Origin of the sequence: Neorhizobium sp. AL 9.2.2 (assembly GCF_013317225.1) — a bacterium.
In the GTDB taxonomy this organism is placed as follows: domain Bacteria; phylum Pseudomonadota; class Alphaproteobacteria; order Rhizobiales; family Rhizobiaceae; genus Neorhizobium; species Neorhizobium soli.
The window spans coordinates 114127-171797 of record NZ_JAALXU010000006.1; the positions used below are offsets into that span (position 1 = coordinate 114127).

The window sequence follows — 57671 nt, forward strand, 5'->3', positions numbered from 1 at the left end:
TGCCCGAACAGATGCGGCCATGTGAGAGCGTTCCGAGTAGTAGAGATAGAAGCCGGGGAAGAGCTTGCAAACCGGTTCGAGCACTCGCATGAGTTCGTTGGTTTTCAAATAGGGTTCCACCAGGTCCTCGATGAGGTAAGCCAGTCCAAGTCCCTCGCGAGCTGCTGAAAGGAGTAGCTCCGTATCGTTGACGGTAACGACGTTCTCGACATCAACATCGAGGACGCCATCTGCACCTTCGAACCGCCATGGGTACAGGGCTCCCGTGCTTTTCCACTTGTAAGTGAGGCAGAGGTGGTCCTTGAGGTCGGCTGGCGCCTGGGGCGGCGGCCGATTAGCAAAATAAGAGGGTGCGCCCACAACCGCCATACGCAGATCGGGCGTGATCCGGACAGCGATCATATCCCGGCTGATTTGCCCTCCAATCCGAACGCCCGCGTCAAAACCTTCCGCAACGACATCCGTGATATCGTTGTCTATCACCAGATCAAGGCGGACCTCAGGATAGGCAAGACGGAACTGGCGCAGTCTTGGCAGAACCGCAATCTGCGCGGCAATGCTCGGCAGATTGACACGAACCACGCCCTTCGGCTCACTCTGGTAGGCTCCGACGGCCGAGACGGCGTCATCCATCCCCATCATCATCGGCTTGATGCGATCGTAGAGCACGCTTCCCGCTTCCGTCAGCCCGACACTGCGGGTGGTTCGATTAAGGAGGCGTATCCCGAGACGGCTCTCTAACGCGCGGACGATGCGGCTCAAAGCAGAAGGCGATATCGCCAGCCGTTTTGCAGCACGGCCGAACGCCCGCTCATCGCAGACTGCGACAAAGGCCTTGAGTTGGGAAAATTCCGCACCGTCCATTATGATCCTCAAAGGCAATACGTCATGCCGAATTGATACCATATTCAACCACAATCGCCATGCTGCATAACTGTGACAGAAGACAGGGTGAACGGACCGATGAACTATCGGGTCGCAGTCGTCTTCCGAAACGAGCGGAGATGCGACGATGAAGCGCTGGGAAATTGACGCGGTTGGCAGGCAGAACCTGAAACTGAACGATGTCGAAGTGCCAAAACCTGGTCCGAAAGAGGTCTTGATAAAAGTGAACGCGGTCGCGCTGAATTACCGCGACAAGATGGTTGTCGAGACAGGACGAGGACTTCCTCTCACCTTCCCTTTCACGCCGGGCTCGGACCTCGCCGGAGAAGTCGTCGGTCTCGGACAGGGCGCTTCCCGATTGAGGTTGGGCTCGAACGTCATCTCGACGGCAACGCCGGACTGGATCGACGGTCTGCGCGACGGCACTGCCCGAACGCCCGCCTATCAAACATTAGGTGGCTTTTATCCGGGTGTGCTGGCTGAATACGTCGCGATGCCGGAAGACTGGTTTGTCGTGGCACCTGAGACACTCACCGCCCGGCAGGCTTGCACACTCCCAGTCGCTGGTCTTACGGCCTGGTTTGCGCTCGTCGAGCGGGCGGGCGTTCGAGCTGGCGATACGGTGCTCATCCCGAGCACCGGGGGTGTTGCTCTGTTCGGACTGCAGATCGCAAAAGCTCACGGTGCAAGGGTGATCGTTTGTGGTCGACCTGAAAACGAAGACTACGCGAAGGCCCAGGGCGCGGACCATTTCATCGACGCAAGCACCGACTGGATGGAAACGGTTTACCAGTTGACGTCGGACCGAGGCGTGAACGTCGCCCTGGAGGTTATTGGCGGCAAGCATTTCGGCAAATCCATCCAGGTCACGACGGTGGGTGGTCATGTCTGTCAGATCGGCGCGCTCGACGGTTGGGACATCAGTTCCGCAGCTATGCCGCTGATGCTAAAGGACATAACAGTTCATGGTATTGGAACTGGGAGCAGGACGGCGCTGGAAAGGTTCGTTAGAGCGATCGATCAGACGCGTATCGTCCCTGTTGTGAACTCCTGCTATTCTCTGGCCGATCTTCCAGCGGCCTTCGACCATTTGGATCGAGGAGCATTTGGGAAAATCGTCATCGACGTAGCCGAATAGAAGATGCCGCAGTCAGCAGTCGGATCACCTGTATCAATGCCTCAAAAACTGATCGTAGCGGCACGCCGCTACGATCGCCGGTAGACGCTTCGGGCCGCATGCGGGAATAATTTCCGCACCGCGCCCCGCCAATCGGGCATTCGCGACCTTGGACCTAAATCCCGTAACCAGTCGTTCGCTGCGCCTTCGATGACAAGCCAATAGCTCTGTGAAACACTTGTCTCCGCTTCTGAAACGGGGAGACTACGCTGTCGGATCCAGTGAAGGGTTCAAATCTTGATCCCTCGAGCTGACTGGATTTGTAATGCTGTTTGATTTGCATTTGATTGCTGCTGACTTTCGATGAGTTGGCTGGCATCCCTATCGCTCATGGGCAGTCCGAACAGGTATCACTTGATCAGATGCGGCTTGAGGGCAGCAAGAACAGCCATCTCCTATTGGGTGTCGACGCCTTCGAGCACGCACCGCAAAATCAGCTTTGAGCATAGGGCAATGATGCCGGCGACGATTTCCCGCGATGGGATGCTATGGGTAGCGAAACTCCGGTTAGGAGCGGTTTGATGTACCAAATGGTCCGACGTTTTCTTGGTTCTTTGTCCCACACAGGCACGTTCATCGCGCTTGTTTTCTTTGCTGCCTCTCTCACTCCAAGTCTCTTGCCTCGGTCTTACCTGGTACAAGGAGCGCTTTCGGGCGTCTGCGCCGCCGTGGGCTATATGGCGGGCGTGGCAGTGGCTTGGCTTTGGCGATACCTGGAACTTCCTCGCGCGTCGAGCAGGGAACGACCCCTGAAGGTCGCATTCCTCATCGCTGCCATTGCCATCCTGGGTGTTTTTCTCTGGCACGCGGTCGAATGGCAAAATTCCATTCGCTCACTTTGGGGCATGGATGCGCTCGATAGCGCTGAACCTTTGAAACTGGCGGCCGTTGCCATCCTCGCCTTCGCCGTGCTGCTCTTTACAGGACGTGTCTTTCAGCTTGCGGCTCGCGGTCTTTCGGGGTGGATCAACAGGTACGTTCCTCGACGGGTGGCGAACGCCCTAGGCGTAACACTGGCCGCCCTGTTGTTCTGGACTGCCGGGCAGGGGCTGCTGCTGCGATGGGCGCTGGACGCAACGGATGCCTCGTTCCAGCAAGTTGATGCCCTGATTGACGACGACACTCCTGCACCGACCGACCAGGCGAAAACCGGGAGTGCATCTTCACTGGTTTCGTGGGAGGGCCTTGGACTGCAAGGGCGCCGTTTTGTCAGCTCTGGCCCCACTGCGCCCGACGTCGGCGCGTTCTGGCAGCAGACAGCCGAAAAGCCGATCCGCGCCTATGTCGGGCTCAACAACGGCGAGACGGTGGAAGCAAGAGCCGCGCTCGCCCTGAGAGAGCTTCAGCGACAGGGCGGTTTCGATCGGTCGATCCTCGTCATTATCGTCCCGACAGGAACCGGATGGGTTGATCCAGCCGCCATGGACACGCTCGAGTTTCTTCACCGCGGCGATGTGGCCAGCGTCGCGCTCCAATATTCCTATCTTGCGAGCTGGTTGTCTTTGATGGTGGAGCCGGACAATGGTCAGGCTGCGGCGAGGGCATTGTTCACCGAAGTCTACAGCCACTGGAAAACGCTTCCGCGTGAACGGCGGCCGAAGCTTTATCTGTATGGCTTGAGCCTCGGTGCGCTCAATTCGCAGCTATCGACGGACATCTATGATGTTGTGGCCGATCCGTTCCAGGGAGCACTTTGGACCGGTCCCCCATTCCGTAGTCAAAGATGGCGCACAATCACAGATCAGCGGCAAGACCTTTCGCCTGCGTGGCTTCCCAGGTTTCGCGATGGTTCCTTGGTGCGCTTTGCGAACCAAGCATCCCCTCCTGTCCAGTTTGATGCGTCCTGGGGACCGATACGGTTTGTCTACTTGCAATATGCCAGTGACCCGATCGTCTTTTTTGAAACTGCTTCGTTGTTCAAGGAGCCGGATTGGATGAAGGGGGAAAGAGGCCCGGATGTCTCGCCGCGGCTCAGGTGGTTTCCCGTGGTGACCATGCTGCAACTGACATTTGACATGGCGATCGGCACAACATCGCCAATGGGGTTTGGCCACGTCTATGCACCGGAGGACTACATCGACAGTTGGATCGCATTGACCGATCCGCCCAATATGGATCACTCGGTGGTCGAGCAACTCAAGGCGCGGTTTGCCAAGTGACCGATTTCGGCGTGATCCAATAATCTCCGTGGGAGGGGACGGCCAGAGGACGAACTGATCTACGCAGCAATGTTCTTGTTCAACTGCCCATCCTTCATGATCACAAGGAAGTTTTTCGCCGGGTCCTCGATCAAGGCGATGTCCGCAATCGGGTCGCCGTCGACCAGCAACAAGTCGGCGAGTGCGCCTTCCTGAACCACGCCCAGCTTGCCTTCGTAAGGGCTCCGAAGGCCGGAGAGCGCGAGTAGCTGGCCATTGTCCCCCGTCGCCATCTTCAGGATTTCGGCAGGCTTGTACCAGCGGGCGAGTTTTGTGAGTTGTGCACCCTGCCGCGCGGCTGCCTTATCATCGAACAGCGTGTCGGTACCCCAGGCCGTCTTGACCTTGTGCTTCTTGGCAAGCGCGTAGGCGGCGTCGGTGCCGGAAAACATCTGCAGTTGCTTGCGTCTGTTGGGCGACCCCTCGGCAAAGGGCGTTGCGTCCTGATCGTCCAGAAAGGGCTGTAGGCACCACCAGATACCTTTTTCCGCTAGCAGGGCCACCGTCTCGTCGTCGAGCAGGTTGCCATGCTCTATGCACCGAACGCCAGCGGCGACCGCCTGGGCGACTGCTTTTGGCGTATAGGCATGAACCGTCGCATAGGTCCCCCAGTTCTCCGAAGCGCCGACGCCCGCTTCCATTTCCTCAAGCGTGAACTGCGTCACATCGAGCGGGTCGAACGCGGATGACACGCCTCCACCGGCCATGATCTTGATCTGCGACGCGCCGAGTGCCAGTTGTTCGCGGGCGCGCTTTCGGACCGTGCCGGGATCGTCGGCAATGGCCGAGCCGCCCACACGCTCACTGTAGGTGAAATCGTCCGGCCGCGCGGGGAGGTCGATCGGAAGCCTGAAGTCGCCGTGGCCACCCGTTTGCGAAATGAACGCACCCGATGGCCAGATCCTGGGCCCGGGAACGAGCCCGGCATCGATGCCGCGCTTCAACCCGAAGCAGGGGCCGCCCATATCGCGAATTGTGGTGAACCCCCTCATCAAGGTGTCGTTGGCCGCCTTCACTGCCGCGACATTGATGAAGCCGATATCAGACGTCAGGACGGCCAATTGGGGAACCGTCGCAAACATGATGTGGGTATGCGCGTCGATCATGCCCGGCATCAGCGTTCGCCCGCCGCCCGCTATTCGCGTGACGGAAAGGTCGGCTGGAATCTGGATCGGTGACGGTGAAATCGACGTTATCCGGTTTCCGATCACCAGCACATTGGATGGATTGGACAATGTTTCCGACATACCGTCGAATATGCGCACATTTTCGAACAACACGGCTTTTGTCGGCGTTGCTTGAGCCTGCACGGCGCTCGGCAGACCCGCCAGCCCGAACCCCGCCAGCACCGCAGCGGCGCCGACGAAAAATCCGCGGCGCCGGAGATCGGCATTCATTCGGTGCGTGAGCGTCTGCAATACGGGATCGCAACATTTGCACGGCAGGTCGCTGGTGAGATGATCGTACTTCGTGCCAAACCGAAATCTCATGCTTCCCCCCTCCGCGAGCATCACGACACAAGCATACGCCCGCATTCAGTTTTCCACGAAAAGTCGAAATAGGTTACGCGTGAATAACCACTGCTTGCAAGCAAAAACTATAGTGATATCGTGGAAGTACGCACAGGTTCCGATGGGAGAAACCTATGTTTTACAACATCATTCTCGCGGCTGGACTTACGCTCGCATCGTCGCTTCCCGCATCCGCCGAAGATCAGGCGACTGATCTACTTGCTGACCGTGAATGGAGCATCATCGTCAGTCCCTATGTCTGGGCTGCGTCCCTGGATGGCGATGCGTCGCTGGCAGGTTTGGATAGCAATGTCGATATTCCGTTTTCGGATATTTTCAAACATCTCGATCTTGCGGCCATGGGCAATGTCGAAGTGACTAACGGACTTTTCGGATTCTACTTTGATGGACAGTACGTTCAGACGAGCCAGGACGAGGATCTCGGCGACTTCGAGGTCGGCTTGAAGATCAAGACGACTATTCTGGCAGCCGGCGCTTACTACCGCGTCTACGACCTCGCACTTGGGGGCGACACGGTGTTTGGTGAACCGCGGCATTTCACCGTCGAGCCTACGGTCGGCATCCGTTGGACAAAACTCGAAGCGCATGCTGATGCAGGCTTCACCTCGGCAAACAAGTCTGCGGACTGGCTTGACCCGTTCGTGGGCATGCGTCTGAGCACAGACCTTTCCGACCGGTGGAACCTGGCCGGCGAAGCCGACATTGGCGGGTTAGATATTGGTTCGAAGCTCGCAGTAAATGCCCAGGCCTATCTCGGATACCGGACCTACATGTTCAATCATCCAACGATTTTGCGCGTTGGGTATCGTGTGCTTTCGCAAGACTACGAAACGGACGATTTCACCGGAAACAAATTTCGCTGGGACGTTACCCAGCATGGCCCGGTGTTGGGCTTTTCCATGCGTTTCTGACAGTGTCTCGATCCCAGTGATCTGCATCTGCAATCAAGTCAGCGAGGACGTCAGGATGTCCAGCAGACAGCGTGCGATCCCGAAATGAACGTGGATAGCGCCAGCGCGGGCATCCGCTTCTGGAGCTGACGGTCCAGCGATGTTCTCGTGGAGCGCTGTTCCGACTTCAACCTCGGCCGTGGTCCTCGGAAGTTAGGCTTCGCTGGTGGCTGCTTTCTGCGAGAGAAGTCCCTATAGCTGATAGTCTTCTCACGGTCCATTCCGTCCGTTCCGGAGCTCAGTCGTTGCCCAACCAAAAGAACAACAATGCCTCAAAGTTAGTGAACTCCGCGGTAGCCGGTCCGATTCCGTTCAAGGTGGTCGATTTTACAAGTCACGCTGCACTCGGGCCCCGCAACCAAATCATCTCAAAACACCCGTAGCGATAAGCTGCGGGTGTTTTGCGTTCGTGGCCGACCCAAACCGCATCGACAGCCGATACGTCGCATCTGCCAGAGACGGAAGGCGACGGGTGGGCTCCGAGTTGCTGGCCTTCCCCTCAGTCAATCCTGACAACTCTTCGAGCGACGCTTGTGTTGGTAGCCCTCTGCCACGGCCGCAGACGTCGCTGGACGGGTGCAGGTTTCAGCGTTCAAATGATATTCCAAGGCCGCGTTACTTCTTCAGGTTTGACCTGAGACCCAACGCCCTCCATTTCTTAAGAGTCTTGAGTTCTTAATCTGGCCTCATGCGGCCTGTTTTCCCCATAGCCATTATCATCGCGAACTGTTGTGGATCTCGGCTTCTTCAATGATCCAGCGTCAGCTTTCCATCGCGCAGATGACGGCAGTCGGCGAGCAGCGTCTACACCGCTGCGATGGCATCACCTCCATAGTCCTGCAGGATCTCGGCCAACGAAAAAAGCGGCGTCACGAGGCGTCTCGCCGGAGATGGGATCTGCGGACATAGGCTACCCTTCGCGCCGTAGTCTTGTCCCGCTAGGAGGCGGTTGAACCAGCGAGGATCACATCGACGCAAGCCGCAGCCAATGCCGTAGCCATTTCCAGGGTGGGAGGGCTGTCAGTGACCAGCCGCGTCACCTCTGTCAGGCCCGCCACCTCGAAGACGGCCGGACGACCCAGTTTGTCATGATCGGCCAGAACGGTTACGCTCTGCGCCTGCGCAATCATGGCGCGTGCCATCTCGGTTTCCCGCAGGTCGTAGTCCATAATGGCGGTGGTGGTGATTGCACCGACGGTCAGAACGACGTGTTCGGCTTTGAAAAAGGCGGTCTGCGCGATTGCCATCGCCCCCAATGTCTCACGGCCTTCCGCGGCCACTTCGCCGCCGAGTAAATAGACTCGGTGGCGCATCTCCGCCTTTGCCAGAATCCGGGCGATCTGCGGAGAATTGGTGATCACCGTCATGTTGCGCCGCCTTGCCAGAGCCTCGGCAAAGGCGATCGTGGTCGAACCGGTGTCGATAAACAGCACCGAGCCCTCGGCGAATAGGGATGCAGCCTGACGGGCGATGGCGGCTTTTTCCGCCTTCCGTTCGTTCAAGCGCGCGTCGAACTCGTTCTCGTAGAGGGAAGCCTCCTTGAGTTTCAGGGCACGCGCGCCGCCATGAAATTTGCGGATGTGACCGCCGATGTCGAGATCGGAGAGATCCCGCCTGACCGTCTCGCGCGAGGCGCCAAAGCGTTCGGCCAGGTCCTCGACGGTGACTTCGCCGATTTCCTCGAGAACCCGAAGAATGGCCTCACGTCTGGCTGCCGGTCTCATCGTCTATCCTTTCACGGTCGCTGGCGCTTGCAGCAACTGCCGTAGCAAGGAGACCGGGTGCTGCAGCTCGATGCCGGTGACATGCCTGGTCTGACACCGGCAGGAAAAACCCGTAGCCAGGATGGCATCTACGCCCGGCACCGTCGCGGCTTTCCAGCTATGATGAAAAATCTCGTCCGACTTGGCACGATTGACAGTTTCATGCCCCCACATTCCCGCCATGCCGCAGCACCCGGTAGGAGGCATGTGAAGCGAGATGCCGAAACGATCGAAGATAGTTCGCCACTCGGCGGTGACGCCGGTACCGAGAACCCGTTCGCTGCAATGGGGCAGAAGCCGCACTGCCATTTGCGACGTCCGGGCCGGTAACGCGGCGATCAGCGGCGCAAGCAACTGCTGCGGCAGCGCGACGGACGGCGTGTCATCGGGATAGTCGGTGCGATAGGAGAGTGTCACCGGCGGCTCGAGCCCCATCAGCGGCACGCCGCTTGCGGCGATCGCCTTGAGGCCATCCTTCTGCCTTTCCGCTTGGCGTGAAAATCCGGCCAGCCGGCCGAGGACCTTCCGGGCCTTGCCGGATGGCCGATAAGGGGCCAGCCACAGTCTTTTCTGAAGGTGGGTCATGACGAAGTCGAGATCCGCGACGACCTGCGGCTCGAAAAATTGGGTAAAAGCGTCGGGCACCAAAACCACATCGATCTTCGGGTCGAGCCCAGCGATATCGGCTTGTTTCAGCCAGCGAAGCCCTCGAACCTGCTTCGGCATGCTTGGCAGCGCCGTCAGGCCGATGGCGGACATCAACGCCGCGCCAGGGCCCTCGGTCATCAGATTGAAACCCCAGCGGAATTTTGCGGCAAGCGGCAGCAGGCCTTCCAGATGGGCGAGCGCGGTGTCACGCAGGGACCGGCGATGGCGCCGATAAAAACTGTTGAGAAACAGCGAGCGGATGGAGGGTACGTCGACACGCACCGGACATTGGCTGGTACAGGCCCCGCAGCTGAGACAGCCGTCGATCGCCTGCTTGACCTCGATTTCGAACTGCGGATCGGCACGACCCTCCGGGCCGCCTTGCCGCAACCATTCGCGCACCAGCCCGACCCGTCCCTTCGGCGAGTGTCGTCGGTCGCCGGTGACCTTGTAGGAGGGGCACATGACGTCATCGAGGGTGCGGTTGAAACAGGCACCATTGCCGTTGCAGCCAAAAGCGGAGGAATATTCGATGCGCAGATCGGCCGGCACGGTGCGGTCGTTCTGGCCGCGCAGTGCGACCTCGTCGATCCTCCACAAAGGCCCGTTGTCGGGCGTCGCGATCTTGCCGGGGTTCATCTGGTTGCGCGGATCAAAGGCCGCCTTGATCCGCTGCAGCGACGGGTAGAGCGGGCCAAAAACCTCGGGCACGAATTCGGAACGGACGCCTTTACCATGCTCGCCCCAGAGAAGGCCGCCGTGGCTGCGCGCCAGCGCCACGACGGCCTCGGTCACGCGCCGGATCAGCGGTTCCTGGGCGGGATCGGTGAGGTCGATCGCCGGGCGCACATGCAGGACGCCGGCATCGACATGGCCGAACATGCCGTAGGCCAGTCCCTCGCGATCGAGGATTGCCCGGAAACCGCCAATGAAGGGCTCGAGGTTTTCGGGCGGAACGGCGCAGTCTTCGACAAAGGGGATTGGTCGCTTGTCGCCGATGGCGCGTCCGAGCAGGCCAACGGCGGCCTTGCGCAGTCCCCATACCAGCTCGACCTCGCGGCCGTTGGCAACCGTCATTGCCAGCCGCGCGGGCAGGCCTGCAAGTTGTGTCACCAGCGCTGCAATCCGCTCGGCAAGCGTTGCCGGATCGTCGTCGGTGAATTCGACGATGTTGACCCCTTGCGCACCGGCCTGCGGAAAAAGATGTGCGACGGCGGAAAAGGTCGGCTCCTCGCGCGCCAGGCCGAGCACGCGGCTGTCGATGGTTTCGACCGACGTCGCGCCGAGCACGGCCATTTCACGCGCATCCCGAAGAGCCGACTGGAAATCGGGGTAGAAGATCAGGATCAGCGAGGCTGCCGTCGGAATGGGCAGGACATTCAGCCTCGCCTCGGCAATCAGTGCCAGCGTGCCTTCCGAACCGCAGAGGACCGCTGCCGGATCGATCGTGTCGCCCTCACGGATGTGGGCAAGGTCGTATCCCGTCAGCGACCGGTTGAGTTTCGGAAACCGCGCCTCGATCAGCTCCGCCTGGCTGGCCGAGATATCGTCAAGACAAGCGAGTATCTCGCCTGCACGGCCGCTGATCGTCGGGTCGAGCGGCGCCCGGCGGGTTTCCAGGATCTCGCCGCCAACCAGCACAGCACGCAGGTTGATGACATGGTTGGAGGTCTTGCCGTAGACGCAGGACCCCTGTCCGCAGGCATCGGTGGAGATCATGCCGCCAAGTGTCGCGCGTGACGAGGTCGACAGTTCCGGAGCAAAGAACAGGCCGAGCGGTTTCAGCGCTGCGTTCAGCTGGTCCTTGATGACCCCGGGCTCAACCCGTACCCAGCCTTGTTCGGCGTTGATTTCGAGGATCCCGGTCATGTGGCGTGAACAATCGACCACCAGGCCATTGCCAAGCGACTGGCCGTTGGTGCCCGTGCCTCCGCCGCGTGGGCGCAAAACGATGCCGTGGAAACGCGGCTCGTCGAGCAGACGTGCGATCAGCACGAGATCGTTCTCCTCCATCGGCCAGGCCACGGCATCCGGCAGAAGCTGGTAGATCGAATTGTCCGTCGCCAAAACCACACGATCCGATGCAGCGACGGTCGCGTCGCCACGGAAACCCTTCGATTTCAGGGTGTCTACGAAGGCGTTGTAATCCGCGGATTGCAGGAGGGCGGGAGACGTCACTTACGTTACCTCGGCACAAGAAATGCGATCACAGCGCCGCATGCGATCTTTCATGAGCATCTGCAAGTTGGTGCATTGGACCACCGTTCTCCGTCACTAGCACGATTAATCGACACACAAAACAACACATTCAGTCAATAAAATGACCGAACGTACAATTTATTCTCGTCAAACAGCGATGACAACGGTAAGCATGGGCGACGTTCTCGGGTGACCGCCACCCGACGGTGTGCGCTGACAAGGAGACCGCTTTTGGTTGCTTTCGGCAATCCTGTGGACACAGCCATCATCGGTGCCGGTGTCGTCGGCTGTGCCATGGCGCGCCGTTTTTGCCTGGAAGGTGCCAGTGTCGTCGTTCTCGAGCGGGCGCCCGATATCCTATCTGGCGCATCGAAAGCCAACAGCGCCATCCTGCACACCGGTTTCGATGCGCCGCCCGGCAGCGTCGAGCTGCAATGCATGCAGGCGGGTTACGCTGAATACATGCAGATCCGCGAGGATTTCAACCTTCCGATCCTCGACACCGGTGCGATGGTTGCTGCCTGGAGTGACAGCGAGGAGGCCCGGCTTCCCGAACTGCTGGAGCAGGCGCTCCTCAACGGAGTTGCCGACGCCCGGCTTCTCAGCCGCGCCGAGGTAGTCGCCCGCGAACCGGCTTTGGGGGCACATGTGCGGGCGGCACTTCTCGTCCCGCGCGAGGTCATCATCGATCCATGGTCGGCGCCACTCGCCTATGCGATGCAGGCCAAGGCATTGGGCGCGGGGTTTCACTTCAATGCCGGGCTGTTGTCGGCCCGTTTCGATGGCGATCTGTGGCATCTTCAAACGCCCATTGGCACGCTGACTGCCCGCAGCGTCATCAACGCTGCAGGTATTCACGGCGATAGCGTCGAACGCATGCTAATCGGCGGCTCGCAGTTTGAGATTCGTCCGCGAAAAGGTCAGTTCGTCGTCTTCGACAAGGCTGCCGCCAAACATCTCCGAACGATCCTGCTGCCGGTGCCGACGGCCCGCACCAAGGGGGTGGTGCTCACACGAACGATCTTCGGCAACCTGCTGGTCGGACCGACGGCGGAGGAACAGGAAGAGCGCGATCGCCCCGATGTCACCTGTCCGGAACTCGATATGCTGATCGCCAAGGCCGTCGAACTGGTACCGGCATTGGCGCAGGCCCAGGTGACGGCCGTTTATGCCGGCTTGCGACCGGCCTCCGAGGAGAAACACTATCGTCTGCACAGCCTTCCGGAAAAGGGCTATTTCTGCGCCGGCGGCATACGCTCCACCGGGCTGACTGCGGCGCTCGGGATTGCCCGCCATGTCCATGGATTATGGGCGCAGGACCGAACTGCCGGCGGCAAACCGATCACGGCGCCGCCGATCTTCCCGTTGCCTAATCTGGCCGAGCACCTGCCGCGTGACTGGCAGGTGCCCGGGCATGGCGGCATCGTCTGTCATTGCGAAATGGTGACCGGGCGGGAGATCGAGGCCGCGCTGAGCAGCCCCCTGCCGCCCGGCGATTTTGGCGGGCTGCGGCGACGCACGCGCTGTGCCATGGGGCGTTGTCAGGGGTTCAACTGTCTAGCCCGTCTGAACAGCCTCACCGAAGGCCGGCTGTCGGTGCCGATCGCACCGGAGGCCGACCGATGAGCGCGGCTTCTTACGACGTTGCGATCGTCGGCGGTGGTCCGGCCGGGCTTTCCGCTGCCATCGAGTTGAGAGCCCGTGGCGTGGCGAAGGTCGCGCTCTTCGAGCGTGGAGACGAGGCCGGCGGCATCCCCCGACACTGCGGCCATCCACTTTTCGGCATGCGCGAGTTCGGACGCATCCTGACAGGACCTGCCTATGCGCGCCGCCTCGTGGCCGCAGCACTGGCTGCTGGAGTCACCGTCCTGCCGAAACATACGGTCGTCCATACCGGCCCCGGCGGCCGGCTGACAGTCGCGAGCCCCAACGGCATCGAGACGATCCAGGCAGCCCGCATCCTGATCGCCACCGGTGCCCGCGAGGCCACCCGGGCGCAGTTGCTGGTGCCCGGCCTGCGGCCGCTGGGTGTGATGAATACGGCAGCGCTTCAGGCCTTCGTCTACCAGGGAGGGCGTGTGCCGTTTCGACGTCCGCTCATCGTCGGCAGCGAACTGGTGTCATTGTCGGCCATCCTCACCTGTCGAAGCCATGGCATCCGCCCCATCGCCATGGTGGAGAGTGAACTTGACGTCCAGGCCCGGCGGGCATTCTTTGCCTTGCCCCGTCTGCTTCGCGTGCCCGTCATGACAGGCGCGCAAATCCTTGCCATCGAAGGTCGTCCGCGGGTGACCTCTGTGCGGTTGCGGCTGGCCGACGGCACGGAGACGCTATTGGCGTGCGATGGCGTGATCTTTTCCGGCCGCTTCGTTCCCGAGGCGGCCCTGGCGGAAGCGAGCGCCCTCGTGCTCGATCCGGCAACCGGTGGCCCGGAAATCGACCAGCACGGTCGAGGCTCCGATCGCGCCATATTTTTCGCCGGCAACATGGTTCACCCAATCGAGACGGCAGGTCATTGCTGGGCCGAGGGTCGCCGCGTTGCCGGGCTGATTGCCGCCGAACTTGCGGATCGGGCAAAATCTGAACCGAAAGAGACGCCTGGCCGCCGCGTCATTGCCGGCGCCGGGCTGAAGTACGTGGTCCCGCAGCGTCTGACGACCGAAGGCACGGGCACCGCACCGGTTTTGAATGTGCGCGCGCTCGGGGCTGCCAACGGGCAATTGATCCTGTCGAATGGCAGCGGCACCATCCTGCGATCACAAAGCATCAACGCCGCACCGCAGAAACCAATCCGCTTTTCCCTGGCTGGGCTGGACCTTGCTGGCGAGAGCAGCGATCTTAGGTTGCGACTGGAGCCGAAGGCATGAGCATTTTCCTGGCCCTCGATCAGGGTACCACCTCAACGCGCGCCCTCAAGGTCGCAGCAGACGGCACGGCCAGCATCGTCTTTTCCGCGGCGCATGCGCAGCATTTCTCCGGTACGGATCGGGTCGAACACGAGCCTGAGGAACTGCTCGCCAATCTGCGCGCGGCGCTCTCCGCCGCGGGCGAAGTCACTGCGATCGGTTTGTCCAATCAGGGTGAAAGCTGCCTTGCCTGGGATGCGATCGATGGAAGACCGCTCTCGCCCGTCATCGTCTGGCAGGACCGCCGGACGGCGGCGCAGGTCGCCGCCCTTTCCCCTGTGCAAGCCGAGATCATGGCGCTCTCCGGCCTTCCGCTCAGCCCCTATTTTTCCGCCGCAAAACTGGCCTGGCTCTTGGAGAACAATGACGACGTCAAGGAGGCGCGGCGTGCCGGCAGACTGATGCTCGGCACCACCGATGCGTTTTTCCTGCAGCGGCTTACCGGACGCGCGGCAACCGACATCACCACCGCCTCGCGCACGTCCCTGATGAATATCGCAACCGGCGAGTGGGACAGCAGGCTCTGCCAAATTTTCGGCGTTCCGATCGAATGCCTGCCCCCCATTCTGCCGACCGTCGGCGATTTTGGAGACATTGACGGCACACCGCTGACGGCATCGGTGGTGGATCAGCAGGCGGCCCTTTACGGTCATGGCTGCCGGGTCGCGGGTGACACCAAGATTACCTTCGGCACCGGCGCCTTCGCACTGTCGCTCACCGGCCCGAACCGGCGACCGGCTGGCCAGAACGGCCTGCTTCCGACCGTTGCCTGGTCGATTCGTGGCGAAACCAGTTATGCGACAGACGGTGGCGTCCATGCCGCCGGCGCGGCGATCAATTGGGCCCAGAGAATAGGGCTTCTGAATGAGCCGGCCGAACTCAATGCCTTTGCAGCAGGTCCGGCCATCGACCGCGGCCTGGCCTTCGTGCCGGCGCTGGCAGGCCTCGGGAGCCCGCATTGGGATGACAGCGCCGCCGGGCTTTTCATCGGCATGACAGGGGCAACGACCCGCCAGGACATGCAGCAGGCGCTGATCGAAGGCATTGCGTTGCGAGCCAGCGAAATCGTCGTGGCCATGGCGTCAGATGCGCCGGTCACGCGGATATCGGTGGATGGCGGCGTCAGCCGTTCCCGTTATCTGTGCCAGTTTCTTGCCGACACGACGGGGTGCACAGTGGTCATCCCCAGTGTCGACGAACTGACCGCCTACGGCACCGCCCAGCTTGCCGCCTGTGCGCTGGGCGAAACGTTGGAGACCCCGCAGCCTTCGCAAATCATTACCCCCGACCCGTGTGACGGGGCAGTGCGGCTCGCCCGGTTCGCGCAAGCGGTGGATCGGTCCAGAGACTGGCACACGCTAGCCGTTAAATAGCTCTGTGGAGATGGCACCCGGTTGATGGAATTGCATCGTCCGGGCTGAAAACCTGTCATCCCCTGCCGCTGCAAGCTCCGCACGCCGTGGCCGCGTCAGACATGTTGGCCGCCATTGATGTGGATTTCCGCGCCATTGATATAGGCGGATGTTTCGCTGCAGAGAAAGTGGATTGTCTCTGCCACTTCCCGCGGCGTGCCGAGCCTTTTCATCGGCACATTTGCTTCCACCAGAAGGTCCGTGCCCTCCGACAGGATCGCGGTGTCAATTTCACCCGGTGCGATGGCATTGGCACGAACGCCATGCGGGCCGAACTCATGGGCGATTTCCCGCGTCAGGGCCGCAAGGCCCGCCTTCGAGGCCGCATAGGCAACGCCAGCAAACGGGTGCACGCGCGAGCCGGCAATCGACGTGACGTTGACGATCGATCCTTTCGCAGCCTCCAGTTCGGGCAGAAGCGCCCGCGCGAGCAAAGCGATGGAAACGAGATTGACATTCAGCACCGTCGTCCAGGTGGCGGCGTCGGAACCGATGACGCCGAGGCGGGCGCCACCTTCACCTTTGGGCGAAATGCCCGCATTGTTGACCAGCGCATACAGCCCCGCGCCATTCAGTCGCTCGCGAACGTCGGCCGCCAGCTTGTCGATCTGCGTCAGGTCGGCGAGATCTGCCTGGATATGGCTTTCACGGGCCGAGGGCCACAGGCACTCCTCCGAAAAAGGTTGGCGTGACACGGTAAGGACACGCCAGCCTTTTTCCAGGAACAGCTTGACCGTTGCATGTCCGATGCCACGGCTTGCACCCGTCAGAAGGATAGAGGGTTGTGTCATGGGTCATCTCCTTGGGATGGGGCAGTCGACCCTGTCCTGGCAATGGTACGATCGCTCAGGGTCAATGGATTTTCTGTCGTGCGGTTTAACCCGCATCAATTCTGGGCAGGCTTTGCCGGCGCCTTGTCCGGCCAGAACCGCACGCCTGGACGGGCCAGTCCGCCGCCGAGGGCTGCCACGGTTCCATCGGCGCGCCAGCAGGCCGCACCGGTCATCGTATCGCCAAAGGCAATGGCGTTCATGCCACCGCCGATATGCGGCATGACACGAACCTCGTGACCGAGTTCCTCAAGCTTTTCCTTCTGCGGTGCATAGGCCTGCTCGATTTCCACTTCCTGGCCTTGCGTCCAGATCCGTGGCGCTTCGACCGCTTCCTGCAGGCTCATCCCGTGGTCAATCAGGTTGACGATCGCCTGCATGGCGGAGGGGAATATCCTGAGGCCACCGGGCAGGCCGAGTGCGAACACCGGTGCGCCATCCTGCATCAGGATCATTGGCGCCATCGAGGTCGGTACGCGCTTGCCGGGCACGACGGAGAGGGCGTTGCCCGGATGCGGATCGAAATTGCTCATGTAGTTGTTGGGGATGATGCCGGTACCCGGCACCGCCAGGCGTGCGCCGAACAGTCCGTTGATTGTGTGGGTAGCGCTGACGACATTGCCGTCGCGATCGGCAATGGTGATATGCGTGGTGTCTTGGCTCTCATAGCCCGGTGCATACGCGGCCGGCAGGCTGGCCGCCTGGCGGATCTGGGACCGGCACTCGGCGGCATAGGCCTTCGAGGTCAGCCGCTCGACCGGCACGTCGACAAATGCCGGGTCGCCGGAATGCGCGCGTCGATCCGCAAAGGCAATGCGGATCACCTCGACGAGAAGATGGAGGGAGGCAACGCTGCCGAAACCCATGCCGGCAACGTCATAGGCTTCCAGCATGTTCAGCATCTGGGTAATATGTACGCCGGACGAGGCCGGCGGTGGCGGTCCGGCAATCTCGAAGCCACGATAGCTGCCGATGATCGGCTGGCGCTCGATCGATCGATAGGCGCGCAGGTCGGCTTCGGTAACCCAGCCGGCATCATCGCCGCCCGTCTGCATTCTTGCGGCCAGTGCTGCGCCGAGCGCGCCACCATGCAGGGCGGCGGCGCCTTCTCGCTGGATCAGCCGCAGGCTTTCGGCGTAATCGCCCATCAGGAGGCGGTCACCCGGAGCGGGTGCCGCGCCGCCGGGCATGAGGATCCTGGCGATCTCCGCGTCCTGCGAAAGCTCGCTGGCGGCCTCGCCAATCGCACCGGAAAGGTAGTGGGTAACGGCAAAACCGCGTGAAGCCAGCCTGATCGCCGGTTCTACGACGTCGGCAAACGGCAGCTTGCCGTAGCGCGCCTGCATGTCGCACCAGCCCGCCAGGTTGCCGGGAACGGCAACGGAGGAGGCGCCGATGATGTTGCGGCGCCCCTTGGCATCCATGTAGCGGGCCGGCTCATCCGAGACCGGCTCGTAGATTTCGGGATGCATGGTCGCGGCCGCCGAAGACAGCGCATCGATCACCACATGCGGGCCGCCGGCCATGCGGATATGCGAAAGGCCGCCGCCGGCAATGCCGACCATCATCGGTTCCACCACGGTCAGCGCCAGAAGCGACGCGACCGTGGCATCGACCGCATTGCCACCTGCCGCCAACATCTCGAAACCCGCCGCCGAGCCGAGGGGATGGTTTGTCACCACCATTCCGCCAGCACCACTGGCCGGGGATTTCTCGCAGGTGAATGGCAGACGGGGAGCGGTCATGTCGGTTCTCAATTCGGTAGGTATGGCCGGCGCAGGAGACTAGCCGGTGAAGGTACTCCGGCTAGAAAGCATGGTTCAGATCAGATTGGCCAGAACTTTGGCCGAGGCACCCGACAGATCGCCGAGCTTGACGCCGGTTTCGCGAACACTGGCCTCGCGCGCCTTGCCGCGAATCTGGATGTCGATGGCTTTCTGTGCCTCCGAGGCCACTTCCTCCGGTGGCAGCACGATGACGCCGCTCTCATCGGCCAAAACGGCATCGCCCGGCATGACGACGGTGTTGCCCACCGATACCGGAACATTGATCGCTCCGCCGAGATCGTAGATTCGCGTGGTAATCGGCGAAATGCCGCGGCACCACATCGGAAAATCCGACTGGATGATTTCTTCAAGGTCCGTGCAGGGTCCGTCGACCACCGCGCCGACGGCGCCCGCGGCCTTGGCGCCGACCGTCACGCCGCCGCCCCAGCAGGCGTAACGATCATCATGCAGCCGGTCGACGATGACGAAATCGCCCGGCCGGATGAGGCTGAGGATATGGTGCAGCAGCGTGGAGTCCGGCCCGGGGATGGCGATGGTGACAGCGGTGCCGACAACGCGGCGGCCCGGGATCAGCGGCTGGATCTGCCGGTGCAGGAAGCCGAAATGCCGCCAGTGGCCGAGCGTCGCAGTTTCGACCTGCGCCAGCAGGTCCAGGTCCTGCTTGGCGATCTGTGCCGGCATCGGGTTGATTTTGTAAGCCATTTCAAATCCAATCTGGGGTGTGGAAGTTAGCGGCCAAAGGCCTTGGCGAAACCGACGCTGCGTTCGACGACGAGGACGATGGCAAGCGAAAGGGCGATCATCAAAACCGCCAGCACGGCCACCATCGGATCGGTGCGCTCGTCCACATAACGGTAGAGCGCGACCGGCAGCGTCTGCAGCCGCGGCCCGACGATGAACAGCGACAGCACGATCTCGTCGAAAGACAGGATGAGCGCGATGGCGCTGGAGGCGATCACACCGGGCGTCAGCCGCGGCAGGGTGATCTGCATGAAGACCTGCAATGGCCGGGCGCCGAGCGTCATCGCCGCCTCGTCGACATCGGTGCCGAGATTGCTCAGCGACGTCTGCAGGATGCGGATGCTGAAGGGCAGCGTCATCACCAGATGCGCCAGCACCAGGCCGGGATAGGTTGCCACCAGTCCGGCCGGTGTGAACACCATCAGGATGCCGAGGCCGAGCATCATCGCCGGCAAAACCAGCGGCGCAATAACCAGGCTGCGGATCAGGGCGCGGCCGGGAAAGTCCAGTCGCACCAGCGCATAGGCGGCCGGTAGCCCAAGAGCTAGGCTGAGCGCCGCAACGATCACTGCGATGATGGCGCTGTTGCGGAAGCCCTGCATGAAGCTGGTATTGCCGAGCACCGTTCCATACCATTTCAGGCTCCAGCCCGAGGGCGGGAAGGACAGGTAGCTGTCGGCGCTGAAGGAGATGACGAGGATGATCGCCATCGGCATGAAGACGATGCAGAAGACCAGCGTGACATAGGCGCGAGAGATGAAGGAGAGGAATTTCGTCATGCCTATGTCCTCCGGGTCAGCAGTCGCAGCACGAGGCCGGTCAACCCCATGGCGAGGACGAAAAATGCCAGCATGAGGAAGGACAGCGCCGCCGCCGTCGGCCAGTCGAGCGAAACGAGAGCAAGGTCATAAACCTCGGTTGCCAGCAGAAACACACGGCCTCCGCCCAGCAGGGACGGTGTGATGAAAGACGAGACGCACAGCACGAAGCCGATCGTCAGCCCGGCAAGGATGGCCGGCAAGCTGAGTGGCAGCGTGACGTGCCAGAAGACCTTCTGGGGTGGTGCGCCGAGCGACATGGCGGCATCGTCGAGCCGTCTGTCGAGTTTGCCGAGCCCGGCCGCGATGGTGAGAAACATGTAGGGCATGATGCTTTCCGACAGGCCGATGATCACACCTGAATAATTGTTGACCATCCGCAGCGGCTCGCTGATCAGTCCCATCACCCGCAGCAGGTGATTGACGGGGCCGGCATCTCCCAAGGTCACCAGCCAGCCGAACGATCGCACCACAGCCGAGATCAGCAGCGGCGAGGCAGCCAGCACGGTCAGCGGCGTGCGCCAACGCGACGTCATCCGCGACAGCGACAAGGCCATCGGATAGGCCAGGAGCAATGCGACCACGGAGCAGGTGATCGACAGCTGCAGTGTCCGGCCGAGCAGATCCAGATAGTAGCTGTCCTGGAGGATGCCGATATAGGTCTGCAGGCTGATGGCTTTGGTAATGGCGCCGTAGTCGGAAATGTTCAGCGACATGCGGAACAGCCAAAGGATCGGGCCGATAAAGGAGATCGTCAGCACGAGTAGCACCGGTGCAAGAAGCAGCCAGGGTGTCATTCTCGTGCTGGTCCCGGGAACGGTGAAGCGGTTCATGCGGCAAAGATCCGCATGTCGGTGGTGCGCCAGGTGAGTGCGACGTCTGCACCCGGTTGCGCAAGTTGCGCTTCCTCGCTGCCAGGCCGAAGTTCGGCCACCAGCTTCTGGCCGCCTGCGAGCTCAAGCTCGACCTCGATCACGCTGCCGACGAACACGCTGCGGTTGACGCGTGCCGTCAGGCCATCGCCATCGGGCCTGGAAAGCTGAATGGCGTGTGGCCGGACCATGGCGGCCATTTTGGCGCCATCACCAGCATCTGCAGGCAATTCCTGAAGGTCCGGCGCGGGCAGCGCCTGTCCTTCGTGTTCGAGGCGCGGCCCACCCGTGCCGAGACGCAAGGTTGCCGGCACGCTGTTGGCGCGGCCGATGAACCCGGCGACGAAGGGCGTTGCAGGCTTGTCGTAGATCTCGACCGGCGTTCCGATCTGTTCCAGCTTGCCGCCGTTCATCACCGCGATCCGGTCGCACATGGTCAGTGCTTCCTGCTGGTCGTGGGTGACGAACAATGTGGTGATGCCGGTGCGGGACTGGATGTCTCGGATCTCGAAGCGCATCTCGTCGCGCAGGCGGGCGTCGAGGTTCGACAGCGGTTCGTCGAGCAGCAGGATTTCCGGCTCGATGACGATGGCGCGGGCAATGGCGACGCGCTGTTGCTGGCCGCCCGACAACTCGGCCGGGCGGCGATTGCCAAACCCTTCAAGCCGTACCGCACGCAGCGCCTCGGCAACTCGGGCTGCACTTTCCTCCTTGCCGACCTTGCGCAGCCGCAGCCCAAAGGCAACGTTCTGCGCCACCGTCATGTGCGGAAACAGCGCATAGGACTGGAAGACCAGGCCGAGATTGCGCTCCCACGGGGGGCGAGACACGATGTCCTCGCCGCCCATGATGATCTGTCCGGACGTCGGTGCCAGAAGCCCGGCAAACATCCGCAGCGTGGTGGACTTGCCGCAGCCGGACGGACCCAAAAGCCCGATGAATTCGCCCTTGGCGATATCGAAGGACAAGGTGTCGACGGCCGGGCGTTCGCCGCCATAGTCGAAGGTCAGCTTGTCGATGCGGATATGGGCGGGCGTTGAGGCGAGGGACATGGATCCGTCCTGCTGTTTCACTTGCCGGCCGAGATGATCTGGCGCTTCCAGAGCTGGTTCCATTCATCCGATTTCGTGGCGGCCCAGGCCCAGTCGAGCGGCAGTGTCTTGTCGAGCTGGCCGGCAACCGTACGGGCTCTGGCCTCGGGGCTGATCTTTGCCTTGGTATTCACCGGCGCGTAGAACATCGCTTCCGTAAAGGCTGCCTGTGCTTCCGGCGATAGCGCATAATCGATGAAGGCCTTTGCCGCGACCGGGTTCTTGGCGCCCTTTACAAGATTGATGGTGTTGATCTGCAGGATAGTGCCTTCCTTCGGCAGCATCACGCCCAGCTTGCCCTTGGATTCGTCGGCATAATACTGGCTGCGGGCATTCCAGCCGGTCCCCAGCACATCGGTTCCGTTGATGACCAGGGTGTAGGCGTCGGGCTTGGGATCGAAGGTCTGCACGCCGGGCGCCATCTCGGCAAGCTTGGCGACGGACTGTTTGACTGACTTGGTATAGTCTTCACCCAGCATGGCAGACGTCATCACCATCAGGCCGGAGCCGAGGATGGAGGGCATCGAGGTGACGGCCATCTTTCCGGCATAGGCCTTGTCCCAGAGAACCTCGAGCGAGGTCGGCGCCGTTGGGAAGGCTTCCTTGTTGTAGATGACCACCAGATTGTCGAAGGTGACGGCCGGGCCATAACCTTCCTTGACGATGGCCTGCGGCAGCAGGTCGGCAAGGTTGGGGACGTCGGTCTTGGTCAAGGGTGCCAGCAGGCCTTCCTTGTCGCCGATCAGCGACGTGGAAACGTCGAAGATCACCACGTCGGTCTGCGGGTCACCGGCCTGCGAACGCAGGTTTCCCAGCATTGCTGAGGAGGCGCCGGCAGGAAAATAGTTGACCTTCACATCGGGGTATTTCGCCAAAAAGGGCTTGATTACCGCTTCGTTGTATTTGTCCTGAAAGATCCCCGAATAGGCGGTGAGGGTGATCTCCCCCGAGACATCGGCTGAGTGGGCCGGAGCTGTGGTGCTGATCAGCGCGGCGAAGACGACGGAGGCAAGAAGGCGGGTGATCATCGGCACATTCTCCTGTCGGGTGAAGCGGCCCGGTTTGTCGAGGCGGCTGCCAGCATGGCAGGCAGCACGGTGAAATGTGAATCTGCTGGAGCCTTCTCCGCGACGGTTGGTCCTATCCCGGCAAAGCTGGAGTGCTTATCGAACGATCCACTGCCCCTGATGCAACGATCTGCGGCCACCGTTGTCCAATCGAAATTTCTTGTGTCTTGCATCAGAAAAATTTTGGATGAAAAACAGGCAGTTATTTAATCCGATTGCCGCACTAAGAGACTGGATTGTGATGATTATTTGAACAAAAAAGCCCTCCGGTCACGCAGTGGAAACCGAAGGGCTGAGAGTTGTCCCCAAGAAAAATCTATGGGCTAGTAGCCGCGTTTTGCGTCCGCGAGATCGGCGACTGTCCCGGTTTCCTGGAAGGTCCGGATGTTCTTTGCGACAATTTTGCTACCTGTCGGAGCGTCGATCAGCGAGGCGACATGCGGCGTGACGGTGATCTTCGGATTGGTCCAGAACGGATGCGTTTTGGGAAGCGGCTCGACATGGAAGACATCGAGTGTCGCACTGCTGATCTGGCCCGAATTCAGGGCGTCGACAAGGTCGCTGTCGACCAGGTGCGGACCCCGTGCCGCGTTGACGATGCTCGCGCCACGCTTCAAGCGATTGAACGTGTCGACATTGAGAATGCCGCGTGTACTTTCGGTCAGGGGCAGCAGGCAGACAAGGATTTCCGTGCCTTCCAGAAACGCCCCAAATCCTTCGCTGCCGGAAAAGCACTGGATGCCGGGCAGATCCTTCGGGGATCGTGACCAGCCGCGCACTTCGAAGCCGATCTGTTTTAAAAGGTCTGCCGCGGCAGCACCAAGATTGCCCAGTCCCATCACGCCGACGCGGCGCTGGGGGGCGGGCGGCACGACGATCTGCTCCCAGAGCTGGCGGGCCTGGTTGGCCTGGATGGCCGGCAGTTCGCGGTGATGGCGCAGGACGTGAAGGGCGACATACTCCTTCATCCGCTGCGTCAGATCGGTGCCGACCGTGCGGATGATCGGCACGTGTATCGGCAATTGCTCGTCTGCCAGGACGTGGTCGATGCCGGCCCCCAGCGAAACGATCGCCTTCAGGTTTCGGAACGGTTTCATGGCGCCGGTCGCCGGTCGCCAGAGCACCGAATAGGTGACGGCATCGGGATCAGGCACTTGGTCTATCGGGTAGACATTCCAGTCCGGCATCAGATCGCGCAGCATCTGGCACCACCATTCCGTCTTGTCTGCGGCTGGTAGCGAAACGACAATGTTCATGGAGCATCCTCATTGGCTCATGCGTCATGGTATGCCTCCCATTCACTGCAGGAGGGACGTGCGGGTCAAAGCAAAAATTCCTGTCGCTCTCATAGAATTTTTTTATGGAGTTTTCCCGTCGGTTTCCGCTAGGTTCTAGTCATGAATTTCAAACAGCTGGAAGCCTTCTACTGGCTCACGCGTCTCAAGAGCTATCAACGCGTTGCCGATCATATCGGTTTGACGCAACCGGCTGTTTCAGCTCGCATCTCAGGGCTGGAAGATAGTCTGGGCATTCCTCTTATTGATCGTGCCCAATCCGATTTCACTCTGACTGAGCAAGGGCATGAGGTCGCCGAATATGCCGAGACCTTTCTCAATCTCAGTGAGACGTTGACAAGCCGTCTGAAGTCAAAGCAAAAACGACGTTATACGATCGGCGTTGTTTCCATGGTCACCCAGACGTGGGCAGTTACCCTGCGCCACAAGATTGCTGCCCTTCCGGATCCCCCTCTGGTCGATTTCTATTCGGGCGCCAATCTCGATCTCCGACCGATGGTCAAGTCCGGCGCGCTCGACATGGCGTTCGTTACCGGAGAGGCCGGGTTGCCGCAAATCGAGGATAGCTTCTCGGTCCAGTATCATGTCGGTTGGGTGGCTCGGCCGGACGTGGTCGGCGAGATCAAGCGCCCGCTGACACCGGATGAATTGCGTGAGTTGCCTCTGGTCCTCTACCCGCATACATCGCCGCTGTTCGGCCCTGTCGCCGACCTGATAGAAGAGACGAAACGACGCCCCAATTCTCGCCACACCGGCAATTCGCTCGCCACCATCTGTGAGATGGTCAGGGCCGGCTACGGCGCCTCGGCAATGCCGTTGGTGTCGCTAGAGCCGGAAATTGCCACCGGAATGCTGGTCGAAATCCCGACCACCGTTCAGCTTGCCCCTCTCGATATCCGCTGCGTCCATCAGAACAGAGCGCGCAAGGCGCAGACGGAGCAGATATTCCAGCTGGCCCGACAGGCTGCCGAGGAATGGGTCGCGGCCCATCCGCGTTATGTCAGCTTTCGCAAGACCTGAGTTTCCATAAGGTCGCACTACAAACCTGATCATGTCACGGATTTTTTCTGGAATGCGGCACCACCGGTGCCGCATTCCAGACTGCAAGTCATCAGGCGGCATAGCGCTTGGAAACGTGATCGCGTATGAAGCCGGACCCGATTTTGACCAAGCGCTCGGTCAGCGCCGCGCCGGTTTCGGCTGAACAAAATACCGGATCGCCGCCCCATACGCCATGCGGCGCTGTTTCCATGGCCTCGATAGGTGCCTGCAGGCGGGCGCCAGCGTATTTCAGCGCGGCAAAGCCCGCCACATCCACACCCATTGCCTTCTGGTCCTTCGGTGGCGACTTTGCCAGGTCCATGCGCAGGATATCGGGGTAATAATGTAAGCCGATCGATGTCAGGGGATCGCCGCCATGGCCTGAAGACTTTGCAGCTGCTTCCGGGCCGAGGATCTCTTTCAGTATTTCATAGCTAATCTGCCACAGATACATCGAAGCCACGAACATGCCGTTGGTCTGGCGCCATTTCAGGGAGACGTCGTTGATCGCTCCGACATTGCCGCCATGACCGTTGATGACCAACAGCTTGGTCAATCCGTGACGGGCCAGACTGGCAAACATGTCGTCCAGCAAGGCAACAAGCGTTGATTGGCTGACCGCTATGCCCCCATGTGAGGAGCCGAAATAATCGGCGCCGCCGAACGGGATGACAGGGGCGATGAAGGTTGGGATGCCTTCGGCACGTGCGGCGCGGGCTATGTCGAGTGCGACGGCTTCGGCGGCGAGATAGTCGCCCATCGGCGCATGGGTTCCCTGGTCTTCCAGCGATCCCATTGGCAGGAGGATGACGGCATCGTCGTTGAGAAACTGGCGGGCTTCTTCGCTGGTCAGTTCAGCGATCTTGATCTTTTCAGTCAGCATGGTGATTTCCTTACAGTATGTCGGTTCTGAGACAGGCCGACTGGTGTTGATCGCCAACCGTTTGCAACGGCGGGACGGTCTCGGCACAGGCGGGCTGGGCATAGGGACAGCGGCTGCGGAAGATGCAGCCGGAGGGCAGGGCGAGCGGCGAGGGAATCTCGCCGGTCAGTCGGATGCGGCGGTTCTCGCGGTGCAGGCTTGGTTCGGCCGAAACAAGGGCCGCCGTGTACGGATGTTTGGGTGAAAAATGGACCTGATCGGCAGGACCGACCTCCATGACGCGGCCGAGATAAAGCACCATTACCCGGTCGGAAATGTAGCGCACCACGGAAAGATCGTGGCTGATGAACAGCAGCGATACACCGGTCTTGGCACGCAGGTCGGCCAGAAGGTTCAGCACTTGCGCCTGGATGGACACGTCCAGCGCCGACACGGCTTCGTCGCAGACAATGAAACTCGGCTCGACGGCAAGCGCGCGGGCAATGCCGATGCGCTGACGCTGCCCGCCAGAAAATTCGTGCGGGCGGCGATCGAGGAAGCTCGGATCCAGGCCGACCAACGTGACGAGTTCGATCAGGCGGGGCACGCGGGCAGCACCCTTGTGCAAGCCGTGTGCGTCGAGCGCCTCCGACAGCACCGCCCGGATGGTCTTGCGAGGGTCGAGGCTGGCATAAGGGTCCTGGAAGATGATCTGCATCTTCTTGCGCAAGCTGCGCATCCGGACAGGCGAAATGCTGTTCAGGTCCTGGCCGTCGAAACGCATCACGTCGCTTTGCGACTCGATCAGCCGCAGGATCGCGCGGCCGATCGTGCTTTTCCCGGAGCCGCTTTCGCCGACGAGGCCGAGCACTTCGCCCGGTGCGACGCTGAAGCTGACGTCATGCAGCACTTTCAGCGATCGCTTGGAAAAAAGACCACTGCGTCCGATCGAATAGCTCTTCTTGAGATTGCGGACGTCGAGAAGGGGTGCGGCTGTCATGCGGCCTCCGTCTGGTGGTTCATCACGCCCGCCGGTGCTTCCGGCGCCCGCAGGCAGCGCACGGCGCGTTCGCCGTCTGCGCTCGGATAGAGGGCCGGCCGGATGTCGGCGCAGGCCGGCAACGCGATTGGACAGCGGTCACGGAACGTGCAGCCCGAGGGGCGGGCAGACGGTAGCGGTGGCGTGCCTGAGATTGCTGGAAGCCGGTCACCGCGGGCCGAGTTCAGCTCTTCATGCGAAGACGGCATGCTTTCTATCAGGGCACGCGTATAGGGGTGGTGCGGATCGCGCAGGATCTGGGCGGCGGGACCTTCCTCCACGATCAGGCCCGAATACATCACCGCCACGCGGTCGGCGATATCTGCAACGACACCGAGATTGTGGCTGATGAACAGCAGGCTGAGCCCGTTCCCCTGATCCTGCCGCAGGGTTTGCAGCAGTTCGATGATCTCCGCCTGGATCGTCACGTCGAGCGCGGTGGTCGGCTCGTCTGCGATCAGCAGGCGCGGTTCGCAGCTCAGCGCCATTCCGATCATGACTCGCTGGCGCATGCCACCCGACATCTGGTCGGGGTAGCTGTCGATCCGCCGCTCGGCGTCATTCATGCCCACGCGCTTCAGGAGCGCGATTGCATGGGCCCGCGCGTCGGACTTCGACATCGGCCGATGCGCGGTGATGGCCTCGATCATCTGGTCGCTGATCTTGTGGATCGGATTGAGCGAGGTCATCGGCTCTTGGAATATCATGGCGATGTCGTTGCCGCGGATGTCCTCGAGCGTGCGGGCATCGAGAAAGCCGAGGTCAACAACCTCATCAGACTTGCGTCGCAGCTGCAGCGTGCCGCCTACCTGCCGGATAACGCCAGGCAGGAGGCCCATCAGCGCCAGGGACGAGAGCGATTTTCCCGATCCACTTTCGCCGACAAGTGCCGTGCACTGGTTGGCGCGGAGAGTAAGTGAAACGTCCTCGATAACGGCAGGCGTTCCGAAATGCGCAGTCTCGAGCCGTAGGTTGTTGATGACGGCAACCACGTTCGGGTCTTTGATGGTCGGCGCATTTGCCCGCGACTTGGGCTTGGAAACCTCATCCATGCTGCTGCCGGAAGCGCCTTTCGGGTCCAGTGTGTCGCGCAGGCGATCGCAGAAGAAGTTGATGGCATAGATTGTCAGCACCAGGGCGGCGCAGGGGATCATGATGCCGAGCGGATCCTGGTTCATGAATTGACGCGCACCGCGGATCATCTGACCCCAGGACGGGGCCGGCGGCACCACGCCGAGGCCGAGGAAGGACAGGCCGCTTTCGATCGTAATCGCGGCGGCTGCCGTCAGCGAATACTGAACCGACAGGGGGCCGGCGATGTTCGGCAGAACGGTTCCAAGCACGATGCGGTACGAAGGCGTGCCAAGCGCGCGGGACGCTTCGACAAAATCAAGGGAGGTAACCCGCAGTGCCTCGGAAAAGGTAATGCGCGCAAAGGTCGGAAAATACAGGACCGAGAGCACGGCAACCAGCGTGACGCTGCCCGGTCCGAACAGGGTGACGACGAGCAGCGCCAGAAGGATGGGCGGGAAACAGAGCACGATGTCGGATAGCCGGCTCGTCACAAATTCCGAGGGTCCACGGAAATAGGCGCCGACCAGACCGAAAAACGTACCGATGATGCAGGCAATGGTGGTCGCCACAAAAGCGACGGTCAGCGATACCTGGCCGCCGTACAGCACGCGGGCCAGCCGATCGCGGCCGAATTCGTCCCGACCCAGCCAATGCTCCAGGTCAGGGGCGGCGAGCCGATAGCGAACAGCGATCTTGACGGGATCGTCGGCAGTGATCAGCGGAGCGGCAAAGGGAATCATGATCAAGGCTGCCAGAAACAGGCTGGGCAGGATCATGCGCTTGGGAAAGGTTCGGACTGACATCATTGCAGGCGGATCCTCGGATCAAGCAGCGAGGACAGGATATCGATCACGAGATTGATACCGATGAAGATGGCGGCGACGGTCAGGATGACGGCGCGGACCGTCGGGTAATCGCGTTGTTCGACTGCCGAAACCAGCAGGCCGCTGAGGCCGGGCCAGTTGTAGATGAACTCGACGAGGACGGTAGAGCCGAGAAGGATGCCGAGCTGCAGGCCGACGACGGTGATGATCGGTCCAAGCGCATTGTAGAGGATGTGTCGGCGAACCACCCGTTTGCGGCGAAGTCCCTTGGCCACGGCGGTGCGCACCCAGTCGTGACTGCGCATTTCCAGCACGCTCGCCCGGGTCATGCGAAACACGATCGTCGCCAGGTGCAGGCCGACGGTCAATGCGGGCAGAACCAGCATCTGAAGATGCTGCATCGGATTGGTCGCGAAGGCGACATAACCGCCAGCCGGCAGCCAGCCCAGAACCTGTGCGAAGAAAAAGATGAACAGCGTGCCAAGCACGAAGCCCGGAATCGAGGTCAGAAGCGCATTGATGGCGGAGGCGGCAATGTCGAATTTTCCGCCTGCCCGCAATCCGGCCGCCGTGCCCGCGGGAATGGCCAGCAACAGCGCGAAAATCGTGCCGGCGATGATGATTTCGAGCGTGCGCGGAAGGCGCAGGGCGATGACCGAGGAAATCGATCCGTTGTCGACAATCGACGTCCCGAAATCCAGCCGCGCAGTATTGTAAAGGAAGGTCACGTATTGCGTGAGGACCGGCTTGTCGAGGCCCATATTGACCCGCAGATTGGCGATGGCTTCTGCGGAAGCGGAACCGCCGCCGGTCGACAGCAGCAGTTCGGCCGGGTCACCCGGTACGATGATGAGAAGCGAAAAGATGATCGTGCCGATGACCAGCAGCATGGCAGCAGCTGCTGCCATGCGACGAGAAATGAAGGCCAGCATGCAGCGCTCCTTATGCGAATTTCGTCTCGTCGAGCGCGTAACCCGATGAACCGCTGAGGAAGCCCGGCAACTGCTCGAACCCTTCGACCGACTGCTTCATGGCATAGGCCTGGATGCGCCAGTTCAGTGGAACCTGCGGCACCTCCTCGTAATAGGCGACGACCAGTTGCTGGTAGATCGCCTTGCGCTTGTCCGGATCGACCTCGTTGCGGCCCTGTTCCAGCAGCCCGTCTATGCGCGCACTCTTGAAACCGAAGGATTGCAGGTAAGACGGATTGCCGGAATAGAGCAGCGACCAGAGTGCATCGGGATCGTTGTAATTGCCCGACGTCCCGTGCACTGCGATGTCATACTTGCCCTCCTTACCGGCCGTGACGCGGGTGCCCCAGTCGGGCAGATCGAGCGTCGCATTGATGCCGATGGCGCCGAGATAGGCCTGGACGACGGAGGCGGTGTCCTGGTGCATGCCGTAGGTGGCCGTTGCCAGTAGCCGGCATTCGAAGCCGTTTGCATATCCCGCCTCGGCAAGCAGCGCCTTGGCTTTCTCGACATCGTATTTCCATTCATGGGCCGGATCGGCGAGATCAAATTTGGAGCCGCGTGGGTTCGGGAAACCAAACAGCGGTTCGCCTCGTCCGGCAAAGGCAGCATCGACCACATCCTGGCGTTCGATTGCGTAGCCGACCGCCTGACGCACCTTGGGATTGGCGAACGGGCCGCTGGTAACGTTGAACAGCAGGAACATGAAGGGTCCCAGCGTGGCCTTCATCTTCAGCGTCTTGGATGCCTCGACCGTGTCGAACTGCGTCCAGGGAAGATATTCGATCAGGTCGACGTCACCGGCTTCGAGTGCTGCATAACGCAGGTTTTCGTCGGCATAGGCGACGAAGCGGATGCCCTCGACCCGCGGCTGGTCGGCCATGTAGAAGTCTTTGAAGCGCGTAACCTCGATATAGACGTTCTTTTCGCTGCCCTTCAACGTGAAGGGGCCGGCGCCGATCGTCTCGCTGTCGGTGCTCTTCTTCGAAATCACCGGGCAGCAATAGCTGGCCAGCAGGTCAAGAAAGATGGCGCTTGGCGCTTTCAGGGTGATCTTGACCGTTTTGTCGTCGACCGCCTCGACAGCAGAAATGATCTTGAGATCGCTTTTCAGAAAGGCTGTGGAGCCATTCTTGGTGATCTCGTTCAGCGAGAACGCAACGTCCGCCGAAGTTACCGGGCTGCCGTCGTGGAAGACAGCGTTCGGGCGCAGCTTGAAAACGACGGTGGTCGGGTCCGTCCATGTAAAGCTGTCGGCCAGTTCTGTCACCAGCTTGCCGCTGGCGTCGTAACCCATCAATCCGCGGTACAGCATCAGCTTGACGGTGTTGGCAGCGCCCCCGGTATTATCGAAGGGCTTGATGGTCGGCGGGAAGGTCGAGAGGCCGAACTTCAACACGGAGGGCGGTGTCTGGGCAAGCGTGCCGTGGGGCAAGGTCATCGCGACAATGCCAGCGCCGAGGCTGATCAGTACACCGCGTCTGGTGGGGGACAGGCAATCGGAAGGTGTCACAGATACCTCGGGTTTGTTGGAGGGAAAATGCGGCTTCGGTTGTTCCATCAGTCCAGCGTCGAAGCCGTCTGGTGTCCAATCGAAAAAATTTTGGTGGAATATAGATTTCTTTGCCGGCCACCATCAGACGGGTTTGCCTGATAATTTACCAATTGATTTTAATGCACAAATCGTAATCAGATCGCGCGCCCTAGCAAACAAGAATGCGAACATTATTTTCCCCGATCCCTATTCTAATGGGCCAATCGGTGCAGTTACTTCTCCGGTGCGGCTACCGATACGGAAGGTCTCAAGGCGGCGCGTTGGTCAAAACACCCGCGCTTAGGCCGTTCCCATTCTCCGGTTTGGCGGAGGAGGGGGATATTGCAATCAGCCGTAACCGACAGGGTGAGAACTGGCCCGTTCTTTGCTTCGCACATGCCATGAAGACTTTGAAAAACCAGCGCCAGCAATCGGTCACGGATGTCACATGGCGGCGCCTGTTCAGTGCGTTGAACAAGGACGGGCAGGCTCTCAACCTGCAAATCCGCCGCATGATCGTTAATGCCATCGAGACCGGTGTGCTCAGTCGCAATACGAGATTACCATCGACCCGACAGCTTGCGGCCCTTCTGGGCATTGCCCGCAACACGGTGACGACGGCCTATCAGTTGCTGGCCGACGAAGGTTTCCTGATCTCGAAGGAGCGCAGCGGCATTTTCGTGGCGGCCGTCGGAGCGGCACCGGTGGTCAACCAGCCGCCGTCGGCTTCGTTCGACCAGTGGCAGGCAAGGTTTGCCATCCAGCCCTCCGCACAGCGGCAGATCTGCAAGCCGAGGGACTGGTTGGACTATCCCTATCCCTTCCTGTTCGGGCAATACGACCCGGCACTCTTTCCGACCAACAACTGGCGCGAAGCCGTGCGCGCTGCGTCCAGTGTCAGGGAGATCCAGGGCTGGGCGGGAGACATGATCGATGATGACGACCCGGATCTGGTCGAACAATTGCGCAGCCAGGTCCTTCCGCGTCGCGGCATCTTTGCCGGTGCTGGCGAAATCATCGTGACGATCGGCTCGCAGCAGGCCCTGTCGATGCTCGTGCAGCTGCTGGTCAGCCGCCGCACTGCGGCCGGCATCGAGGATCCGGGTTACCCGGATGTGCGCAACATGGTGAGCCTCGCGACATCGAACATCGTCTGCCTTAACCTCGACCGCCAGGGCGTCATTCCGGATGCGAATTTTGCGCGCAGCAACGTCGCCTTCCTGACCGTCAGCCACCAATGCCCGACCACGTCGGTGATGCCGCTCGAGCGCCGCAAAATGTTGCTTCAGGCGGCGCGTGTCGATGATGTCCTGATTGTGGAAGACGATTACGAGGCCGATCTTTCGATTGAAAGCGATGGTGACATCCCCTCGCTCAAGAGCCTGGATAGCGATGGTCGGGTCATCTATGTCGGCAGCTTTTCCAAAGTGCTCGCGCCGGGATTGCGGGTGGGCTACATCGTTGCGCCGCGCCCGGTTATTGACGAGCTGCGCGTGCTGCGCCGCCTGATGCTCCGCCACCCGCCCACCAACAACCAGCGTGCGCTCGCAAACTTCATCGCGCTCGGCCACTACCGCCAGCACCTCAAACGCACCGGAACCGTGATGCTGGAAAGGGCGCGGATCATCTCCGAATGCCTTCCGCATCTGTTGCCATCCTGCACAGTGACGCGAGGCGAGGGAGCAACGAGCTTCTGGATCGAGGGACCGAAGGATTTTGACGCCCGCCGCATGATGGAGGCAGCCCGTCAGGCGGGCATCCTGGTCGAAGCGGGCGACATTTTCTTCAGCGATCCGGCGCACGGCCGCCGCCTCTTCCGGCTCGGCTTCGGTTCGATTGCGGCAAACCGCATCGAGGCGGGTCTGTCGCGCCTGGCGCCATTCGTCGAGCCGTCCCGATCAACCGTCGCGCCATCCGTGCCACGTCGAGCGGTCGCCTCCCTCCATTCGACATTGAGCGCTCCCTGACGCCGTGGGTCCAGAACGGACATTCGATGGTACCAGAGCGGGTTGGGCCATCACTAGGCTGCGGGGCCGTGCTATGCGGACATTCCACGTTCAAGGAGATGCCCCATGAATTCGGCGATATTGCCCAACGATATCCAGGCCGTGATCGAAGCCGACCGCGCCCATGTCTGGCACCATTTGACCCAGCACAAAACCTTCGAGACGGCCGATCCGCGCATTTTCGTCGAAGGACGCGGTTTGCGGGTCTGGGATGCGACCGGACGTGAATATCTGGATGCGCTTTCCGGCGGCGTGTGGACAGTCAATGTTGGCTTTGGCCGGGAAAGCATTGCCGACGCGGTCCGCGATCAGCTGGTCAAGCTCAACTATTTCGCGAATTCTGCAGGCTCCGTCGCTGGCGCGCTCTTTGCGCAAAAGCTAATCGAAAAGATGCCGGGCATGAGCCGCGTCTATTATTCGAATTCAGGATCGGAGGCCAATGAGAAGGTCTTCAAGATGGTGCGGCAGATTTCGCATCGTCATCATGGCGGCCAGAAATACAAGATCCTCTACCGCGAACGCGATTACCACGGCACCACGCTCGGCACGCTGGCGGCTGGCGGCCAGCCGGAACGGCGCGAACAGTACGGACCGCTGCCTGAGGGTTTCGTCGAGGTGCCGCATTGCCTCGAATACCGCAGCCAGTATGGCGACATCGACAACTACGGCGAGCGTGCCGCCGACGCCATCGAAGAGGTCATCCTGCGGGAGGGGCCGCAGACGATCGGCGCACTCTGCCTCGAACCCGTCACCGCCGGCGGCGGCGTCATCGTTCCACCCGACGGCTATTGGCCCCGGGTCCAGGAAATCTGCCGGAAATACGACATTCTCCTCCATATCGACGAGGTTGTCTGCGGGATCGGCCGCACCGGGAAATGGTTCGGTTACCAGCATTTCGGCATCGAACCGGATTTCGTAACCATGGCAAAAGGCGTCGCCTCCGGTTATGCGGCGATCTCCTGTACCGTCACCCATGAAAAGGTTTTCAACCTCTTCAAGGACAACCCATCGGACCCGATGTCCTATTTCCGCGACATCTCGACGTTTGGCGGCTGTGTTGCCGGCCCGGTTGCTGCGCTGGAAAACATGCGCATCATCGAAGAGGAAGAGCTGTTGGAAAACACCACCCGCATGGGTGAACGCATGCGCGCCAACCTGCGGGAGCTGCAAGAACGCCACGCGGTAATCGGCGATGTCCGGGGTCTGGGTCTTTTTTGCGGTGCGGAACTGGTCAGCGACCGGCAGTCGAAGACACCCGTCGAGGAAAAACAGGTTCAGGCAGTCATCGGTGCCTGCTTGAGCGATGGCGTCATTATCGGCGCGACCAATAGGTCGCTGCCAGGCTTGAACAACACGCTGTGCTTCAGCCCGGCCTTGATCGCGACGGCCGCTGATATCGACGCGATCACATCCACTGTCGATCGGGCGCTGACAAAGGTGTTCGGCTGACAGCTGCGCACGGCTTCCGTTCCAGACAAGGGCTCGCCATGATTGGCCGGGCCCTTGTTCATTGGCTGATCAGGTCGTCTGTTCGCGATGAACCTGGAACGGCGCCCAGGACTGGCTGACCGGCATGATCTCGAGGCTGTTGATGTTGACATGCGCCGGCAGGCTGGAGACCCAGTAGATGGTTTCGGCGATGTCCTCCGGCTGAAGCGGATTGGCGCCCTGATACAGTCGGTCGTAGGACGCCTGATCGCCGCCGGTGCGCACCAGGGTAAACTCACTTTCCGACAGCCCCGGCTCGATCGACGTCACGCGTACGCCCTTGCTCGAAAGGTCGCTACGCAGGCCCAGCGAGAACTGGCGCACGAAAGCCTTGCTGGCACCATAGACGTTGCCGCCGGGATAGGGCCAGTTGGCCGCGATCGACGCCAGGTTGACCACAAGCCCGCGGCGCGTAACCAGCGTTTCCAGCAGAAGCCGGGTGATGGTGACGAGACCGGTGATATTGGTGTCGATCATCGTTTTCCATTCGGCAAGATCGCATGTGTCGGCCATTCCGGTGCCAAGCGCCAGACCGGCATTGTTGATCAGGGCATCGATCGCCTGGAAGTCCAAGGGCAGCGACGCGAGTGCAGCTCGCGTGGCTGCCTCATCCCGGATGTCAAAACAGATACCGATGGCGCGTGTCTCTCCTCCCAGTTCAAGGACCAGCTGATCGAGACGATCCTTTCGCCGGCCGGTGACGATGACGTTCCAGCCTTCGGCCACGAAACGCCGGGCGATGGCCTCGCCGAAGCCCGCGGTGGCGCCGGTAATGAGGGCGGTTTTCGACATGATAGGTTCCTTTCGGGGGATCAGAAATCAGACGGCGAGGAATGCGCCGATGGCTTGGACAAGGCCGATGGTGGCGATCAGAACCAGGCCGCCGGACGATAGTCTATGCCAAAGCTCCGGTGACATTCGCCGTGACAGGAAAAAGCCGACACCAAAACCGGCGAGCGTCAGCGGGAAATAGAAGGCAAGCAGTTGCATGAGCTGCAGATCGATCGTGCCGAGGAAAAAACGGCTGACGGGGCTGGCGAGATCGACGACACCGAAAAAGACCGCCAATGTGCTGCGAACATATGGCCGCTGCGTTCCGCCGGCCAGTAGCCATGCGGCCGCCAGCGGCCCGCCGACGGCAAAGGCTGATAATAGCAGCCCGACGGTAAAGCCCAACAGCATGCCAAAGGATCGGCCGGCCAGCCAACTGGGTGGATTGCGGATCATGGCCACGCAGGCCGTAAGCGCGACGATGATCGCGACCATCATCCGGGCCATGTCTCCGTCGAGCCGTGCTGCCAGCAATCCGCCGCAGATGGCGCCGCAGAGACCTGAGAGAAGAAGAATACGGCCCGCAACCCAGTCAATCGCGCCATGCTTGCGATTGAGCAATGTGAAGCCTGTCAGAAGCAAATCGTTGAACAGAATGAACGGCACGCTGACGGCCGGCAGCATCATCGCCCCCGAGATCCCAAGTGAGGCGACCATCGCGTAACCGAAGCCGGTCACGCCGCGAAATCCGCCCGCGCCGATCGTCACGATTGCAATTGCCAGCGCCTCCATTCCCCCTCCCAAGCCAGAGCGGCTGCCGAGCCACTTCTGCGGACCGGTCTAGGCAAACGGGGCAATGCCAGTGAGGGCCAGACGGCATAAACGATGGGGCCAGTGGACATGCACAGGGCCAGATGACTGGCGAATTGCCGCAACTGGCTCTTTCGGCATGGCAATTGCTTCACGCTTAATGCGGGTAGTTTCCGGTCCTCTTTTAGGAGTGAAGTTCATGAAGCGCCTGAGCAAAGCATTCGCATCCGTGGCCATGGCCTGCAGCATGGTGTTCGGCGCATCCGTCACCGCCGCGGCGGCGGACAAAAGCCTGACATTCGCCTATCAGGACATGATGACACCCATCCGCGTGCTGATGGAATCCGGCAAGCTCGAGGCCGAAACCGGCTACAAGATCAAATGGGTGAAGTTCGGTGGGGGTGGCGACGTCATCCGCGCCATGTCGTCCGGCGACGTCGATATGGGCGAAGCTGGTTCCTCGCCGGTTGCGGCGGCAGCTTCCCAGGGCCTTCCGATCAAGCTGTTCTGGATCCTCGACGACATCGCAAATGCCGAGCAGCTGGTGGCCCGCAACGGCAGCAACATTAAGACGATCGCCGACCTCAAGGGCAAGACGGTTGCCGTGCCGTTCGTCTCGACCTCGCATTACCAACTGATGTATGCGCTCTCAGAAGCCGGCCTTTCGTCCAAGGACGTCAAGCTGCTCAACATGCGGCCGCCGGAAATCGCCGCCGCGTGGGAACGCGGTGATATCGATGCGACATTTATCTGGGCACCGGTTCTCGATGTCGCCAGAAAAAGCGGCACCGTCATCGCCAGTGCGGGCGATTTCGCCGCCAAGGGCAAGGCGACCTTTGACGGGATCGTCGTCACCGACGAGTTCGCCGACGCCAATGCCGAGTTCATGACGACATTCGTCAAGCTCCTAGCCGCCTCCGACGCGGACTACGCCAAGAACAAGGCCGCCTGGACGCCGGACTCCACTGAGGTTCGCGCTGTCGTCAAATGGACCGGCGCGAACGCCGCCGACGTTCCGGCCGGCATGGCCGCCTACAAATTCCCGCCACTCGAGGAACAGGCGTCGGCGGCCTGGCTGGGCGGCGGTGCCGCCAAGGCTCTGCAATCGACCTCCGAGTTCCTCAAGGAACAGGGCCGTGTCACCGATCTCGCTCCCGACTATGCGGCCTTCGTGACCGACAAATATGTGAAGTCAGCCGCCAAGTAAGCGACGTTTCTTAAAGGCCGGGCCGAGGATTTCGGTCCGGTACAGCTTCTGACGGAGTGATCCCGATGCTTCAGATCCGCAATGTAAGCGTCCACTACGGAGAAGGCGAAAGCGGCACGGTCGCGCTCTCGCGTATCGATCTCGATATCGGACCAGGAGAATTCGTCGTGGCGCTCGGTGCCTCCGGCTGCGGCAAGACCACGCTTCTTTCCTGCATCGCCGGTTTCCAGCCGGTGACCGACGGCACGATCTTGATCGATGGGAAACCGGTGAGCGGACCGGGCCCCGATCGCGGCGTTGTATTCCAGCGCCACGCACTGATGCCTTGGTTGTCCGTCGTCGAGAACGTGGCGTTTGGCTTGCGCATGCAGGGCATGCCAAAAGCGGAGCGTCTCCAGCGTGCCCGCCACATGCTCGATCTCGTCAGGCTCGACGGTTCTGCCGACAAGAAGATCTACGAACTTTCGGGCGGCATGCAGCAACGCGTCGGAATCGCCCGCGCGCTGGCAGCCGATCCGCGCATGCTTTTGATGGACGAGCCGCTTGGCGCGCTTGACGCCTTTACTCGCGAGCAGGTGCAGGAGTTGATCCTGGGCGTTTGGGCAAAGACCAGCAAGATGGCTTTCTTCATCACCCATGACGTCGAGGAAGCCATTTTCCTTGCCACCAGGCTGATCATCATGACGCCGAGACCCGGCCGAATAGCCAGGATCATGCCGCTGGAGTTCAGCAGGCGGTTCCTCGAAAGCGGTAATGCGCGGGCGTTAAAATCCTCGCCGGACTTCATCGCTGTTCGCGAGGAAGTGCTTGCCGCCATCCACCAGGGAGATGGGATGAAACGGGATGCCGCAGCATGAACGATCTCTCGGAAAGTCATTCGGTAACGGCAGCCATCCCGGCCCGCAGGCAGCTTAAGAAAATCCGTCGCAAAAGGCCGCTCAGCGGCCTGCAGATCGGCCTGATCAGCCTGCTGATGGTGGCCTTCATGCTGGCCGTCTGGCTGGTCATCACCCATCTCGGCCTGGTCAAGCCGCTGTTCCTGCCGAAGCCGGAGACGGTGCTCAAGGCGTTTTCCGATGCGATCGATGGACGAATTGACGGGGCGCCGCTAACGGAACATGTGGCGATGAGCCTGTTCCGGGTCGTTTTCGCCTTTCTGCTCGCGGCACTGATCGGCATTCCCGTCGGCCTCGCCATGGGGATCAGCCCGGCTATCCGGGCCATGTTCGACCCCTTCATCGAATTTTACCGGCCGCTGCCTCCGCTCGCCTATCTGCCGCTGGTGATCATCTGGTTCGGCATTGGCGAGACCTCCAAGGTTTTGCTGATCTTCCTCGCCTGTTTCGCACCGGTGGCGCTGGCCGCGCGCGCCGGTGTGCTGGCCGCCTCGTCCGACCAGATCAACGCTGCGCGTGCACTGGGCGCCAGCCGCCTGCAACTGCTGAGCTTCGTGATTCTGCCGGCAGCACTTCCCGACATTCTGGTCGGTTTAAGGATCGGCATGGGTGTCGGCTGGACGACGCTGGTTGCCGCCGAAATGGTGGCGGCCTCGACGGGCGTCGGCCAGATGGTCCTCAACGCTTCGAACTTCCTGCGCACCGACATCGTGTTGATGGGCATTTTTGTGATCGGCTTCTTCGCGGTAGTCTTCGAATTTGCCATGCGCTGGCTGGAGAAGAAGCTGGTTCCGTGGCGTGGCATGGCCTAGGAGGCGCTTCTGCCAGAGACGGCGGGCAGATCGACGGCAGTGCCGCACACAGTATCCGCACGTTCGTTGCTTAACCACCCCAGGCTGCCAGTGCGATCGCATCCGCAACCTCTTCATATCGATCGGTAAGGTTGCTGGTCGCCACCCGCAGATGGTGGGTGGGCTGAACTGCGAATTTCTTGCCCGGGTGGACGGCAATGCCGCGTGCTGCAAGCGTGACGAGAGCGAATGGCTCGGATGCCACGGGAACCCAGGCACAGAGTCCACCGCCTGACGGCACGATCACGTCACGATCTGCCAGAGCCCTGACAAGATTGTCGCGGCGCGCCTGGTAGAGCCGGCGTGCCTCCTTCAAGCCTTCTGCCGTCGTCTCATCTCGCAGCAGCCAGGCGGCTGCGCCCTGCAGGATGCGGCTTGTCCAGCCGGAGCTGAAACTCCGGTAGGACTGGATCTGCTCGATGATCAAGCGCGTGCTGGAAAGGACCGCCAGGCGGAGATCCGGTCCCAAGGTCTTCGAATAGGACAGGATATGGATGACCCGATCGGGGAACACGCGCCCGAGCGATTGGCGTGGCGCGTCGGAAATATCCGCAAGGCCGTCATCCTCGATGATCAGCACGTCGGTATCACGCAGTTCCTCGGCAAGTTCCGCCATTCGCCGGGTTGCCACGGTCTGACCCGTCACTGAGTGCAGCCTTGGCTGGAATATGAAGGCGACCGGCTTGCTCAGCATTGCCTGCCTTAGGGACGCGGGCAGGGGGCCGTCGGAATCGCAGACGACCGGCACGATCCTGGCGCCGTGATCCTCGAGGATATCGAGAAGCCGCATGCCCGTCGGTTCTTCAATGGCAACGGCGGCACCTGGCGGCACAAGCGCATGGATCAGCGTGTAGACCGCGTTATATCCGCCGTTCGTCGCCAGAAATGCCTCCGCCTCGTAGGGCCAGGTCCTGCGAACGTCTGCCTCAAGCTCCGGCAGGATGCGACTGCGCTCGTAGCTGTTCAGCTTCTCCGTCGATACCGCATGAACCAGTGCATTCCCGAGCGCCGGCAGCAACGCCCTGTCGGGCACGGCCATGGTCAGGTCCAGCACGCCGGCACCGTAATGGCCGACACTGGCCAGTCGCTCCGGCTTGGCGACAAAGCTGTCGCCACTCACCCAGGTGCCGTTACGGCCGCGCCCGGTGATGATCTTTTGGCGACGAAGCTCGCTCCAGGCTTCCGAAATGGTCGCGGGGCTCACGCCCAGCGAAAATGCAAGATCGCGGATTGGAGGCAGCTTTGCGCCGACCGGCAGCGCTCCGGCCCGGATTAAGGCGCTGGTCTCCAACGCTATTCCGCGAATTGAGCGATCGGTCATTTTTTCAGCAAGCCAGCTCGAATTATAGGCATCGCTCATTTCGTCACCATTTAAATGTTCAATAACGTAATACCGTTTGATCATTCCGAATTGAACATTTTATCTTCGACCTATCAGCATTTCTGTCGTGAGTAACTCAAATGACACTGCGCCTTCGAATTGCACTCCGTGACTGGGACTACATAACGCCGCTTGTCCTGGGCGATGTCTCTTCCGACAAGCTTGATCTTCAGGTCGATCGCATCGGGACGCTGGTGTCGCACATTGGCAAGGACCCGGACCACGAGGCGGCCGAGGTCTCCTTCAGCCGCTACACCCAGCTGCGCCACGACGGCGATGAAAGCGTTGTCGGAATCCCCAACTTCATCATGCGCGGCTTTCGTCACCGCTGCATCATGACCATGGGCGGCAGCGACATCACCACGCTTGGCCAACTGGCCGGCAAGCGGATCGGTGTCACGGGCTGGCGCGACAGCGGCAACACCTGGACCCGCGCCGCCATTCGCCGCGAAGGTGTCGAGGTCACGGATGCCATGTGGTATGCGGGACGGCTGACCGAAGCACATCCGATCACCGATCGTCTCGATGGTTTCGGCCAGCCCGGCCTAATCGAGGCATGCCCCGGTGAACGCCCTATGGTGGACCTTCTGCGGGAAGGCGCACTGGATGCGATCTTCACGCCGTTCATGCCGAACGGCTATTTCGAACCCGGTTCGCCCTTCCGTCAGGTCCTTCCGGATTTCCGCGGTGAGGAGCAGCGTTACTTCGCTGACGTCGGCTATGTGCCAGGCATGCACCTGATCGGCATCAAGGCCGAGGTCGTGGCGGAAAACCCGTGGGTGATTGCCGAGATCAGCCGTCTCGTCGACGAAAGCCAGAAAATGTGGACGGAAAAGCGCCGTAAATATGCCGAAACCACGCCGTGGATGTTCGACGAGGTGCTCAAGACATCCCGGGACCTTCCTGAAGGGTGGGACGCCAGCGGCTTTGCAGCCAACCGCAAGATGATTGGCGACTTCGCCAAGGAGCTCCATGCGCAGGGCATCATGAAGCGCGAGATGATGCCGGAAGAGCTTTTCCAGTTCGATACGGACGGCAGCCAGATCTGATCTGCGGCCGAAACTGCACGTTCCGAAGAAACACGCATTCGTAAAACAAGGGGAATGACCATGTCGCATAAGAAACTGATTGCTCTTACCTTCGCCGGCGTCGCTCTGGCCTGTGTCGCCCAGGCGCAGGACGCTGCCCCGAAGTTGGACGTGAACAAGGAATTGCACGACAGACTGCCGGACACCATCAAGACCGCCGGCAAGATGATTTCCGTCAACAACGGCTCTTTCCCTCCCTATGAAATCGTCACCGGCACGGAGATGACCGGTGCCAGCGCCGATCTCACGGACGCCCTGGGACAGGTGCTCGGTGTCAAGATCGAGCACGCCACAGTGGGCGGCCTTCCGGCCCTGCTGGCGGGTGTGAACTCGGGTCGCTACCAGTTCGCTTTCGGTCCGGTCGGCGACTACAAGGATCGCGAGACGGCCAACGACTTCGTCGATTGGGTTCAGGAGTTCGTGGTTTTCGCGACGCTGAAGGGAAATCCGAAGGGCGTCACGTCGCTCGACACGGCCTGCGGCCAGCGCATCTCGGTCATGGCTGGCGGCTCTGCCGAACGCGTGATCAAGGTCCAGTCGGAAAAATGCGTGGCTGACGGCAAGGGCGCGGTCACGGTCCAGTCCTATGCGGACCAGCCTGCATCCATCCTTGCCGTCCGCTCCAAGCGTGCGGACGCCTTCTTCTCCTCCCAGGCGCCTTTGACCTACTTCGTCTCCCAGGCGAATGGCCAGCTGGAACTGGCCGGCGTCGGCCAGAAGAACGGTTTTGAAGACATCTTCCAAGGCGCGGTCGTCCCCAAGGGCTCGCCACTTGGCCCGCTCTTCGTCGATGCCATCAAGGTGCTGATGGATAACGGCACCTATGGCGCAATCATGAAGAAGTGGGGCCTCGAGAACAACATGATCAAGCAGCCGGGCCTCAATCTGGGTGGGCAGCTTCCAAAATGATCAACAGCACACAAAGTGATGCGGCGCCTCAGGGCGCTGCGAACTTTCGCGATGTGGCGACGGCCCACACGCCTTTCAGAACCGGCCGTCTGCTTCTTTGGCTAGTGATCGCTTTTGTCGTCATAGATTTCGGCTGGATCATCGCCCATAACGAAGGCTTCGGTTGGCCGGTTGTCGCCCAGTACTTTTTCGACCCGACCGTGATCAGCGGCCTCTACGTCAGCCTCGGTTTGACTGTGGTCGCCATGATCCTCGGCGTCGTGGTCGGCCTGGTGATCGCCATCATGCGCATGTCGAATGACGGGCTCGCCAACGGTTTTGCCTCTCTCTTCATCTGGTTCTTCCGCGGCACGCCGCTGCTCGTCCAGCTGATCTTCTGGTACAACATGTCGACGCTGTTTCCGGAGATTTCGATCTCCATTCCGTTCGGCCCGACGCTGGCCAGCTGGGACACCAATTCGGTCATTACCCCTATGACGGCTGCCATCGTCGGACTAGCTCTCAACGAAGCGGCCTACATGGCGGAAATCATCCGTGGCGGCCTGATTTCGGTCGATCGCGGCCAGGCCGAAACCGCTGAGGCTTTCGGCATGACCAAGGGCCGTGCCCTTTGGCGGATCATCATCCCGCAGGCGATGCGGTCGATCGTACCGCCGACCGGCAACCAGCTGATCAGCATGATCAAGGCGACATCCCTGGTCAGCGTGATCGCCATGGCCGATCTGCTTTATTCGGTCCAGTCGATCTACAACCGCACCTTCGAAATCATACCGATGCTACTGGTCGCGGTCCTTTGGTACCTGCTCATCACTTCCGTCCTCAATCTTGGCCAGAGCTATATCGAGGCCTATTACGGCCGCAGCGAGCGCCGCAATGCCGGCGTCGCCAAGGTCGAAGCCGCGACAGGGGAGGCGAGCCATTGACCGTGATCGATAACGCAAAGCCATTGGTGCAGGCCCGTAACGTCCACAAGGCGTTTGATCATCTTGAAGTGCTGAAGGGCATCGATCTCGATGTCATGCCGGGCGAAGTTGTCGTGATCCTTGGCCCGTCCGGCTCCGGCAAATCGACCTTCCTGCGCTGCATCAACCATCTGGAGGCCATTCAGAAGGGCTTCATCGAAGTGGATGGAGAGCAGATCGGCTACAGGCTGAAAAACGACCGTTTGGAAAAGCTGTCCGCCAACGGCATTGCCAAGCAGCGCCGCAAGATCGGAATGGTGTTCCAGCAGTTCAACCTCTACCCGCACATGACGGTTCTGCAGAACATTATCGAGGCGCCGGTCGGTGTTCACCGCGAAAGCCGCAAGGATGCCATCGAGAATGCCAAGCAGTTGCTGAAACGGGTTGGCCTGGCGGAAAAGGTAGATGCCTATCCCCGCCAGCTCTCCGGTGGCCAGCAGCAGCGTGTCGCGATCGCCCGCGCATTGGCAATCAAGCCGAAGCTGATGCTGTTCGACGAGCCGACCTCGGCTCTCGACCCCGAACTGGTGGGCGAAGTGCTCGCGACCATGCGGGATCTGGCAAAGCAGGGCCTGACCATGATCGTCGTAACCCACGAGATCAGCTTTGCCAGGGAAGCCGCCGATCGCGTCGTGTTCATGGATGGCGGTGTCATCGTTGAGCAAGGAAAGCCCGAGGATGTCATCGGCAATCCGCAGCATCCGCGCACGCAGTCTTTCCTGTCGCGCTTCCTCTGAACCGAATTCCCTTTTAGCCCCCGGTTGATTGCCGGGGGAACAGTCCGCCAATCTCCAAAAAATCTGGAATCCGCATGCCAAGTCAAGACAATCTCTACGCTCGCGTCTCTGATTTCGAAGCCATGGAAGCAGACCTGAAGGCGACCCGCCATCACCTGCATGCCCACCCGGAACTCTCCTTTGAAGAAGCCGAAACCGCGCGCTACGTCGCTGATAAGTTGGAAGGCTGGGGATACGACGTGACCCGCAGCGTCGGCGGCCATGGTGTCGTCGCCGTGCTGAAGAATGGCACGGGCACCAGGAGCATCGGTATCCGGGCGGACATGGACGCCTTGCCGATCGAGGAAGAGACCGGCGTGGCCTATGCTAGCACTGTTCCGGGCAAGATGCACGCCTGCGGGCACGATGGCCACACGACTGTTCTTCTCGGAGCCGCCGAGTACCTCGCCGAGACCCGGCGTTTCAACGGCACCGTAACACTAATCTTCCAGCCGGCGGAAGAAGCCGGAAAAGTCAGCGGCGCCCAGAAGATGATCGCCGACGGTCTGTTCGATCGGTTTCCAATCGACGCTATCTTCGGCCTGCACAATCATCCCGGCATGCCGGCTGGAACACTGCTGACGCGCCCGGGCCCGATCATGGCGGCGGGGGATACCGTCCGGATCACCATCATCGGCAAGGGCGGACACGCGTCGCGCCCGCATCTGACGGTGGACCCGGTCCTGATCGCTTGCAACCTTGTCATGACACTCCAGTCTATCGTGTCACGCAATGTCGACCCGACCCAGACTGCGGTCGTGACCGTCAGCACCATTCATGCCGGCGAAGCCTCGAACGTCATTGCCAACACGGCAAAGATCGCGATGAGCGTGCGATCTTTTGATCCTGCGATCCGCTCCTTCCTCGAAGAGCGCATCCGCAAGCTGACGGCAAGCGTTGCCGAAGGGCATGGCGCCACCGCCGAGATCGACTACGAACACGGCTATCCTGTCGTGGTCAATTCGGAAAAGGAAACCGCGTTTGCCCAGGCCGTCGCGGAGGAACTCGTCGGCGCTGAAAACGTGGCGACATGTCCGCTACTTCCTGGCAGCGAGGATTTTTCCTACTTCCTTCAGCATCGCCCCGGCAGCTTCCTGCGTCTCGGAAACGGCAAAGACTCAGCAATCCTGCACTCCTCGGGATATGACTTCAACGACGGCAGCCTCACCACCGGGGCCGCGATGTGGGCTCGGCTCGCAGAGCGTTATCTCGACCAGTAGGCGAAACTGGCAAGTCCTGAAGTACGGAGCTTAAATCAAGGGGATGGCGCCAGCCGCCATGTAAAGGAGCGCTCCCGTGATGCCGAGCGCGATGGCCGTCATACTAAGCCCGAGAAGAACCACGAGACCGTCGCGCTCGATCAGACCGATGGCGATCGCACAGAGTGCCGCAACGGGGGCAAGGTTTCCAAACGGGATTGGCAGAGCGACGGCGACTGCAAGGCAGAAGACCGGAAGCGCAAGCAGGTAGGGCATGCGTGGTCCGGCAAATGCCTTCATCCGACCCGGCCGGACAAATTGTTCGATCCGTCGGACCAACGGCGATGCATACCGCTCCAACGCTTCGAATGCCTTTGCCGATATGCGTCGATTGGCTAGCAGCGACGGAAGCCATAGGGATTCCAGTCCGATCGCGAATTGAAGCGAAACAATTGCGAGCGCGGAGCCGAATATCATCCCGAAAGGACCGGGGATCGGGATCAGCGCCGGCAGTGCCAGAAGAAGCATCACGAAACCGAAGCCGGACCTCCCTATGAGCTCGAGAGCGTCGGCAATCGTCAGGCCGTCCCGGGTGCGTGCGTTTGCTACAAGATGTGACAAGGTCTTGGACGCTGTGCCGGTATCGTGCTCGCCGTCGGGCCCTGCCAGGGTCAACCTTCCGCCTCGCGCGTATTTTTAATGCTGATCAGTGCGCGCAACGCGCCGCAGCTCGGATAGGCACCATCAAACACCCGTTCAGGTGACATCCACCCAATCGAGATGCCGATCGCTGTAGCCGTCGCCCAGCCCGGCTCATTGCCGGCCTTGTCGATGAGGCGTGGAACCTCAATAGCGAGGCATTGGCGCGACTGCTGCACAAGCTCTACCGGCGCGTTAGCGTTATCGAGATGTTGCCGCATCTCGGCATGCAGCGGATCGATAACGAATAGCGTAAAAATCCATGCGGCAATGTCTGCGATCATCATCCTGGTCCCGTGTCTTACGGCATCTGTCGGTATGGGGTCCGACATCGTGAAAGCGCCGAAGACTTTCACCAGAGGGGCCCGGACCAGCGGGTCGAACATGATTTGGGAAGAGGAGTGGGAGTGTTCAAGGCTGTGGGGCCTTGACGGCGCAAGTCGGCCTGGTCGATCACACTGCAATCGCGTGAACAGAAAGCAATGCTGCATGCCATATTACCTCGTCACCCAGACGTCGCTCGTGGAGGGTGCGGATGAAGTTGAAGCCGCTCGGAAAGTCCTCACGAAGTTGAAGTCGGATTCCGCCGTGAGATTCACCGTCAAACACGATGAAGAGACGATCCGGCAGGTGACGGTTGCCAACGTCCCTGCATGGGGAGCCGCGCAACCGACTGCGCAAGATCCTCGATCATCCCCGAAACGGATCCAGCAAGACATCGTGCTTGAGGCCTCAGGCGTCAATCAAGCCGATGCAAATGTCTCCAAGCGGCCTGTCCTGTCAGCCAGGAGTGTTATTCTAGGATTGAGCCTGTTTGCAGCCGGCGTAACAGCGGGGCTGGTCATCATGGCTTTATTTGATCGCACTCATGGATGAGCCAAGGGAAACTTCCGGAAGACAGTTGAGAAGAGCTGCTACTGTTCCTTGAGGGGATCGTTCGGACTGGAAGCGTTACCGCCGCAACCGTTGAATTAGCCATGCGCCACAGCGCTTTCAGCAAGCAGCTTTTTTTGCTGCAAGCATGGTTAGGCATCCTGCCCTTCGAAGAAAATCGCAGAGGGATGATTTCGACAGCCGATGTCGGTCGCCTTGCGGAAGTGCTCGGTGGTGCTTTGACGGGATTCATGATGCGTTGGAAGTGACTGTCGCTGTTCCTCGTGTCGCTGGCGGTCTTCTTCATCACGGAGTTGTTGCCCGGCGATACCTCACAAGAACTGCTTGGCCAAGCCGTGACGACGGAAGCCGCATCCCAGCTTCGCGAAACGCTCGGTCTCGATCGTCCGGCAATCCTGCGTTATTTCGAGTGGATTTTTGGGCTGCTGACCGGCGACCTCGGTTACTCGCATGTCTCTGACCGGCCGGTTGCCAACCTCGTCGCCGAACGCCTGCCGAACTCGCTCACACTCGCTGCCATCACCATGGCGATCACCATTCCGCTGGCGCTCGGTCTCGGTATCGTCGCCGCCATCTGGAGAGGTTCAATTTTCGACCGGGCGATCTCGTCAGCTGCGATCATGCTCGTGTCGCCAAACGAGACAGCTATCTTGCACCGGAAAGGGCTTGGGGTACGCCGGGAGTGAAAATAGGCTTTTGTCGCCATATCCGGCCCTGTTCCATGCGATCGTAACCGATCTTGAACACCGCCCTCATGTACACATTGCCGAAGGGTTGACTGAAATTGTAGGGGACAGGGGCGTCAATGACTGCCATGTGGAAGTTTACTCCGGTACGCCTGCAATACTCGTAGGCCGCGTAGAGAGACTGCCGTGTCTGAGATTTAACCAAGCTTGCGTAAGCCCGCGTCACTACGGGTACGGTCGAATTGGACGTGACAGAAAACTCAGGCATCAGTGTATTGTTGATTAAGAAATACATGTCCGCCCCGCGAATGACTGCGGGCAACGAGACATTCGTATCCGACAACATCGCTTCGGGAACAGTCACGATCTGGGAAGACGGGGCTCCATCTGAATGAAGCTCGGAAATCGTTCGACCATCGATCGTAGCAATGATCTTTACCGCTGGAAAAGCGCCGGGAATACTGGCAGATGCCACCAATACATTGCGGAACAGATTAAGCGCATCCGGGCGCGAGCTGGCGGCAATCGCGCCCATGTCCCAGAGCATGCCGCGCTGAGTATCGAGATTGGTTGTCAGGACAAAAAGATCTCTGCCTTTTCGGTATTCCACCGCAATTCGGTCGAGTACTTCTTGCGTTACGTGTTGCTCGACCATGTTCATTAAAGGCTTCTGGTAGTATAGGCTCTCGCCGAGAAGCCCAGAAATAATTGGTCTGCGTTGGAGCAGATCTTCAGCGACTCCACTCGTGTATAGATGCTCCAGCGTATCGTCGTAGTCAGGGCCGAGAAACGCAAACGGGGCGATGAGTGCTCCCGTGCTGACGCCACTGACAACGTCGAATGTTGGACGGTCGCCGCGTTGCGACCACGCTTTGAGAGCGCCCACAGAGAACGCACCGCCAGCGCCGCCGCCACAAATTGCCAGATATTTATGCCGCAATGGAGATGGTGTCCGCGGTACTCTTTTCTTGGCAAATAGTCCGACTTCGCCGTCCAAAGGCTTGCGCACATTCGCAAATCCGGGGATCTCGGCGCCACGCGCATCGTCTCGAGAGTAAGGCTCTCTTGCCGATGTACAGCCGAACAAACCCAGAGCGATGATGAGGCTGCTAAGCACGCCTCTTAAGCAGAACGTTGGCAGCGGTATCAAAGCCGCACGGAAGGGTGACGCCAATTTTGCAGGCCTTGATTAGCGCTTCAACGTTATCCTGATCGCGAAAGCTCTTCGCGATCAGGACGGCTCTCACACTACGCGTTAGCTGTAGGGTGACATGCAATGCGCGCGTATTCCTGCTCGCGGAACATAGCTGTTGTCAGATGCGACATAGGATCGGTAACGCTTCGCGCACCAAGCGAAATGTTCCGGTGGCAAATCCTGACGCATGCGGTCGCCAGGTGGTCTGTATCCTGGTGGTGGCGGCTCGTAACCCGGAGGTGGAGGTGGCGGACCATCATCCTGCGCGGCGATCGCTCCGCCAACTATCGAGCCGGCCGCAAACGCCGACAGTGGGTACCACCATCCATCGGGGCCACGACGTAAACCGCCTCTAGGCTCAGGTTCGCCGCGATAGCCGTTCAAAAAACCGGGCCCATTCTGCGCGACAATGATGGATTTGGGGGCCTCATTAACAGGCGGGAAGAATTGTGCCCAGGCCGGCGAGGCGATGACGACGGACACTGACAGAAGTGCAATCGATAATTTATTCATTGTTGTTCTCTCGTTAACGCGAGAACCAAAGTCGGCACACTATGGCAAAAATCGAGCAATTACTGTGTGATAGCGTCTTATTTACTCTGCTTTACTGAAGTCGTAACTATCTTAACAACAGATTAGACAACTCGGGGAATAAGCGCTCTGGTGCAGGTCTTGACCGGCGAGGACGAGTTCGGCGCCGCGGTGCAACTCGTCTATCTTACCCGCGGACACTTGCCGCGACGTGTCCGCGTTCTGATGGATCTGCGTCGCGGACATGAGCGTAGTAGTGGTGCAGGAGGAACATTCTCAGTTAGCACTCGACTCCGAGACACTATAACTAGCTGGGCGCTCTAGTGGAATGGCTCCTCAATTGCGGTTTTAGGGTCTGAAAATACTGAAGATGTCGCGAAGAATGGGGTCACATTCGTCCCTGAGGTTCACGTTTTTTGCGCGGCAGGTCGGACACGCGACCAAAACACCAAGCTGATGAAGAAAATTACAGACGCGGTGGTTGAGGAATTCGGAGCTGCGCCGGGCTCGGTCACGGTGCAGATTATCGAGGCGTCTCTCGCTGACAAGATGAAGGGTGGAATTCCATTCAACGAGCGGTGAGGCGGACCTCATATTGCAGGACCATGTGCGTTGATGTGACGGGTAGTCAGGCAGATCACGTTTCCACTGTTCGGGATCTCTTAGACGCACGAGACCTATTAAGTCGCCGGAACCCGAACCTCCGGATATTGCCACTAGTCTTAGGTACAAATCTTTGCCGTGTTCTGACTGCACCTGCAAACATGCCGAAGAGCGTGACTGACCGTATCCATGGGAATGGATCATTCATACCCGCTATTGTAGATGGTCGGTGGGAGGCTGTAGTTCGCCTGCGCGGCATAGCATTCAAAATCCGACGCAGGTCGGCTGCAACGCACATGATCGGTAACGGGCAATCTTTTTTGTTTGCGTTTGATATATCAGATTTCAAATTTCAGTTGAAACGACATTATCTAGCTGCTAGATCGAGCCTCACCGTGGGAGGAAAGCTGGACGAATGGAACGCGACGATGTGCTTTTGCCGGTTGAGCCGGTCTTTCTGAAAAGTCTGCGCAGCCATGTCTATGGACTGGTCCGCGATGCGATCCTGTCGGGCAAGCTCAAGAGCGGGGAGAAGCTCAACGAGCGGCAGCTGGCTGGCAGTCTCGGCATAAGCACGACGCCGCTCAAAGAGGCGTTCAGAATTCTGGAGGCCGAAGGGCTTGTAAGGTCAGAACCGCGTCGCGGGATCTATGTGACGTTCGATCCGGCCCAGGCGGAAGAGATGATGCTGGCCCGCGCTGCGATCGAAAGCATGATCGCGCGGCAGGCCGCAAAGCGTGTCTCCGAGGAGCAGATCCTGCGGATGCGTGCGCTTCTCGTCGAGATGCGCACGGGGCTTGAAACAGTGGATGTGCTGGAGCTCATCAATCTCAACGAGCAGTTCCACGACGTCATCCACGAGGCCTCGGGCTGCGCCTATCTGCGTCGCCTGCAGGGCGGTCAAAGCATCTACAATCACACGGCGCGTCTCAGCGTGCTGTCGGAAGAGCGTGAGCGGTTTCTTGCCGTCGAGGAGCACGAAGCCATCGCCGACGCCATTGCAGAGCGCAAGCCGGAGCTCGCCGAACAGCGGATGCGCGATCACGTCATCCGATCGGGTGAGAAACATCTCATCCGCGTGTCTCAATCCGAAGATCAGAAAGAGCGGACATGAATATCCGTGACTACAAGCAGGCGCTCGGCGGGATCTCTGGCGTCCATGTGACTGCCTACGATCAGGACGGCGCCATCGAGCCCCAGCTGACCGGCAAGATCATTCGCCGCATCGCCGACGCCGGCATCCACAATATCGTCACCGGCGGCAATACGGGCGAGTTCTACAGCCTCCAGCACGAGGAAGTGCTGCGGCTGCAGGCCATCTGCGTCGGAGCGGCAGACGGCAAGGCCGCGGTCACGGCGGCTGCCGGGCGCTCAATCGGCGAAGCGATCGCGACGGCCCGGTCTGCCAAACGGGAAGGCGCGCAAGGCGTGATGGTCCATCATCCGCTCGACCCCTTCGCGGCTCCGAAAACCCAGGCCGACTATTTCATTGCCATTGCCGAAGCGTCGGAGTTGCCGCTGGTCGCCTATGTGCGCTCCAATGCCATGGCCGTCCACGACCTCGCCCGGATCGCCACGCATCCGAACATTGCCGGCGTCAAGTTCGCATCGACCGACATGATGCTGTTTTCCGAATGCGTCCGCGCGACGGAGGGAACGGATGCGGTTTGGATCTGCGGTCTGGCGGAAGGCTGGGCGGCTCCCTTCTACGCGCTTGGCGCCAAGGGCTTTACCTCCGGTCTGGTCAATGTCGACCCAGTGCGGTCGATGGCGATCTGGATGGCGCTGGAGGCCGGAGACTACGGCAAGGTACGGATGCTGGTCGCTCCGATCGCCGGTTTCGAAGCGCTGCGGGCCAAGTTCAACAACGGTGCCAATGTCACGGTCGTCAAGGAGGCGCTGACGTTGCGTGGAGACAGCGTCGGGCCTGTTCGACTGCCGGGTTTGACCAAGCTCGATGCTGACGATCGCAAAGCTCTCGAAACAATTCTCGAAGGCTGGGAGGCCATGCCCGCATAAGCGGGACGGGGAGGACTACGATGCCGGCACGCCTGCGCCGATACGCTAAGTCAGGTCTGGTGAGGAGGAATGAATATGTATTCGAAATTTTCACGCCGCGGTTTCTTAGGCGTTGCCGCAGCCAGCACTGCTGCCATGACGCTCTCGTCCATTCGCGCCATGGCCGCCGGCCTGCCGCTGCCCACGTCGCCCGTTACGCTTAATATCATTGATGCGGCCGGCAATCTGGCGCTGACGCAGGGAGCCTTCGACGCCTATGCGGCGGCAAAGCCCAACCTTGTGTCGCGCATGACATTCACCAAGGCGACCTCGCCGGAACTGCCGGGCAAGATCAAGGCCCAGCAGGCCGCCAAGCGCCTGGATATCGACGTCGTGCTCATCGGACCCGACGCGCTTTCGGCGGGCCTTGCGCAGGACATGTGGGTCGATATCGCTTCGATGAAGGATAACGGCCTGCCGGATCTCAAGGCGATCTACCAGGAACCGGCCTATCGTATGCAGGAACTGTCCAAGGGCCGCGGTGTCACCATCACCTATTACCCGTCCGGCCCGCTGATCGGCTACATGCCGGCCAAGGTCAAGACCGTGCCGAAGACGGCCGAACAGCTGCTCGACTGGACGAAACAGAACCCCAACAAGTTCATCTATGCGCGGCCGGCCAACTCCGGTCCGGGCCGCACCTTCCTGATGGGTCTGCCTTATCTCCTGAAGGACAGCAATCCCAAGGATCCGGTCAAGGGCTGGGACAAGACCTGGGCCTTCCTCAAGGAACTGCACAAGAACATTGAATACTATCCCGCCGGCACGGGCGCGCTGATGAAGGAATTCGGCGAAGGCACCCGCGACATGACGGTGACGACGACCGGCTGGGACATCAATCCGCGCGTTCTCGGCGTGGTGCCGAAAGAGGCGGCCATCGGCACGCTCGAGGGTTTCCACTGGGTCTGCGACGCGCATTACATCAGCGTTCCCAAAGGCATTTCGGACGAAAAGCTCGCCGTCATTCTCGACATGATCACCTTCATGCTGCAGCCGGCACAGCAGGCCATCACCTATGACAAGGGCTATTTCTATCCGGGCCCGGCCGTGAAGGATGTTCCACTCTCGATGGCACCCAAGGCAAGCCAGGATGCCATCGCCGAGTTCGGCCGTCCCGAATACGACGACTGGATCAAGAACAATCCGGTCGAGCTGCCGCTCGAGCCGGAAGCGCTGGTCGTTGCCTTCCGCCGCTGGGACGAAGACGTCGCAGCGGTCGCCAAGTAACGAGACACATATCCGGATAAGCATGGCCTCCGCTCCGCGGGGCCATGTTCTCCCATGACGAGGCCGATCGATGCAGCTTGCTTCCATGCCATTCAATGAAATCCGCCTCGACCGGATGAGCCGCTCATTCGGAGCGCTGAACGCGCTGCGCGACATTAGCCTGTCGATCAAGAAGGGTGAGTTCATCGCCCTTCTTGGCCCTTCAGGCTGCGGCAAATCGACCGCTCTCAATTGCATTGCCGGCCTCCTGTCGACGACGGGCGGGGGCATCTATATCGACGACAAGCGGATCGACCAGTTCAAGCCGGAAGACCGCGGCTTCGGCATGGTGTTCCAGAACTACGCCCTGTTTCCGCACATGAGCGTGCGAAAGAACATCGGCTTCGGCCTGAAGATGCGCTCAAGGCCCAAGGCCGAGATCGACACAAAGGTCGATGAGGCCTTGGCGCTGGTGCGCCTTCAGGGCCAGGCGGAAAAACTGCCCGGCCAGTTGTCCGGCGGGCAACAGCAGCGCGTGGCGATCGCTCGCGCCATCGTCATTGAGCCACCGCTGGTGCTGATGGACGAACCGCTGTCCAACCTCGACGCAAAGCTGCGGCTGGAAATGCGCGCCGAAATCCGCCGCATCCACAACCAGATGAAGGCGACGACCATCTACGTCACCCACGACCAGGACGAGGCATTGTCGCTGGCCGACCGAATCGTGGTGTTGCGCGATGGCGCCATCCGCCAGGTTGGCACGCCGCATGAGCTTTACGAGCGCCCGGCGCATCTGGACGTGGCCGAATTCATGGGCTTCCGCAACCGCTTCCCCGGCAAAGTCGTCTCGCGCCAAGGCGAACGCGCCACGGTTTCGGCAGGATCCTTCTCGGTCTCGGGAACGGTTGCCGAAGACCTGCAGCCCGGCGCGTCGGCGGTTCTTGCCGTTCGTCCCGATGACGTGACGCTGTCCGACGGGGCTCCCGGCGGCGTTCCCGTCACGGTCGAGGCGATCGAATACCGCGGCCGCGAATATGTCGGCATCGCCAGAACGCCCGACGGCGTGGAGATCATTTTCCACGCCGATCATGCGGCGGCACCCGGCAGCACCGTGTCGCTGTCGATCGATCCGGCCCGCGCACTCGTGTTTGCGGCCTGAGGAGATGGCCATGACCTCTTCCACATCCCAGGACACCACCACGCTTCGCCAAAAGCTTGCGCTGCGTGGCATCGACGGCGTCACCCTGCTGGTCCTGCCGTCCGTGCTCTTCGTGCTGGCGATCTTCATCTATCCGTTCATCTACGGACTGCTGCTTTCCTTCGCGCCAATTCGCGAAGGCGGAACGTTTGCCAACTACATCACCTTCTTTTCAGACCCCTATCTCTACAACACGATCGCAGCGACCCTTCGCCTGGCCGTGCCGGTAACCCTGCTCAGCGTAGCCGTTGCGGTACCGGTGGCGATGCGGGTGAGGCTGGTGAGGCGGCAGCGTCTGCTGACCACGCTGCTTGTTCTGCCAATCACGCTCGGAACGGTGCTGGTGGCGCAGGGCATGCTGAACTACCTCGGCCCTCAAGGCTGGTTCAGCCGATCGCTGATGCTTCTCCACATCATCAGCTCGCCGCTGAAGCTCACCAACAATTACTGGGGCGTGTTTCTGTCGCTGATCATCACGGTGTTTCCGTTCACCTTCCTGCTGACGTTGTCCTATGTGACGGGCATCGATCCCGGGCTTGAAAAGGCCGCCGCCACCCATGGTGCGTCCGCCTGGCAGCGGTTCCGCCATGTCATGCTGCCGCTGCTGGTGCCGGGGCTGGCGATCGCCTTCTGCCTCACCTTCGTACAGGCCTTCGCCGTCTTTCCGTCGGCCGTACTTTTGGGGGCGCCGTCAGGGCCCACCCGCGTCATCTCGATCGCGGCCGCTCAGGCAGCCTTCGAGCAGTATGATTTCACCATGGCCTCAGCGATTGCCATGATCATGGGGGTCGTGCAGCTCTGCATCGTGCTGATCGTGCTCGTCGTCCGCAACCTCTTCTACCGTGGCGCCACCAGTGGCGGGAAAGGCTGAAGCCATGATCCGCGATACCACCATCGGCGCCAAACTCTGGATCACCGCGGTCTGGGCCATCACGATCTTCTTCGTGCTCAACGTGCTTGCCATCATCGCGACCGTGATCGTCTCGTCGCTCGGCACCCGCTGGCTCGGTACCTGGCTGCCGAACGCCTTCACGCTCAACTGGTATGCGTCCGCCTGGCAGGAATTCCAGCTGGGACCCGTGCTGTTCGTGACCTTCCAGATCGCGTTCACGGTCGTGGCGCTGTCAGGCCTGCTCGGCGTGACGGCTGCCTATGCCATGGCGCGACGGGATTTCCCGGGCAAGAAACTGGTCATGTTCCTCTTCCTGCTGCCGCTGCTGGTGCCGCCGATCACCTTCGGCATCCCGCTTGCCACCGTGCTCTATCAGTTCAACGTGGGCGGAACGTTCTGGGGCGTGGTGCTTGCCAATCTGGTGCCGACGGTGCCTTTCGTCATCCTGGTCATGATCCCCTTCATCGAGCAGATCGATCCGAAGGTGGAGGCCGCCGCGCGGGTCTTTGGTGCAGGCACGTTCAAGCTGTTCGTGCATGTGCTGATGCCGATGCTGATCCCCGGCATTCTCGCCTCGCTGCTGCTGGTGCTGGTGCGCACGGTCGCCATGTTCGAGCTGACCTTCCTGACGGCCGGGCCGACCAGCCAGACGCTTGTTGTGTCGCTCTATTACGCAGTCTTTGCCTCAGGGGTGCGTGCCGTGCAGTCGATCGATGCCATGGCCGTCATCTACATGGTGTCGACGCTGGTCTGGCTGCTGGTTGCTCTTCGGTTCGTCAACCCGACGCAGATCGTTGCCCGTGGCAACCAGTCGTCCAACGCCCACTGAACCCGTATCCGACGTCCCGGCCGGCGTTCAACACGCCGGTCCATCCCGCTTATCCGGAAGATCCGATGAAAATCACTGCGCTTGAGACAATCCAGCTTCCCAGCCTCAACAACATCCTCTGGCTGCATGTCCACACCGATGAAGGCATCTTCGGGCTTGGCGAGACCTTTCGGGGCACGAACGCCGTCGCCGCCTATATCCACTCGGAAGTCGCGCCGGCGCTGATCGGTCAGAACCCGCTGCATATCGACCGCATCTCCAAGCTGCTGACCGAGACCTATGTGGGCTTCCGCTCTTCGGGCGTCGAAATCCGCGCGGCGTCGGCGGTCGATATCGCGTTGTGGGACATCTTCGGCAAAGTCACCAACCAGCCGATCCACCAGTTGCTCGGCGGGCTCTCGCGCCCCGCGATCCGCACCTACAACACCTGCGCCGGCTATTCCTACAACAGCCGCGGCGCTCGCCGCTATATCGGCGATGCCGATGAGACGCAGGGGCCGTACGACGACCAGGTCGCGTTTACCAAGGATGCCGGCGCGCTGGCCGAGAGCCTTCTGTCCGAGGGCATTACGGCGATGAAGATCTGGCCGCTCGATCCATTTGCGGTGGCGGGCGGCGGCAATTTCATCCACCGGGACGATCTGGAAAAGGGTCTCGAGCCGTTTCGCAAGATCCGCGACGCGGTCGGCGACAAGATGGAGGTCATGGTCGAGCTGCATTCCATGTGGGACCTGCCATCGGCGCTCGCGATCGCCCGCGAGATCAAGCAATTCCGTCCCTTCTGGATGGAAGATCCGATCAAGATGCAGGATACCGAAGCGCTGACCGTCTATGCGCAGCGCTCCGGGCTGCCGGTCTGCGCCAGCGAGACGCTGGCGACGCGGGCGCAATTCGTCGAGCTGCTCCGCAAGAACGCGGTGGACTATGTGATGCTCGACATTTCCTGGTGCGGGGGCCTCAGCGAAGCCAAGAAGATCGCTTCTATGGCGGAAGCCTTCCAGCGGCCGATCGCACCGCATG

General features: G+C 60.7%; 52 protein-coding genes (2 of these 52 only partly in view). 28 read left to right on the forward strand and 24 right to left on the reverse strand.

The window, feature by feature from the left end:
• Positions 1-864, reverse strand: the 5' portion of a protein-coding gene (locus tag G6K99_RS14530) for a LysR family transcriptional regulator (protein ID WP_062463095.1). The gene continues 33 nt to the left of window position 1, outside the view; only the first 864 of its 897 coding nucleotides appear in the window; its start codon is at positions 862-864; the stop codon falls past the left edge of the window.
• A gap of 148 nt (positions 865-1012) precedes the next feature.
• On the opposite strand from G6K99_RS14530, the gene G6K99_RS14535 reads away from it, so the two are divergent.
• Together G6K99_RS14535 and G6K99_RS14540 are read left to right on the forward strand one after the other, a co-directional pair.
• The gene (locus tag G6K99_RS14535; protein ID WP_113110402.1) at positions 1013-2023 is read left to right on the forward strand and encodes an NAD(P)-dependent alcohol dehydrogenase; all 1011 of its coding nucleotides are present in this window, start codon (positions 1013-1015) and stop codon (positions 2021-2023) included.
• Positions 2024-2583: 560 nt separating this feature from the next.
• The gene (locus G6K99_RS14540; protein ID WP_174196952.1) at positions 2584-4221 is read left to right on the forward strand and encodes an alpha/beta-hydrolase family protein; all 1638 of its coding nucleotides are present in this window, start codon (positions 2584-2586) and stop codon (positions 4219-4221) included.
• A gap of 59 nt (positions 4222-4280) precedes the next feature.
• Here the strand turns inward: G6K99_RS14540 and G6K99_RS14545 are convergent, their stop codons facing one another.
• Positions 4281-5750 carry an amidohydrolase family protein gene (locus G6K99_RS14545; RefSeq protein ID WP_174196953.1) on the reverse strand — a complete coding sequence of 490 codons (1470 nt, stop codon included), beginning with the start codon at positions 5748-5750 and terminating at the stop codon, positions 4281-4283.
• 155 nt (positions 5751-5905) lie between these two features.
• Between G6K99_RS14545 and G6K99_RS14550 the strand changes: the two genes are divergently transcribed.
• Entirely contained in the window at positions 5906-6703 is a 798-nt protein-coding gene (locus tag G6K99_RS14550) for a hypothetical protein (RefSeq protein ID WP_174196954.1), read from the forward strand.
• A gap of 977 nt (positions 6704-7680) precedes the next feature.
• Here the strand turns inward: G6K99_RS14550 and G6K99_RS14555 are convergent.
• Positions 7681-8466 carry a DeoR/GlpR family DNA-binding transcription regulator gene (locus G6K99_RS14555; RefSeq protein ID WP_174196955.1) on the reverse strand — a complete coding sequence of 262 codons (786 nt, stop codon included), beginning with the start codon at positions 8464-8466 and terminating at the stop codon, positions 7681-7683.
• A 3-nt stretch (positions 8467-8469) separates the two neighbouring features.
• Positions 8470-11331, reverse strand: a complete 2862-nt coding sequence (locus G6K99_RS14560; protein ID WP_174196956.1) for an FAD-binding and (Fe-S)-binding domain-containing protein — start codon at positions 11329-11331, stop codon at positions 8470-8472.
• 252 nt (positions 11332-11583) lie between these two features.
• Between G6K99_RS14560 and G6K99_RS14565 the strand changes: the two genes are divergently transcribed.
• The 3 genes from G6K99_RS14565 to G6K99_RS14575 are packed head-to-tail and all read left to right on the forward strand — an operon-like array spanning position 11584 to position 15631.
• Entirely contained in the window at positions 11584-12978 is a 1395-nt protein-coding gene (locus tag G6K99_RS14565) for an NAD(P)/FAD-dependent oxidoreductase (protein WP_244631482.1), read from the forward strand.
• Positions 12975-14219, forward strand: a complete 1245-nt coding sequence (locus G6K99_RS14570; protein ID WP_174196957.1) for an NAD(P)/FAD-dependent oxidoreductase — start codon at positions 12975-12977, stop codon at positions 14217-14219. The genes G6K99_RS14565 and G6K99_RS14570 overlap by 4 nt, the downstream gene beginning before the upstream one ends.
• Complete coding sequence (locus G6K99_RS14575; protein ID WP_174196958.1) at positions 14216-15631, forward strand: FGGY family carbohydrate kinase; 1416 nt, start codon at positions 14216-14218, stop codon at positions 15629-15631. The genes G6K99_RS14570 and G6K99_RS14575 overlap by 4 nt, the downstream gene beginning before the upstream one ends.
• A gap of 95 nt (positions 15632-15726) precedes the next feature.
• Here the strand turns inward: G6K99_RS14575 and G6K99_RS14580 are convergent, their stop codons facing one another.
• The 8 genes from G6K99_RS14580 to G6K99_RS14615 all read right to left on the reverse strand — a co-directional run bounded on the left by G6K99_RS14580 (position 15727) and on the right by G6K99_RS14615 (position 24132).
• The gene (locus G6K99_RS14580) at positions 15727-16461 is read right to left on the reverse strand and encodes an SDR family NAD(P)-dependent oxidoreductase (RefSeq protein ID WP_174196959.1); all 735 of its coding nucleotides are present in this window, start codon (positions 16459-16461) and stop codon (positions 15727-15729) included.
• 95 nt (positions 16462-16556) lie between these two features.
• Entirely contained in the window at positions 16557-18245 is a 1689-nt protein-coding gene (gene ggt, locus G6K99_RS14585) for a gamma-glutamyltransferase (protein WP_174196960.1), read from the reverse strand.
• Positions 18246-18320: 75 nt separating this feature from the next.
• Positions 18321-18989 carry an RraA family protein gene (locus G6K99_RS14590; RefSeq protein ID WP_174196961.1) on the reverse strand — a complete coding sequence of 223 codons (669 nt, stop codon included), beginning with the start codon at positions 18987-18989 and terminating at the stop codon, positions 18321-18323.
• Between the two features lie 26 nt (positions 18990-19015).
• Positions 19016-19807 (reverse strand): ABC transporter permease, encoded by a 792-nt coding sequence (locus G6K99_RS14595; RefSeq protein WP_158481359.1) that lies wholly within the window; start codon positions 19805-19807, stop codon positions 19016-19018.
• A 2-nt stretch (positions 19808-19809) separates the two neighbouring features.
• Complete coding sequence (locus tag G6K99_RS14600) at positions 19810-20679, reverse strand: ABC transporter permease (RefSeq protein ID WP_174196962.1); 870 nt, start codon at positions 20677-20679, stop codon at positions 19810-19812.
• Positions 20676-21770: an ABC transporter ATP-binding protein gene (locus G6K99_RS14605; protein WP_174196963.1), complete on the reverse strand. Its 1095-nt coding sequence runs from the start codon at positions 21768-21770 to the stop codon at positions 20676-20678. The genes G6K99_RS14600 and G6K99_RS14605 overlap by 4 nt, the downstream gene beginning before the upstream one ends.
• Positions 21771-21787: 17 nt before the next feature.
• Complete coding sequence (locus tag G6K99_RS14610) at positions 21788-22837, reverse strand: ABC transporter substrate-binding protein (protein ID WP_174196964.1); 1050 nt, start codon at positions 22835-22837, stop codon at positions 21788-21790.
• Positions 22838-23199: 362 nt separating this feature from the next.
• A complete protein-coding gene (locus G6K99_RS14615) occupies positions 23200-24132 on the reverse strand; it encodes a glyoxylate/hydroxypyruvate reductase A (RefSeq protein ID WP_174196965.1) in 933 nt (310 codons plus the stop codon).
• 141 nt (positions 24133-24273) lie between these two features.
• Between G6K99_RS14615 and G6K99_RS14620 the strand changes: the two genes are divergently transcribed.
• Complete coding sequence (locus G6K99_RS14620) at positions 24274-25191, forward strand: LysR family transcriptional regulator (protein WP_062463145.1); 918 nt, start codon at positions 24274-24276, stop codon at positions 25189-25191.
• 91 nt (positions 25192-25282) lie between these two features.
• Here G6K99_RS14620 and G6K99_RS14625 read toward each other — a convergent pair whose 3' ends face one another.
• Genes G6K99_RS14625 through G6K99_RS14645 form a run of 5 tightly spaced genes read right to left on the reverse strand, consistent with a single transcriptional unit; the run spans position 25283 to position 31495 of the window.
• Complete coding sequence (locus G6K99_RS14625; protein ID WP_174196966.1) at positions 25283-26095, reverse strand: creatininase family protein; 813 nt, start codon at positions 26093-26095, stop codon at positions 25283-25285.
• Positions 26096-26105: 10 nt separating this feature from the next.
• Entirely contained in the window at positions 26106-27074 is a 969-nt protein-coding gene (locus G6K99_RS14630; protein ID WP_113110418.1) for an ABC transporter ATP-binding protein, read from the reverse strand.
• Positions 27071-28993, reverse strand: a complete 1923-nt coding sequence (locus G6K99_RS14635; protein WP_174196967.1) for a dipeptide/oligopeptide/nickel ABC transporter permease/ATP-binding protein — start codon at positions 28991-28993, stop codon at positions 27071-27073. The genes G6K99_RS14630 and G6K99_RS14635 overlap by 4 nt, the downstream gene beginning before the upstream one ends.
• The gene (locus tag G6K99_RS14640) at positions 28990-29943 is read right to left on the reverse strand and encodes an ABC transporter permease (RefSeq protein WP_174196968.1); all 954 of its coding nucleotides are present in this window, start codon (positions 29941-29943) and stop codon (positions 28990-28992) included. The genes G6K99_RS14635 and G6K99_RS14640 overlap by 4 nt, the downstream gene beginning before the upstream one ends.
• A gap of 10 nt (positions 29944-29953) precedes the next feature.
• The gene (locus G6K99_RS14645) at positions 29954-31495 is read right to left on the reverse strand and encodes an ABC transporter substrate-binding protein (RefSeq protein ID WP_113110474.1); all 1542 of its coding nucleotides are present in this window, start codon (positions 31493-31495) and stop codon (positions 29954-29956) included.
• A gap of 422 nt (positions 31496-31917) precedes the next feature.
• Between G6K99_RS14645 and G6K99_RS14650 the strand changes: the two genes are divergently transcribed.
• Entirely contained in the window at positions 31918-33483 is a 1566-nt protein-coding gene (locus G6K99_RS14650; protein WP_174196970.1) for a PLP-dependent aminotransferase family protein, read from the forward strand.
• Between the two features lie 105 nt (positions 33484-33588).
• On the forward strand, positions 33589-34971 hold the full coding sequence (locus G6K99_RS14655; protein WP_174196971.1) for an aspartate aminotransferase family protein: 1383 nt from the start codon (positions 33589-33591) through the stop codon (positions 34969-34971).
• 69 nt (positions 34972-35040) lie between these two features.
• Here the strand turns inward: G6K99_RS14655 and G6K99_RS14660 are convergent, their stop codons facing one another.
• Both G6K99_RS14660 and G6K99_RS14665 read right to left on the reverse strand, forming a co-directional pair.
• Positions 35041-35802 (reverse strand): SDR family NAD(P)-dependent oxidoreductase, encoded by a 762-nt coding sequence (locus G6K99_RS14660; protein ID WP_062463164.1) that lies wholly within the window; start codon positions 35800-35802, stop codon positions 35041-35043.
• A gap of 27 nt (positions 35803-35829) precedes the next feature.
• A complete protein-coding gene (locus G6K99_RS14665) occupies positions 35830-36573 on the reverse strand; it encodes a TSUP family transporter (RefSeq protein ID WP_174196972.1) in 744 nt (247 codons plus the stop codon).
• A gap of 217 nt (positions 36574-36790) precedes the next feature.
• Between G6K99_RS14665 and tauA the strand changes: the two genes are divergently transcribed.
• From tauA to G6K99_RS14680, 3 genes are all read left to right on the forward strand, one after another.
• Positions 36791-37798: a taurine ABC transporter substrate-binding protein gene (gene tauA / locus G6K99_RS14670; RefSeq protein ID WP_174196973.1), complete on the forward strand. Its 1008-nt coding sequence runs from the start codon at positions 36791-36793 to the stop codon at positions 37796-37798.
• 65 nt (positions 37799-37863) lie between these two features.
• On the forward strand, positions 37864-38655 hold the full coding sequence (locus G6K99_RS14675) for a taurine ABC transporter ATP-binding protein (RefSeq protein WP_180215537.1): 792 nt from the start codon (positions 37864-37866) through the stop codon (positions 38653-38655).
• Positions 38652-39506: an ABC transporter permease subunit gene (locus G6K99_RS14680; protein WP_174196974.1), complete on the forward strand. Its 855-nt coding sequence runs from the start codon at positions 38652-38654 to the stop codon at positions 39504-39506. The genes G6K99_RS14675 and G6K99_RS14680 overlap by 4 nt, the downstream gene beginning before the upstream one ends.
• Positions 39507-39576: 70 nt before the next feature.
• On the opposite strand, the gene G6K99_RS14685 is transcribed toward G6K99_RS14680, so the two are convergent.
• A complete protein-coding gene (locus tag G6K99_RS14685; RefSeq protein WP_174196975.1) occupies positions 39577-40905 on the reverse strand; it encodes a PLP-dependent aminotransferase family protein in 1329 nt (442 codons plus the stop codon).
• Between the two features lie 101 nt (positions 40906-41006).
• Between G6K99_RS14685 and G6K99_RS14690 the strand changes: the two genes are divergently transcribed.
• From G6K99_RS14690 to G6K99_RS14710, 5 genes are all read left to right on the forward strand, one after another.
• A complete protein-coding gene (locus G6K99_RS14690; protein WP_174196976.1) occupies positions 41007-41975 on the forward strand; it encodes a nitrate ABC transporter substrate-binding protein in 969 nt (322 codons plus the stop codon).
• A gap of 60 nt (positions 41976-42035) precedes the next feature.
• A complete protein-coding gene (locus G6K99_RS14695) occupies positions 42036-42923 on the forward strand; it encodes an ABC transporter substrate-binding protein (protein ID WP_174196977.1) in 888 nt (295 codons plus the stop codon).
• A complete protein-coding gene (locus tag G6K99_RS14700; RefSeq protein ID WP_174196978.1) occupies positions 42920-43846 on the forward strand; it encodes an amino acid ABC transporter permease in 927 nt (308 codons plus the stop codon). The genes G6K99_RS14695 and G6K99_RS14700 overlap by 4 nt, the downstream gene beginning before the upstream one ends.
• Positions 43843-44622, forward strand: coding sequence for an amino acid ABC transporter ATP-binding protein (locus tag G6K99_RS14705; RefSeq protein WP_305798290.1), 780 nt, complete (start codon positions 43843-43845; stop codon positions 44620-44622). The genes G6K99_RS14700 and G6K99_RS14705 overlap by 4 nt, the downstream gene beginning before the upstream one ends.
• Before the next feature lie 74 nt (positions 44623-44696).
• Positions 44697-45881 carry a M20 aminoacylase family protein gene (locus G6K99_RS14710; RefSeq protein WP_174196979.1) on the forward strand — a complete coding sequence of 395 codons (1185 nt, stop codon included), beginning with the start codon at positions 44697-44699 and terminating at the stop codon, positions 45879-45881.
• A 30-nt stretch (positions 45882-45911) separates the two neighbouring features.
• On the opposite strand, the gene G6K99_RS14715 is transcribed toward G6K99_RS14710, so the two are convergent.
• Together G6K99_RS14715 and G6K99_RS14720 are read right to left on the reverse strand one after the other, a co-directional pair.
• Entirely contained in the window at positions 45912-46535 is a 624-nt protein-coding gene (locus G6K99_RS14715; protein WP_062463194.1) for an exopolysaccharide biosynthesis protein, read from the reverse strand.
• Complete coding sequence (locus G6K99_RS14720) at positions 46532-46846, reverse strand: hypothetical protein (protein ID WP_244631483.1); 315 nt, start codon at positions 46844-46846, stop codon at positions 46532-46534. Before G6K99_RS14720 ends, G6K99_RS14715 begins: the two co-directional genes overlap by 4 nt.
• A gap of 202 nt (positions 46847-47048) precedes the next feature.
• On the opposite strand from G6K99_RS14720, the gene G6K99_RS14725 reads away from it, so the two are divergent.
• From G6K99_RS14725 to G6K99_RS14735, 3 genes are read left to right on the forward strand one after another with little or no spacing between them, the layout of a single operon-like run.
• Positions 47049-47435, forward strand: a complete 387-nt coding sequence (locus G6K99_RS14725; RefSeq protein WP_062463197.1) for a hypothetical protein — start codon at positions 47049-47051, stop codon at positions 47433-47435.
• Positions 47436-47476: 41 nt separating this feature from the next.
• The gene (locus G6K99_RS14730; protein WP_371816200.1) at positions 47477-47701 is read left to right on the forward strand and encodes a LysR family transcriptional regulator; all 225 of its coding nucleotides are present in this window, start codon (positions 47477-47479) and stop codon (positions 47699-47701) included.
• 15 nt (positions 47702-47716) lie between these two features.
• Positions 47717-48139 carry an ABC transporter permease gene (locus G6K99_RS14735; RefSeq protein ID WP_062463200.1) on the forward strand — a complete coding sequence of 141 codons (423 nt, stop codon included), beginning with the start codon at positions 47717-47719 and terminating at the stop codon, positions 48137-48139.
• Here G6K99_RS14735 and G6K99_RS14740 read toward each other — a convergent pair.
• Together G6K99_RS14740 and G6K99_RS23535 are read right to left on the reverse strand one after the other, a co-directional pair.
• Complete coding sequence (locus G6K99_RS14740) at positions 48099-49256, reverse strand: patatin-like phospholipase family protein (protein ID WP_371816197.1); 1158 nt, start codon at positions 49254-49256, stop codon at positions 48099-48101. The genes G6K99_RS14735 and G6K99_RS14740 overlap by 41 nt on opposite strands.
• A 138-nt stretch (positions 49257-49394) precedes the next feature.
• Positions 49395-49847 (reverse strand): BA14K family protein, encoded by a 453-nt coding sequence (locus G6K99_RS23535; protein ID WP_174196981.1) that lies wholly within the window; start codon positions 49845-49847, stop codon positions 49395-49397.
• A gap of 357 nt (positions 49848-50204) precedes the next feature.
• On the opposite strand from G6K99_RS23535, the gene G6K99_RS23210 reads away from it, so the two are divergent.
• The 8 genes from G6K99_RS23210 to G6K99_RS14785 form a co-directional block, all read left to right on the forward strand.
• Positions 50205-50447, forward strand: coding sequence for a tautomerase family protein (locus tag G6K99_RS23210; RefSeq protein ID WP_174197018.1), 243 nt, complete (start codon positions 50205-50207; stop codon positions 50445-50447).
• 436 nt (positions 50448-50883) lie between these two features.
• Positions 50884-51582, forward strand: a complete 699-nt coding sequence (locus G6K99_RS14755) for a GntR family transcriptional regulator (RefSeq protein ID WP_113110434.1) — start codon at positions 50884-50886, stop codon at positions 51580-51582.
• A complete protein-coding gene (locus G6K99_RS14760; RefSeq protein WP_174196982.1) occupies positions 51579-52487 on the forward strand; it encodes a dihydrodipicolinate synthase family protein in 909 nt (302 codons plus the stop codon). Before G6K99_RS14755 ends, G6K99_RS14760 begins: the two co-directional genes overlap by 4 nt.
• Before the next feature lie 75 nt (positions 52488-52562).
• On the forward strand, positions 52563-53753 hold the full coding sequence (locus G6K99_RS14765; protein ID WP_174196983.1) for an ABC transporter substrate-binding protein: 1191 nt from the start codon (positions 52563-52565) through the stop codon (positions 53751-53753).
• Between the two features lie 70 nt (positions 53754-53823).
• Positions 53824-54891 (forward strand): ABC transporter ATP-binding protein, encoded by a 1068-nt coding sequence (locus G6K99_RS14770; RefSeq protein ID WP_113110437.1) that lies wholly within the window; start codon positions 53824-53826, stop codon positions 54889-54891.
• A gap of 10 nt (positions 54892-54901) precedes the next feature.
• Positions 54902-55801, forward strand: a complete 900-nt coding sequence (locus tag G6K99_RS14775) for an ABC transporter permease (protein WP_113110438.1) — start codon at positions 54902-54904, stop codon at positions 55799-55801.
• Positions 55802-55805: 4 nt separating this feature from the next.
• Entirely contained in the window at positions 55806-56651 is an 846-nt protein-coding gene (locus G6K99_RS14780) for an ABC transporter permease (RefSeq protein ID WP_062463212.1), read from the forward strand.
• Positions 56652-56716: 65 nt separating this feature from the next.
• A protein-coding gene (locus G6K99_RS14785; protein ID WP_174196984.1) for a mandelate racemase/muconate lactonizing enzyme family protein crosses the window boundary here: on the forward strand, positions 56717-57671 show its 5' portion. It continues 248 nt past the right edge of the window; the window shows 955 of its 1203 coding nt (coding positions 1-955); it begins with the start codon at positions 56717-56719; its stop codon lies beyond the right edge, outside the window.

Bases quoted from the DNA above. Each gene is read 5' to 3' on its own strand.
- G6K99_RS14770 (WP_113110437.1), top strand. From the start codon at position 53,824: ATGCAGCTTGCTTCCATGCCATTCAATGAAATCCGCCTCGACCGGATG.
- G6K99_RS14660 (WP_062463164.1), bottom strand. From the start codon at position 35,802: ATGTCGAAAACCGCCCTCATTACCGGCGCCACCGCGGGCTTCGGCGAG.
- G6K99_RS14695 (WP_174196977.1), top strand. From the start codon at position 42,036: ATGTCGCATAAGAAACTGATTGCTCTTACCTTCGCCGGCGTCGCTCTG.
- G6K99_RS14600 (WP_174196962.1), bottom strand. From the start codon at position 20,679: ATGAACCGCTTCACCGTTCCCGGGACCAGCACGAGAATGACACCCTGG.
- ggt (WP_174196960.1), bottom strand. From the start codon at position 18,245: ATGACCGCTCCCCGTCTGCCATTCACCTGCGAGAAATCCCCGGCCAGT.
- G6K99_RS14580 (WP_174196959.1), bottom strand. From the start codon at position 16,461: ATGACACAACCCTCTATCCTTCTGACGGGTGCAAGCCGTGGCATCGGA.
- G6K99_RS14765 (WP_174196983.1), top strand. From the start codon at position 52,563: ATGTATTCGAAATTTTCACGCCGCGGTTTCTTAGGCGTTGCCGCAGCC.
- G6K99_RS14595 (WP_158481359.1), bottom strand. From the start codon at position 19,807: ATGACGAAATTCCTCTCCTTCATCTCTCGCGCCTATGTCACGCTGGTC.
- G6K99_RS14650 (WP_174196970.1), top strand. From the start codon at position 31,918: ATGAAGACTTTGAAAAACCAGCGCCAGCAATCGGTCACGGATGTCACA.
- G6K99_RS14775 (WP_113110438.1), top strand. From the start codon at position 54,902: ATGACCTCTTCCACATCCCAGGACACCACCACGCTTCGCCAAAAGCTT.
- G6K99_RS14680 (WP_174196974.1), top strand. From the start codon at position 38,652: ATGAACGATCTCTCGGAAAGTCATTCGGTAACGGCAGCCATCCCGGCC.
- G6K99_RS14655 (WP_174196971.1), top strand. From the start codon at position 33,589: ATGAATTCGGCGATATTGCCCAACGATATCCAGGCCGTGATCGAAGCC.
- G6K99_RS14620 (WP_062463145.1), top strand. From the start codon at position 24,274: ATGAATTTCAAACAGCTGGAAGCCTTCTACTGGCTCACGCGTCTCAAG.
- G6K99_RS14690 (WP_174196976.1), top strand. From the start codon at position 41,007: ATGACACTGCGCCTTCGAATTGCACTCCGTGACTGGGACTACATAACG.
- G6K99_RS14760 (WP_174196982.1), top strand. From the start codon at position 51,579: ATGAATATCCGTGACTACAAGCAGGCGCTCGGCGGGATCTCTGGCGTC.
- G6K99_RS14555 (WP_174196955.1), bottom strand. From the start codon at position 8,466: ATGAGACCGGCAGCCAGACGTGAGGCCATTCTTCGGGTTCTCGAGGAA.
- G6K99_RS14630 (WP_113110418.1), bottom strand. From the start codon at position 27,074: ATGACAGCCGCACCCCTTCTCGACGTCCGCAATCTCAAGAAGAGCTAT.
- G6K99_RS14700 (WP_174196978.1), top strand. From the start codon at position 42,920: ATGATCAACAGCACACAAAGTGATGCGGCGCCTCAGGGCGCTGCGAAC.
- G6K99_RS14635 (WP_174196967.1), bottom strand. From the start codon at position 28,993: ATGATGTCAGTCCGAACCTTTCCCAAGCGCATGATCCTGCCCAGCCTG.
- G6K99_RS14605 (WP_174196963.1), bottom strand. From the start codon at position 21,770: ATGTCCCTCGCCTCAACGCCCGCCCATATCCGCATCGACAAGCTGACC.
- G6K99_RS14725 (WP_062463197.1), top strand. From the start codon at position 47,049: ATGCCATATTACCTCGTCACCCAGACGTCGCTCGTGGAGGGTGCGGAT.
- G6K99_RS14590 (WP_174196961.1), bottom strand. From the start codon at position 18,989: ATGGCTTACAAAATCAACCCGATGCCGGCACAGATCGCCAAGCAGGAC.
- G6K99_RS14575 (WP_174196958.1), top strand. From the start codon at position 14,216: ATGAGCATTTTCCTGGCCCTCGATCAGGGTACCACCTCAACGCGCGCC.
- G6K99_RS23535 (WP_174196981.1), bottom strand. From the start codon at position 49,847: ATGAATAAATTATCGATTGCACTTCTGTCAGTGTCCGTCGTCATCGCC.
- G6K99_RS14755 (WP_113110434.1), top strand. From the start codon at position 50,884: ATGGAACGCGACGATGTGCTTTTGCCGGTTGAGCCGGTCTTTCTGAAA.
- G6K99_RS14710 (WP_174196979.1), top strand. From the start codon at position 44,697: ATGCCAAGTCAAGACAATCTCTACGCTCGCGTCTCTGATTTCGAAGCC.
- G6K99_RS14665 (WP_174196972.1), bottom strand. From the start codon at position 36,573: ATGGAGGCGCTGGCAATTGCAATCGTGACGATCGGCGCGGGCGGATTT.
- G6K99_RS14780 (WP_062463212.1), top strand. From the start codon at position 55,806: ATGATCCGCGATACCACCATCGGCGCCAAACTCTGGATCACCGCGGTC.
- G6K99_RS14685 (WP_174196975.1), bottom strand. From the start codon at position 40,905: ATGAGCGATGCCTATAATTCGAGCTGGCTTGCTGAAAAAATGACCGAT.
- G6K99_RS14535 (WP_113110402.1), top strand. From the start codon at position 1,013: ATGAAGCGCTGGGAAATTGACGCGGTTGGCAGGCAGAACCTGAAACTG.
- G6K99_RS14545 (WP_174196953.1), bottom strand. From the start codon at position 5,750: ATGAGATTTCGGTTTGGCACGAAGTACGATCATCTCACCAGCGACCTG.
- G6K99_RS14640 (WP_174196968.1), bottom strand. From the start codon at position 29,943: ATGCTGGCCTTCATTTCTCGTCGCATGGCAGCAGCTGCTGCCATGCTG.
- G6K99_RS14550 (WP_174196954.1), top strand. From the start codon at position 5,906: ATGTTTTACAACATCATTCTCGCGGCTGGACTTACGCTCGCATCGTCG.
- tauA (WP_174196973.1), top strand. From the start codon at position 36,791: ATGAAGCGCCTGAGCAAAGCATTCGCATCCGTGGCCATGGCCTGCAGC.
- G6K99_RS14615 (WP_174196965.1), bottom strand. From the start codon at position 24,132: ATGAACATTGTCGTTTCGCTACCAGCCGCAGACAAGACGGAATGGTGG.
- G6K99_RS14570 (WP_174196957.1), top strand. From the start codon at position 12,975: ATGAGCGCGGCTTCTTACGACGTTGCGATCGTCGGCGGTGGTCCGGCC.
- G6K99_RS14625 (WP_174196966.1), bottom strand. From the start codon at position 26,095: ATGCTGACTGAAAAGATCAAGATCGCTGAACTGACCAGCGAAGAAGCC.
- G6K99_RS14675 (WP_180215537.1), top strand. From the start codon at position 37,864: ATGCTTCAGATCCGCAATGTAAGCGTCCACTACGGAGAAGGCGAAAGC.
- G6K99_RS14610 (WP_174196964.1), bottom strand. From the start codon at position 22,837: ATGATCACCCGCCTTCTTGCCTCCGTCGTCTTCGCCGCGCTGATCAGC.
- G6K99_RS14720 (WP_244631483.1), bottom strand. From the start codon at position 46,846: ATGATGATCGCAGACATTGCCGCATGGATTTTTACGCTATTCGTTATC.
- G6K99_RS14540 (WP_174196952.1), top strand. From the start codon at position 2,584: ATGTACCAAATGGTCCGACGTTTTCTTGGTTCTTTGTCCCACACAGGC.